This is a genomic window from Marinobacter sp. MBR-99, from assembly GCF_040547575.1.
In the GTDB taxonomy this organism is placed as follows: domain Bacteria; phylum Pseudomonadota; class Gammaproteobacteria; order Pseudomonadales; family Oleiphilaceae; genus Marinobacter.
The window spans coordinates 173,015-225,920 of the sequence record NZ_JBEPPY010000005.1 but is presented as its reverse complement, the minus strand read 5'-3'; the positions used below and the strand labels follow the sequence as shown (position 1 = coordinate 225,920).

Sequence of the window (52,906 nt, the reverse complement as noted above, 5' to 3'; positions counted from 1 at the left end):
GTCTCGCTGATCAGGCTGCCCAGGGCGTTCCATTCCTGTTGGGTGGTATGGCCATCCGGCCCCACTTGCCGAACCAGGTTGTCCTGAACGTCGTACTCCATGCGGGTTACCGCATGAACGTCGCCAGACTGCCCGGCAACCGGAGCTGCCACGTCGAATCGCGCGGTTTCGCGGTTGCGGCCATCGTAGGCGGAATAGCTGGTCAGCGCTTCGCCGACGCCGTCGGTGCCGAAGTTGTGGGTGGCAATGACGTTGCCATTGGCGTCCACATCAAACTCACGCCACAAACCGGTCTCGGCGTTGGTGGCGATGCGTTCGTTCAGTGCGTTGTAACGGGTTTCAACGAAGTAGCCGGTGTCGCGGCCGTCCACGGACTTGCTGCCACCACCGTTGCCCGTGGCTTCCGTGGACAGGGAAAGCGCGGCGTTACCGCCACCGACGGGGCCGCTGTACAGGCCTGGGTCTACCGACAGGGTTCCCGCAGCGTTGCGGGTAACGTCGCCGTCCGTCTCCGAAGCCAATACCGTCAGGGACTGGCCTTCCGCCACGGTCTCTTGGTCAGCCGTATCCGCACGCAGCCAGTCAACGATCACGTCGTTGCCATCCTGATCGGTGTAGAACACTTTCAGGTCATACTCACCTGCGGGCAGACGTTCCAGTGTGGCAGTGTGGGTGTCACCATCGAGTACCATGGCCTGGGTATTGGCAAACTCGGTGCCCGAGCCGGCCGGCCGCCAGGCCAGTTGAACGTCACCGGCGATAGCGGCGAGCTCCTCTGCCGACAACTGGGCACCGATCTGTAGGTCATAACCCAGTACCGTGACGGTTTCAGGGTCCGTCGAGTCATCCACTTCGGTGATTTCGGTGCTTCTGACCGTTGTTGTGTGTGGCTGGCCTGTTACATCGCCATACAAAGCGGTGTAGTCAGCACTGGCACCGGGTTGCAGCCCGGTTGCAACAACCACCTGTTCACCCTCACGGGTAGCAGGCACGGCTTTGCCGTCGAGGATGACGAGCTGTCCGTCACCAACGGCAGGTGCCGTCCAACTCAACCCTGCCTCTTCGGTGGGCTCGAAACTTTCGCCAACAGTAACCTCGAAGGTATTGAGGACCGTATCCTCTTCTTCACCAACACCCCGCAGTGTAACGGTATAGGTCCCAGCTGGCAGGGAGGTGCCCGTACCCAAGGTCATGCTGTAGGTGCTGTAGCCCTCGCCTGAATTAACCCCCTCAACACTGGTCGACCCAGTCAGAGCCGGATCATCCTGGCTGGCCCACGTGGCTGCGAGCGTCAGTAGTCCGTCCGCAACATCAACTGGGACTTGTGTCGACAGGTCAATTCGGTACTGGGTGGCCTCGGCGTCCCCGGTTACGGTTGTCTGGTTGACGTTGGTTGTTACACCTGTGTGGCCACCTTGAGCCTCGAACGGTGTCTCGCTGCTCAGGAAGCTCGCTCCCTGCGCATTTTCCCAGCCAATACGGTAGGCCAGTTCCTGAGGATTGATTACACCCTCAATAACAGCCTTGAAGGTGCCGTCACCCATGTTCTGCATGGTGATGGTGCTATCGGTAGCGCCCGATATTCCGTACTGAACTTCTGGATTTCCGGCGCCCTCCTCAAACCGGGCAACGACTTCGATCCCACCGTCGGCACGCTGAGTTACGTCTACATCCGACAAGCGTGGAGGTATCGTGACGGCTTCTTCCGCCGTCCAGGTCAGGCTGCCGCCAGCGTCCCTGGTCACTACCCGGTAATAAAGGGTGTCGCCCGCACTCAGTGCATCAGCCGGAATCGTTGCGGAGCCCTGGTTAGAGAACCAGGTGCCCTGAGTGGCCGTCTGGTTGGCGTACCCCTCTATGCCTTCCCGGCTTACTATGTCGTAAACCACGTAGGAAGCGGCCCTTGCGCCGTCTGGCAAACTCCAGCCAATGGTCAGATCTTGTCCCAGGCTGGCGGTGGTGCCGCTGGCCGGCACAGGCACGCCGTCTACCTGACCGGTGAAGGCGCTGATCTGATTTCCGGCGGCATCATGTTCGTAAACGGTACCACTCTGGTCCGGGGACACCGACTTGATAAGCTGTCCGAGGCCGTTGTAAGCAAACTTCTGGGTGAAACCGTCCTCATCCGTTGCGATGGTCTGGTTACCATTGGCATCGTAGCCGAAGGTTTTGACCAGATCGTCGGCGGTACCCGCCGCCATAAGATCAGTTTCCTTGACCAATTGGTTGTGGCTGTCGTACTGCTTCCGGATTGACTGGTCGTTCTCGTGCCCGGCTACCAGACCGGAAAAATTCGATGCGCCATTCAAGGTGGCAAGATCGGACTCACTAATCTGATTGAAAAAACGCTTGGCCAGTGTCTGGTTACCATTGCCGTCGTAAGCCATCAGGTTGACCACACGGTTGCCGTCAACCACGGCAACCTGACGATTCAGTGCATCATAATAGGTGTACTCGGTGTACTCCTGCGGAGTACCGGCGGCCAGCGTTTTGGATATCTGATTACCTACATCATCGTAGCCGTAGCGTGTCAACACGCGTTCGGACGTTTCGCTCAGCGTGGCCGCGTCGAACACATCCACCATCGGCGACCGTTCTTCGATCAGTCGGCTTGCGGCGTCATAAACACGGCTGGTTTCAAGGACAGTGCCTGCAGGCGGTACTGGACGGTCAGACGGCACAATCGCGCCAGTATCCATTGCCGCCGCGTACAGGCGCTGCTCGATGACGTTATCCTGGGCGTCGTAATCAAACTCCGTCAGGTAGCCTTCAGGGTCAACCTGGGCAACCAGACGATCCATGCTGTCGTAGTATGCAACCGTCCGGTTTCCATTCCGATCGAACGTTTCAATCTTGTTGCCAAAGGCATCGTAGGTGAACCGTTCCTCAGGCCGCTCAAGGTTGACGGACACGGAGGGATTGTCGGTACTCTCGCCGTTGAGTGACGCAACCTCGACTTCCGGATGGATGACTCGGACCACCCGGCCCGCCAGGTCGTATTCCATTTCCGTTGTGCGCACGTCGCCAGCAGGCGTTGCTGGAACTACACCCGGATCATGGGCATCCGCTGGGAGGCGTGTCATGAAGAGGCTCTCGCCCACCTTCTCCCCTGCAGCGTTATAACTCCACTGAGTCAGTACATTATCGCTGTTGATCTCCGCGACCATCCGGTCGTTACTATCAAAATACCGAGTGGTGACGTAACCCTGCGCATCGGTGGTCTGGATCTCATTACCTGCACCATCGTAGCTACGGGTAACCGTTGGGCGCGTCCATTCCAGCGCACCGGTTGCGGATGAATAAACCTGAACTCTGGGGCCGATCTCCTGGGTTGCACGATTGTTGTTGTCGTAAACAATGTTCGTGGTGTTGCCGTTGGCATCGGTAATGGCCGTGCGGTTGCCGACGGCGTCGTAGCCGAATCGGGTGTCGTTACCCAACGCATCGATCTGGCGGGTGACACGGTTGTTCAGGTCATACTCGGTTTTGGTCGTGCTGCCATTGCCATCGGTTTTTTCGATGGCGTTGCCGGCAAGGTCGTAACCGATGGTTTGAGTAATATTCAGGCCGTCACGGTCAAACACTTCGTTGACCAACCGGTTGTTGAGATCGTACTCGTATTCGGTACGTCGCACCGCATTGGGATCGTCGGTGTTGGTAATGGTTTCGCTGGTCTTGTTGTTAGCACCGTCGTAGGTAAACGTGGTGACCGTGCCATCCACATCCAGGAAAGTGACCAGTCGGTTGTTCAGATCATAGGTGTAATGCAATTCGCGGGGCGCTTGCGTGTTGGCGTACTGAACTTCACGCAGAAGGTTGCCTGCACCATCGTACTCATAGGTTGTGGTGCTGCCATCCGCCTCGACACGCTCGATAACACGGCTGTTTCCGTCGTAGGTTGATTGGGAAATCCGGTCATCGGGCGACGCCGCCGGGGCGGGCGCAATCTGATCATCAACGGGGCCGGTATAGCGCGCCATATGCACGGTTTCACCGGTCCGGTTGCCGGCAGAGTCGTAACTGAAGGTATTGATGTAACCCTCAGGGTCGAGCACGGCAATCAGGTTGTTTGAGCCATCGAAATAGTAACGGGCCGACCGGCCCAGCGCGTCCGTCGCCTTGGTTCGGTTGCCCAAGGCGTCGTATTCGTAGGCGGTACGATTGCCTTCCCCATCAATTTCTACGCTGATACGGTTGTTGAGGTCGAACTCAGCACGGGTAATACGCTCATCCACGGTGCCTGCGGCATCACGGGTAAGCACCTTGTTACCCATTGCATCGTATTCATGTTCGGTACGAACACCGTAGGGATCCACTTCCGCAGCAACACGGCCATTGCCATCGTATTCGAATGTGCGGCTTGACCAAATGGGCACGCCATCCTTGATCTTCTGGAGTACACTCTCCGAAGACTGATTACCCGCTTCGTCGTAGGACAGCCTGGTGATACCGCCTTCGGGGGTAATGGTCTCGACCAGTCGACTCGCCCGGTCGTAACGGTATTCGGTTGTCCGCGGCGCGGTGTTCGCCGCCTCCGTCATGCTGGTGCGATTACCCAAAGCATCGTAGGTGTATGTCACCAGGTTGCCGACACCATCCTCCATGGTCAGCATGCGGTCGGCTGCATCGTAAGTGAACGTATTCGACTGAGGGAATGCTCGCGCCGCTTTTTCCGAATCGTAGCCGTCGTCCGTCGGGTTCAGGAGGTATTGGCCGTGGGTAATCCGGGTCTGGTTACCAAACGGATCGTACTCCATGGCAGTACTGAAGCCTTCCGGATCCGTCACCAGGATCTGGCGGTCGAGAAGGTCATAGCCGTAACGGGTGGTCCGCTGATCGGTACCATCCAGGTAACCCTGAGTGGTTTCAACGATGTTGCCACGCAGGTCGTACTGATTGGTTGTTTCAACACCTCCCGCAGAAACAGACCGCAACAACTGGCCAACGGCATCGAAGGTGTTGGTTTGTACGCCACCGTTGGCATCCACGATTTCGGTCTGGTTGCCCAGAACGTCGTAGGTGTACTGAGTGGTTCCACCCATGGGGTCTACAACCTGTAGAAGCCGGTCATCCAGATCGTAGGTGTAGTAGGTGTGCCGTTCTACACCGGGCACCCCGGCAGCCTGGATGGTCTCAATCTTGTTGCCAATACCGTCATAGCGATATTCCGTGCGAACGCCTTCTCCATCCACACCGGCAACAAGCCGATTATCCCGGTCGTACTCGAACTGGTTGACTTGCTCAGCATCGGAACCTGGCCCTACGGTCAGGCGGGTGCGGTTTCCAGCACCGTCGTACACCGATTCCGTGCGGTCGCCCTCTCCGTTTACTTCGACGACCGTCTGGCCTTTCTTATCGTATTCAAAGGTTTCAACACGCTCATCTGGCGTGCCCACCGCAGACACAATCCTGACGGTGTTACCCGCAGCGTCGTACTTGGTGTCGGAGGTAGAAACAACACGGTTGTTTCCGTCATATTCAAACCGGGTAACACGGGCGTCATCGGTCCCATGGGCCTCATGGCGTTCGGCAATGTTGCCATTGGCGTCACGCAGTAACATAGTGACCGTGCCGTTCGCGTCCGTTATCTGTATTTGACGGTCAGCAAGGTCATAAACGAACGCCGTCAGACGCTGGTCTTCGGTGCCTGCAGCCTCAATCAGGGCAACTCTGTTGCCTCGTGCATCGTATTCGTACGCTGTTTCAACACCGAGGGCGCTGGTGCGCTCTACCAGTCTGTTCAGGGCGTCGTATCCGAATCTTTCTGTCCGCCCGACGTCGCCGTCAATTGGAGTTGGCAAGCCATCCGCAGGAACACTAACGCGCTGTTCATAGGTAACCTGCTCAATGCGATTGCCAGCGTTGTCATACCGTGTCGTGGACAGGTAACCCTCAGGGCTAACGTAGGCGACCTCACGGTCCATCGCATCGAAGTAACTACGGCTTACCGAGGTCTCGGTTCCGCTTTGATTTCGGAACTCGATGGTTTCAATAACGTTTCCGGCGGCATCGTGACGGAACTCTGTGCGATAACCCTCGCCGTCAATCCGCGCGGTCAGGCGGTTCAGTGAGTCATACTCATAACCCAATACCTGATCGTCGACTGAGGCAACCAGAGCGGAGAGTTGCGCCGCATCGAAAGGCAGCGGCTGGCGCTGCATGTGCAAGGTTTCTGCGATCAGGTTATCGTTAGCATCGTACTGGTAGGAGGTTGCAAACCCTTCGCGGTCAACACTGACTGAAAGCTGATCGTTGTCAGTGTAGAAACGGAGCTCGGTGAAACCCCTGCCATCCGTCACCGAGGCAAGGTTGCCCCGGTCGTCATAGCTGTAACGGGTTACGTTACCCTCGCCGTCAGACTCACTGACAACCCGGTTATTAAGGTCGTAATCGAACTCCGTTGAGTAACCGTTGGCGTCAACCTGAACAACGCGGTTGCCGGCTTTGTCATACACAATCGACGTTTCCAGGTTGCCCAAGCCGTCAACGCGCTGTACTAGACGGTTATTCAGGTCGTAGCGGCGCAACTCAATGGACTCGTCGCTGGTTCCTGCGGCACGAATAACGCTGACCTGGTTACCTACCATGTCATAGGCATAATGGGTTTCAACGCCGTCAGCACCACGACGCACAACCAACTGATTGTTGAGGTCATAGGCAAAGGACGTCTCACGGCCCATTTCATCAACAACCGTTGTCTGATTTCCTACCGCATCGTACTGATAGCGGGTAACGGTACCGTCCGCATTCGTCTGCTGTACGAGCTGGCTTTCCGCGTCATAAACAAAGCTGGTTACGCGATCCATTGCGGAAGCGGGGGCATCCGGTCGTATCAGGTCCTGAACGCCGCCCTCGTACTGGCCAAAATATTCACGGCGCTCAAGCTGGTTGCCAACAGAGTCGTAACTGTATTCTGTGATGTAACCTTCGGAGTTTAGCGTGCTAACTAAACGGTTGTCGTTGTCGTAGTAGAACCGTGTCTCAGCACCACGAGGATCAATGGAAAGGATGCGGTTACCAATCGCATCGTAGCCATATTCGGTGAGGTTGCCCTCACCATCAATGACTGCAGCCACCCGGTTATTGAGATCGTATTCGGTGTGGGTGACAGCTTCGTCACCGCCAACGGCAAGTCGGGTAGTAACCCGGTTGCCGACGGCATCGTATTGGTACTCGTTTCTGACGCCTTCGCCGTCAACATCCGCAATCCGTCGACCATTCCGGTCGTACTCACGGAAGTTTTCAATCCAGATCTGATTACCTGCGGCGTCCTCGCTCTGGAGAACCGAGGTTTTAACAACCTGGCCGAGCTCATCGTAGGAATTGCGGGTAATGCCGCCCTCGGGGTCCCGCTGCTCAACAACGCGGCCCACAAGATCAAACACAAACTCAGTCGTTCGAGCCTCGGAAGTCCCGGCGGCATCGGTCATTGAGGTGCGGTTGCCCACAGCATCGAAGCTGTAGGCTGTTACCGTGCCTAGCGCGTCGGTTTCACTGACAAGCCGATCAAGGTCGTCATACGTGGCGTGAGTTGTGCGCGCATGCGCACTTGCGGCTTTGGCTGCGTCGTAGTCTGGTGAAGCGGGGTCAACAAGATACAGCCCCGAAGTCTGACTTGTCGCGTTACCAAAGACATCGTATTCCGTGGTTGTAGAGAAACCGTTGGCATCCGTCATTCTTACCTGACGGTCGAGAATGTCGTAATCAAAGGTCACGGACCTGGCATCCGAGCCGTCAGAGAATGAAGTGGTTCTGCTAACCAGGTTATCTCTCAGGTCGTACTCATTGATTATGAGCGTTCCACCTGCCGTTAGTGTGGAGGTCAAGCGACCGATGGCATCATAGGTGTTCTGCTCAACGCCACCATTTTCATCGACCACCTGGACACGATTACCAAGCACGTCGTACGAAAATGACCGGCTCTCGCCCATCGGATCAATGGACTGGATCAGTCGATTATCAAGATCAAAGCTTTGGTAGGTGTGGCGTTCCTCGCCGGGCACACCTACCGCCTGGATCATCTCAACCTGGTTGTCGGCGCCATCGTAGCGGAATTCCGTACGGACACCCTCGCCGTCAATGATTGCAATGCGCCGGTTGTCCCGGTCATATTCATAAGCGGTCTGACGCTGCTCAGGCAGCCCGGGCGCTTCAACGGTGAGGGTGCGGTTCCCCGCACCGTCGTACTGATATTCCGTTCTCTCGCCCTCTGCGTTAACGAGCGCCAGAAGCTGGCCGTTACCATCGTAGAAGCGCTGGGTTTCTCGTGCCTCTCCCAGCCCATCCGCTTCCACGGTGCGAACGAGGTTACCACTGGCGTCGTAGGCCATTGTCATGACAACACCGTGGGCGTCGGTGCGAGATACCAACTGATTGTTGCCGTCGTAGGCCATGCGGGTTGTGCGTTCATCCGCTGACCCATAAGCATCGATACGCTCTACAACGTTGCCGTTTGCGTCGAGGACCTGTCGGGTTATGGTGCCCTGCCCGTTGATTGTTTCTACCAAACGGTCTGCAAGGTCGTAACCGAAGTGAGTTGTACGCTGATCATCAGTACCAACCGCTTCGATCAGTGCTGTTCGATTACCACGAGCATCGAACTCATAGTGAGTTTTGACGCCAAGAGGACTGGTTTCCTCAATAAGGCGATTCACTGAGTCGTACACGAACTGTTCACGGCGGCCTGCATCTCCAGGCGCCGGAGCCGGAACACCGCCTACTGTCGCATCGACCCGGTTGTCATAAACTGTACGGCTGACCTGATTACCGACGGAATCGTATTCGTACTGTGTCAGATAACCTTCCGCACTGACCCTGGCGACAGCTCGGTTAACGTCGTCATAGTAACTGCGGGTAACTGCGACGTCGGTTCCTGCCAGATCGCGGTATTGGCGAGTCTCAAGTTGATTACCGACAGCATCGTAAACGTACTCCTTACGATAGCCTTCGGCATCCACCTGGCCGACCACGCGGTTGAGCTTGTCGTACTCAAACCGGGTAGTTTGGTCATTTGCGCTTGACGGGGGAACCGGCGGATTTTCCGGATCAACTGGCAACGGAAGCGCCTGCATGTGCAGGGTTTTCTCGGCCACATTGCCATTGTGGTCGTAGGCATAGGTGGTCGCGTACCCCTCGGCATCCACCTCAAGGATGACTTCGTTATTGGCGTTATAGCCGGTGATTCGCTCATAACCCCGACCATCAATTACCTGAACCCGATTGCCATTGCCATCATAGGCGTAACGAACCTGATTACCCTCGGGATCCTCAATCAATACGACCCGATTATTGGCATCGTAGGTGTAGAATGACGTGTTGCCATTAGCATCGGTAACTGTCGTACGGTTATCGTTGCCGTCGTATGCGTAACGGGTAACATTCCCCCCCCCGTCAACCTGCTCAACCAGGCGATCATCCAGATCGTAAACAAAGGTTTGGGTTGAAGCGTCTGCGGTATTGGCGGCTCTGGTTATGGAGGTGCGATTTCCAACGAGATCAAACTGATACTCAGTTTCTACACCATCGGCTGCGATTTCCCGAATCAGTCGATCATTGTCGTCATGGACATACTCGGTAACGCGCCCAAGGGCGTCGGTGCGTGATACCCGGTTATCCACGGCATCGTACTGGTAGGACGTAACCTGCCCTTCTGCATCCGTTACGCGAACCAGGCGATCCAGTGCATCGAACTCAGAAATCGTGGTGTTACCGTTGGCATCAGCAATGGCCGTTCGGTTGTAGACACGGTCAAAGTCATTTTCCGTGATGCCACCTTCCGCATCGATAACCCGCCGCAGATTGTTCTCTGCGTCGTATTCCATCACGGTGACTTGTTCTTCTGAAGTACCAGCCGCCGTGCGCATTTCGATGCGGTTTCCACGAACGTCGTAGGCGTATGTTGTGATTCGCCCTTCAGCGTCGGTGGTTGCAATCTGACGGTTACCCGGGTCGTAATCGAAGCGGGTTACTCCGCCTCGGGCATCAATCAGCGCGATCCGGTTGCCAACACCGTCAAATTCCATGGTGGTTTCGAAATTGAGAGGATCAATGATCTTCACATTTCGATTCAGTGCGTTGTAGAGGTATTGAGTCGCATTCCCTCTGGCGTCGGTTACACGAATCCGGTTACCTACCGCATCGTATTCAATGTGGCGCTGATGTTGCTCCGGATCCAACTGGCTAATGAGGCGGTTGTTGAGATCGTACTCATAGGTTGTTGTACGCGCGTCGCTGGTTCCGCTCGCCCGGGTTTCAGTGGTGAGATTCCCAAAATCATCATACTCCCGGGAGGTGACTGCACCGATCGGATCAACGGTTTCAATCTCGCGATCCATGCTGTCAAAAGCGGCAGTTGTGGCCCGGCCCAGCTCATCAACAACACGTGTAAGGTTGTTGTTTCCGTCATAGGCGTACTCGCGAACTCCCCCTAGTGCATCTTTTTCAGAAACGACACGGTTAAGTGCGTCGTATGTCCTTTCGGTTGTCCTGCCAAGGTGATCGGTCGAGAGAAGCAGGTTCCCTACTCGGTCATAACTTAGGTGAGTTGTGTACAGATCACGGAGTGCGGACTTGTCTTGTTCCGACAGCTGCGCGGCAACAGAAGCAAAACCAAGCTCTGCACGCATGTCCTGGTAGCGCTGTGCGTCACTCTCGGCAAGGGCATTACCCATGCCATCGACTTGGGCAACCACCTGATTGAATTCGTCATAGACGTATCGAGTGGTTTGAGCGCCATCCACGCTTTCAACAACGATTTGGCCGTTTGCGTCTACTTGAGCGTCCGCGCCGATGATGACAGCCGTACGATTATGCCTGGAATCGTACTCAAAGACGGTTTTGATGCCGTTGGCATCTTCGACCATCACCAGTTTGTCATCGAGGTCGAAGGTAAAACGTGTTGCGTGCCCATTTTCATCGACGGTCTTGATTTCGTTCCCATTACCATCGTACACATGTTCGACTGTATAACGGACCGGTAGTCCTGTGGACGGGTCTATGACCTCGGGCCGTATCTCACGAACGAGCCGGTTGTTTCCATCAAACTCGTACTCGGTTGTATTGCCGTTGCCATCTGTGGTCGCAACTCGGTTGCCTGGGGCATCATACGCATACCGGGTAACATTGCCCTCGGCATCTGTCCGGGTAACGAGCTGATTTTCCTCGTCGTACGAAAACCGAAGGATCTGGCGTTTAGCAGCACTGAGCTGAAGGCCAGCAACAACCTGAACTTCGTTATTATTAGCGTCGTAATCGATCCGCGTGACATGTCCGTTGGGATCCGTCTGCTGCCGAACCAGGTTATTCCTGGTGTACAGAACCTCTGTGGTATAGCCGCGATTGTTCGTTGTGCTTACCCGATTCCCCTCACCATCATATCGGTATGTGGTGCTGTAATTGGTTGCATTTCCGGCCTGATCAAGCACGCTTGCGCTGATAACCTCAACCATCTCGCGACGAGCGTTGAACCGGTATTCGGTTCGACGACCTTCCGCATCCACTACCGCTGTGCGATTACCCACCACGTCGTATTCGTAACTGGTCACACGATCCATCAAGGCATCGGTTTCTGAAGGATCAATTGTCGCTATAAGATTGTTGTTGCGATCGTACAAACGGGTGATTGTATGCCCGTTGGCATCGGTGATGCTGATTCGGTTACCCACCGCATCGTAGGTGTTGATCGTGGTATGACCTTCCGGGTCGGTAACGGTGAGCAACCGGTTGTCTTTGTCGTAGGTATAGGTTGTGACACCACCGTTAGCGTCAGTGAAGCGAGTCAGATTTCCGAAGTGGTCGTATTCAGAAAATGTTTGATAGCCCTCGGCGTCGGTCGAACTGATGTTGTTCCCGAAGCCGTCGTAGGCATAGGTTGTGACTTGCTGCTTTGCGGGATCAACAAGATCACTCGCGTCGAGGAAGACGATGCGCTTGGTCAGGTTTCCGAATTCATCATACTCAAAGCGAGTAATATCGTTACCTGCATCCCTTCTCTCGATCAGATTCTGGTTGCCGTCATACTCAAAATAGGTTGTGTGCAGATCAAGAATCGCGACTTTGTCCGCCTCAGACAGATCAGCCACTGAGGCAGAAAAACCAAGTTCCACCCTCTTTTCCTGATAGAACGGGGTATCCATAGTGACGAGCGCGTTACCTACCGCAGAGGTGCGGCTCGCCATTTTATTGAAACTTGTGTAAGTGTAAGTTGTGGTGTTTCCGACGTTGTCGATAGAGGCAGTCAGATTGCCATTGCCGTCGTATTCAAAATGGCTGGTAAATGCATCAACCAATGCCTGGATTTCAGCTTCCGTAAGTTCATTAACGAATTTGCCCTCGCCGCTTGCGTTAACTATTCCCAGTTCAGCCCGCAGCTTCCGGAAGTAGGCATCATCGCTGTTGGTTGTACCCCATGCGTTTCGGTCGGTCACTGCAATGAGGTTATCGAACTCGTCGTACTGATAGGTTGTTTCGAAGCCTTTCTGGTCAACTACCTTTGTGATGTACCCGTCATCCCGGTAGGTGTAAGCCATGGAGTGAGCGTTGCGAATTGCGTCTACCTGACCCTGATAGGAAACACTTGTCGCAGCTCTGGAGGCATCGTAGTTACTGTAGAATCCATTGGCGACCCGCCAATCGACGTACTCCTGATCATTGGAATACGCTCGGTTGTTACCAAGCGCATCAACAACTCTTGTACTACCGCCTTCAAAGAACTTGTCGACATTCGTGGTTGACGTATCGGTGGTGTCACCGGTGTCGATTTTTCCGTTCTTGAAATGCCCTTTTTTCTTGCCGTTTTCTTCACCCGGGTTCGTACTGGTATTATCTGCGCCCTGACTAAACTGGAAGTTATAATCAAATGTGGTGATGCCTCCCTGAGCGTCGACGATCTGAGTAACAACCTTCGCCTTGGCCTTGTTGTTTCCGCGCCAATTCACCGTATCGTATACGAAGTTCAGCTCTCGGTTGTCGTAAGTCTCCAACTCGCCATCAACCATTTGCTCGTTTGGTAGAACGATTCGTTCCAGATAGCCATCGTTGGTATAGAAATACTTGGTAGAGTGTCCAAAACGGTCAATTACCTCCGACAAATTACCGCTTTCATACCGATATTCAACCAACACGCCTTCACTTTCATCGATTACCTGAAAGAGCTTACCGTTCTGGTAGATATAATTCAGAACGTGACCTTGGTCATCCAGCACCTGAACCAATCGATCAGATTCATAGATGTATTCGACCTGAACGCCGTTGGTATCCTCCAGCTTCAAAAGCCGACCCTGGCTATCAAAGCTCAGTTTGGTTTGATCACCCTGGGTCAGAATAAAGGATGGCTCTGTATTCCCGTTGGTACCAAGGTCTTCGATAGTCTCATATGGGCCGGCACCATCAGTGGAGACGTAAACACCTTTGTTCTCGTCATACTCATACCGAAAAAATGAACCATCACCATACTCAACCTCAAAATAGCGAGTGCCACCATCATTACGCACACTCAGGCGGGTTGTTGTGGAGAAAGTCCAGCGGGCGTCCTCATGCTGATGAGCGTCACTTGACCTGCCACGGACGTTGTACGTTCTCGTAAGCTGATAGTCGTCACCAAGGCTCGGCATGAACGCGTCTTCATGGCGGATTATCAGGTTTCCATTAGACGCATTTACGTAAAGGTTTTCACCGTGCCCGGCGCGCCCCAGACGGGTTCGATCATTTCGATCAAGAATTGCGTTAGAAGTATCCAGAAGTCCTGTTTCGTGTCCACCAACAATGACTGCCATTCCGTTATCCTCTGTCCTATCTTCTATTCTGGTGTGGCGCCCTTCACCAGGCGCAATTCAGCTCGGTATGATCCCTTGTCCGAAAATCTGAAAATTTGTTTAGCTTGCGAGAAGCCGTTTTCGAAGAATTGGGAATTTACGTAGCGAATTGATGGGCAATTCAATGCATGGGAGCAATGGCATGGTATATTCTTGAGCTCTGCCAAATCTGTCAGCGATACAATAGGGATATACAATGGGAGCGAATACAGCACTGACCCCGCCTGAACTTCTTCACCTTTCACTTCATGCATCCGCTAATGACCAGCCAGATAAGGCGCTCCAGCATCTGAAACAATTGCTGGATATCGAGCCTGAGAACGCGAAGGCGATTTATATGATGGGAGCTTTGCATGCTGAAATAGGAATGTACGAACAAGCTATCGAAGAACTCAGACAGGCCGAAGCGCTGGACGCTTCGATGGTAACTGCAACGTTTCAGTTGGGACTGCTGCTTCTGACTCAGGGAAATATAGAAGAGGCAGCGTTTACATGGGAAAAGCTTGATACCCTGGGGGGCGACCATGCCTTAGTGCTATTCAAAAAAGGAATGCTCCACCTCGTTAAAGATGAATTCGATGAGTGTATTTCAGCTTTAGACAGCGGTATCGCTGCCAATGACTTTAACGATGATCTGAACAGTGACATGCAAAGGGTGCTCAACGATGCGCGCACCGCCAGGGAACGCACTCAAGGTGTAGAAAATGCGCCGGGCGACGAGTCGCAGTCTTCAGGCCACTCTCTGTTACTTAACGCCTACGGGCATGAAGATACCGAGCACTAATAAAATGGAGATCGGCGGTTAGCCTTTATGGATCCCGTTAGCAGTATCAACCAAGTCATCCAAACGCTTCGTCAGCGCCTTTCTGAGCGAGCCCCCGCCGCAAGCGGGGGCAAAGCATCAAAAGCCCAGGGCCCAGCCGCTGGGCGTTCTACCCGACTATCCAAAACCGACATACAAAGAAAAATAGCCGAGGCCATCAAGTCGGCATCCAGTGATGACGAACAACACAGGGCGGAAATCTTTGTTGAAAACATACTCACTTGGCAGCTCGGAGAGGATATCGTAAACGATCCCAAGTTCACGGAAATGACCAAGGAAGTTGTTGCCACTATCGCTTTAGATCAACACCAGTGGCAGCAATTGCAGAATTATCTAGACCATTTAAATTAAGACTTTCCACATCCACGTCAAAACGACAGGGCCTCGCCTGCAAAGCCACCGATCTCAGCGGTGCCGGTGTTCAACACAATCACCTCGGAACGATTACGGCACCCCCTGAAGTCCGGTATCGGCTGCAATCAGGCGTTATAAATCACCCGCCCCAACTCACTGATGTCATACCCCCCCAACGCCTCCGCACGCTGCACAAAGCGCTCGCATCGGGCAAACGCCAGCAAGCGCTGCATGGCCGGCTCGAAGTAGTGGCGCCGGCGCATGGCCAGGTCAAAATGCTCTTGCTGCAAAGGAATAAACGCCAAGCCCTGGCGGCGCGCTGCCGCTTCGATACCCAGACCAATATCCGCTTCGCCCTGGCGAATGGCCAGGGCAAGATCGTCCTCGCTGAGTGACGGGTGAACAGCCCATCTGAGTTGTTTCGCGTCAATACGGTGGCGAGCGAGTAAACTCTGTAGCAGATGGCTGACGCCGGCATCGGGCTGGCGATGGGCAACCCGGATGTCGGGGCGTGCGATGTCCTCTAGCCGTACCAATTGGTGAGGGTTGTCGGCGGCCAGCAGAAGCCCCTGCTGACGTTTTGCCCAGCGGATCAGCACCAGGTCGCGCATGCCACTCAGACCCAGGGTGGCCGGGTCGTTGTAACACTGGCTTTCTTCGTGCCAGATATGCATGCCGGCGAGCATGGCGCGCCCATCCACCAGTCTCTGCACGCCATCGCCGCTCCCCTGGCACAGCAAAGCCAGCTCCGCGCCGCTTTCCTTAACCGCCCATTCCAGCAGCGGGTCCTGACTGCCCGCCAGGACGGGCGGGATCGGCGTGCTGACGGCGTCATCACCCTCCAGGTGGTTCATCAACCACAGATCCAGCCGCTGGCGCGGGAAGAGAAGCTTGCCTGTCACCCGGACACAGGGAATCACGCCCTGGCTGACCAGGTCATAAACCTTGCGCTCTTTGAGCCGCAAATACTCGGCGGCCTCAGCGGTGGTGAGATAAGCAGGAAGGGGCATCATGTTCTCCAGCTGCGCGGGGAAAGCACAGGACTGTTTCAGGCTGCATGAATTCCGGAAGGCTGTGCAAAGCGTAGTTAAAAACGCCACGATGCTCAAATAATAAGGAGACGCAGCAGTGGAAAATAATGCGTTCTATGTGGCGTTGTCGTTGCTGTTAAGCCTCGACGCCTCGCTAATCCAGATCGTCGCGCTCTCGCTACAGGTGTCGCTTCTGGCCGTACTGATTGCAGCGGTGCTGGGGTTTCCGCTTGGCGCTGCAGTGGCGCTGTGGCGTTTCCCGGGGCGCGGCGCCGTGGTCGTGGTGCTGAACGCACTCATGGGACTGCCGCCGGTGGTGGCCGGGCTGATGGTGTATTTGCTGCTCTCCCGCGCCGGGCCACTCGGTGAATGGGGGCTTCTGTTTACACCCGGTGCCATGGTGATCGCCCAGGTGGTGCTGGTGCTGCCCATCCTGGCAGCACTCTCTCGCCAGAAGGTGGAAGAGATGCTGGGCGAGTACCGGGAACAGTTCGTGTCTCTCGGTATGTCTCGGGCACGCATGATGCCCACCCTGCTCTGGGATGCCCGTTTTGCGCTGTTGACGGTACTGCTCGCCGGGTTTGGCCGGGCCAGTGCCGAAGTGGGTGCGGTGATGATGGTGGGCGGCAATATTGATGGGGTCACCCGGGTAATGACGACCGCCATTGTGCTGGAAACTGGCAAAGGTAATCTGCCCCTGGCGCTCGGGCTCGGCATTGTGCTTTTGACGTTGGTCATGCTGATTAACGCCGGCGCCTATCTTGTGGGTGAACTGAGCAGGAGGCGGACAGGATGACCTCACTGAACGCACCCTTCTTTTCCAAATCCGTTCTGCTTCCACCACCGGCACTGTCCTTCCTGGGTGTCGCCTTCCATCACGAGGAAAAGACATTGCTGGGCCCCTGTTCCTTCACCCTGGATGGCCCCGGCCCTACCCTGGTAATGGGCCCCAACGGCGCCGGCAAAAGCCTCCTGCTGCGACTGGCCCATGGTCTGCTCTCGCCCACTCAGGGCCGGATTATCTGGTCGGATGAGGGCATTCCCCGCCAGGCCATGGTGTTCCAGCAACCGGTGCTTCTGCGCCGCTCTGCGGTGGCCAATCTCCGGCACGCCCTGGCGGTCAACAACGTTCCGCGTCGGGCACGGGTAAAACTGGCACTGGATGCCCTTGAACGCTTTGGCCTGTCGGCCTGCGCTCACACACCCGCACGAGTGCTTTCGGGTGGCCAGCAACAGCGCCTTGCGTTGGCACGGGCCTGGGTGCTTTCACCGCAGGTGCTGTTTCTTGACGAACCCACCTCGGCGCTTGACCCAACCGCGATTAAGGCCGTTGAGGCCGCCGTGCTGGATTTTCACCAGCGCGGCACCCGCATTGTGATGACCACCCACGATCTACATCAGGCCCGTCGGCTCGCGGGTGACGTTCTGTTCCTGTCTGGGGGAAAAGTACGCGAACACACTAACGCTAACACCTTCTTCAGCAAACCCAGATCCCGCGAGGCACAGGCATTTGTTACCGGAGAACTGGTGGAATAGCTCCGTTATCAAGATTCGAATAGGAAATGATCTGAAAGACGCTCCCAATGCGCGGAAGGAACAACACGATGAAAAAGACCCTGAATCTGCTGTGTGCAAGCGTGATGGCGATGGGCATGTCGCTCAGTGCGTACGCCGGGGGATACATCATTCTCGCTTCCACCACCTCGACGGAAAACTCGGGGCTGTTCGAGGCTATTCTGCCCAAATTCAAAAACGCCAGCGGCATCGACGTGCGGGTTGTGGCCGTGGGCACCGGGCAGGCCTTTGAGCTTGCCCGCCGCGGCGACGCCGACAGTCTTCTGGTACATGACACCAGCGGCGAACAGCGATTTATTGACAACGGACATGCCACCGGGCGGGCGGATGTGATGTACAACGACTTTGTACTGATTGGTCCAGCAAACGACCCCGCTGATGTCCGCAACGCCAGAACCGCCGCCGAGGCCTTCGCGGCCATCGCCAATGCCCGGGCCCCGTTCACATCACGGGGAGATGACAGTGGCACCAACCGCGCCGAGTTGCGCCTTTGGGTGAACGCCGGTGTTGAGCCCGACGGCGACTGGTACAGGGAGTTGGGCAGCGGCATGGGGCCAACACTTAACACGGCTGCGGCCATGGACGCCTACGTGATGTCGGATCGCGCCACCTGGGTGGCGTTCGGTAACCGTCAGAACCTGACCCTGCTTTTTGAAGGCGACGACGTGTTGTTCAACCAGTACGGCAGCTTGTTGCTCTCGGAACAGAAACACCCCCACCTCAAACACGATCTGGCCCGACAGTGGCATAACTGGCTGATTTCCGAAGCGGGTCAGCAAGCGATTGCTGACTTTAAAGTCAATGAACAACAGCTGTTTTTCCCGAATGCCAAATAGGCTAATCTCTGGCTATGTCCGTAGATAATGCGGTATGCGGAATCCCTGAGAGAGCCAGAATAACAATGACGATCGATTCCATACTTCCAGACCCGAAAGACCCTCGACTGTCCCGGGCAGTCGAGGGTGTTGATGAAACCGGCCAACCGAAAGCCATCAGCGTTATTGAAGAGCGCCCCCTGACCATCTACCTGAACAGCCAGGAAATCGTCACCGCCATGACCATTGGCGATCACCCGGAATACCTGGCCCTCGGTTTCCTGTTGAATCAGGGCATGCTGAAAGAGACAGATCAGGTCACCGGGATTGATTTCGACGAAGAGCTGGAAGTCGTCGTGGTGCGCACCGCCGGTGTCACCGATGTCGAGGACAAGCTGGAAAAGAAAACCCGCACCTCCGGCTGTGCGGTCGGCACGGTGTTTGGTGACATGATGGCAGGGCTGGACGGGCTTTCGCTGCCAGACACCCCGGTACACACCAGTACCTTTTACGACCTGTCCTACCAGATCAACCACACGCCCAGCCTGTATATGGAAACCGGCGCCATTCATGGCACCGCGCTATGCCAGGGCCGACAGATTCTGGCCTACATGGAGGATGTCGGGCGCCATAATGCGGTCGACAAGATTGCCGGCTGGATGCACCAGAACAACCTTTCCGCGGCCGACAAAGTGCTCTACACCACAGGCCGTCTGACCTCCGAGATGGTGATCAAAACCTCCCTGATGGGGATTCCGACCCTGATCAGCCGGTCCGGTTTCACCGCCTGGGGCGTGGATATTGCCCGCCAGGTGGGGCTGACCCTGATCGGTCGGATGCGGGGCAAGAAGTTTACCTGCCTCAGTGGCCAACACCGCCTGGTGTTTGACCAGGACCTGTCACAGGTTCCCGATGAGGACAAGAAAATGCGTCGAAAAGGGGCTGAGCATGACTGAGTGCGCCGTGATTCTCGCCGGGGGCCAGGCCCACCGAATGGGCGGTGGCGATAAAGGCCGGTTGATGCTGGGGGATCATTCCCTGATTCATCGGGTTATCGAGCGAATAACACCGCAGGTAGACGCCGTAGTACTGAATGCCAATGGCGATCTGTCCCGGTTCGATGATCTGGGATTGCCGGTGGTCGCCGACTCCATACCCGACTACGCCGGCCCACTGGCGGGCATTCTGGCGGGCATGGACTGGGCGGCAGAACAGGGCCATGAGTGGCTGATCAGCGTTGCGGCGGATACCCCCTCTTTTCCCCTGGACATGGTCGAGCGCCTGTCCGAATCTGGCGCCCCGGTGGTGCTGGCAGCCACACCAGACCCGGAACGTGGGCGGATACCACAGCCCACATTTGGCCGCTGGCAGGTGGCGTTGCGCCATGACCTGCGAGCGGCCCTGAACGACGGTGTGCGCAAAATTCGCCAGTGGACTCTGGCCAAGGGTGAAACCCTGGTGATGTTCGATGAGGCCGACTTCTTCAACATCAATACACCGGAAGACCTCGCTTGGGCGGAGCAGCATCTGACGTGAACGTGATAGGTATCGTAGGCTGGAAGAATTCGGGCAAGACCACCCTGGCCAGCGCCGTGATTCACGAGTTGTCCAGCAGAGGTTTGACCGTTAACGCCATCAAACACGCCCACCACCTGGTGGACATAGACCAACCCGGAACCGACAGCTACAAGCACCGGCAGGCTGGCGCTCAGGAAGTGATCCTCGCGGGCGGCCAACGCTTTGCCATCATGCATGAACTCCGGGGCGCCCGGGAGCCAACTCTGGATGAGTTGCTGGCCAGGCTGGGCCCCTGCGACTGGGTCGTGGTTGAGGGATTCAAAACCAACGCCCATCCCAAAATTGAAGTTCACCGGCAGGACAGCTCCCACGCCCCCCTGTATCCGCAGGACCCAAGCATTGTAGCGGTGGCGGCGGACTATGCCGCGGATTTCCCGGGCCCGGTCTTCGACATCAACGATGTCACCGGCATCACTGACTTTATTCTGAAGCGTGAACAACCATGAGCAACGCCGCCAATAACGGAAGCCCCACGACACCGCTCCGCAACGACTGCTTTGCCCTGCCGCCCGGGGTGAACTGGACACCGGTAGACGAAGCGCTGGCGCGGCTGCGTTCCCGCCTGCACCCGGTGGTGGGTGTGGATCAAGACGTTCCGCTGGCTCAGCTCAACGGCCGGATACTGGCCAGGGATGTCTATGCCCCCAGAGCCCATCCCCCGAGCAGCAATTCCGCCGTCGATGGCTATGCCTTGGCAGGCCCTTTGACCGAGGTGCCATGTGTGCTGCCACTCATCGATGGCCGCAGTGCGGCCGGTGAACCTTACACGGGGCAGGTTCCCGAGGGGCACGCCATACGCATACTGACCGGCGCGGTGATGCCAGCAGGCACAGACACCGTGGTGCTGGAAGAAGACTGCGACGTTATCGATGGCCAGCTCCACCTGAACGGCACGTTAAAGGCGGGCGCCAACCGGCGCCAAGCCGGCGAGGATATCCAGGTACAGGATTGCATTCTGACCGCCGGTACCCGGCTGACACCTACCCAGATTTCGGTACTCGCCAGCGTCGGCATCGAGTCGGTGGATGTTTACCAGCGGCTGCGTGTTGGCGTGTTGTCGACAGGAGACGAAGTAAAACCCGTCGGCGCCCCGGTGACTGACTGGCAGATTTACGACGCCAACCGCCCGATGCTCAGCGCCATGGTGACGAAACTGGGCTATGAACTGGTCGACCTGGGCCATGTACTGGACCGGGCTGAGGACGTTAAAGCAGCACTGGAGCGCGGTGCAGACCAATGCGACCTGATCCTCACCAGCGGCGGCGTTTCAGCCGGGGATGAAGACCATGTTTCCAAGACACTGAAAGCCCATGGTGACATCAGCAACTGGCGTATTGCCATCAAACCGGGCCGCCCGCTGGCGCTGGCCATGTTCCAGGGCACGCCAGTGGTTGGCCTGCCGGGCAATCCGGTGGCAGCCTGGGTGTGCGCACTACGCTTTGCCACACCGGCCATGGCATTGCTGGCCGGGGGCGAATGGTTTGAACCCCGGAGTTACCTGATTCCCGCCAACTTTTCCAAGAACAAAAAACCGGGGCGCAGTGAGATGTTACGGGCACGGGTGCGGGACGGGCAGGTTGAAGTGTTTGGCTCCGAAGGCTCCGGGCGGGTGACCGGCCTGGCCTGGTCTGAAGGTCTGGTGGAGCTGGACGAGAGCGCCCAGCAAATCGAGCCGGGAACGCCGGTACGCTTTATGCCTTATGGCAGCTTCGGGCTGTAATTACTCGACGCCCCCGTGCACGGCAAAAGCCTCCAGTGAAGCATCCTGGGGGGCCCGGGAACGGTAGGTTTCCTCCACCCCCAGTTCGGTCAGGGTTCGGCTGACCATCAGCAGGGTGTTGTCCTCGAAGTCCTCACACATGCTGCGCATCTGATCGATTTCCTCGCAAGCCACGGGGTAGGCCGCGTCTATGTCCGGCGCACCGTATTGCTCGACAAAGGTTTGCGCCAGGGTCCGGCGCAACTGTTCCAGTTCGGTTTCGGTAATGTCACAGACGCCCACGAAACTGGCTCGACCACCGGATTCGATGCTGTACCAACCATTACTGAAGGCCTGCCGGGCTTTGCCTTTCAGCTCCGCTTCGGTCCAGTTGGAGAACTCGAACCCACCGGAAATGGCCCACTCGCCACTCGGCGCCGGGTTCTCGAACACGTTGTCATCAGACACATCCAGTCGCAGGGTACGGGCCAGTTTCATAGGTGCTCCGCGAATTCAATCAGGCTTACGGTTTCCGTCATCACATCTTCCCGTAACAACATCCGGCCCTTTTCATCCAGACCGACGAAGAGCCCCGGCCTCGGGTAGTCGATCTGCATGCCGAGGTTGTCGCAACGTGGTCGCCAGTCGGCATGTATGCGCTCAAACCCACTGTCCATAAAGTAGGTCAGCCACAGCAACGTGTGCTTGGACCAGCTCTCCAGCAGCGCCATGGGGGTGATATCAACGCAGCCTTCCTCTTGCAGGCAGGTCTCGTCGGGTTTGTCACCGGGCTCGTTGCGTGTCGGAGTAAACGCCACATGAATCCCGATCACCAGCCAGTTCGGGTACGCCTTCGGGTCAGACACATCCGAGGCAAAGCGAACACCGCCGCACACAGCACCATTGACCTTGATACGATCCGGCCACTGGAAGTGAACCGGCACCTCCGGCGGTGCCAGGGCACCCAGGCTCTCGGCCAGGCCGATCTGGGCGACGTACACCGCCTGAATAGCCTCTTCCAGGGGCGTTTCCGGTGCCAACACAAGCGCCGCGCGCAAAGCATCATCCGTTTGCGAGTAGAAAATGGTGCCGGAATCGACACCGGCGATGGCACGGCTGACGGCTTTATCAAACGGGTCGGTATGCCTGGGCACCACTTCGCCCGTCAGCAGCGGCGGGAATTGAGGAGCAGACAGATTCATAGCACGGCCCGGGCATAGACGTCAGAGGCCACAATCTCATCGGCGATTCGCTGGAACGCTCTGGCCTGGGGGCTTTCCGGTTTCGACACCACAATCGGCACGCCGCCATCGGATCCGATCCGGATATCCAGGTCCAGCGGGATTTCACCCAGGAACGGCGCCCCAAGTTTTTTTGCCTCCGCCCTGGCCCCGCCGGAGCCGAAGGGATGATGCTCTTTTCCGCAACCGTCGCAGACGAACGAGGCCATGTTCTCGATCAGACCAAACAGCGGTACCTCCATTCGATTAAACATGTCGATGCCCTTGCGGGCATCCATCAGGGCAATGTCCTGGGGAGTCGACACCACAACGGCGCCAGCCACAAAGAATTTCTGGCTCAGGGTCATCTGGACATCGCCGGTGCCGGGGGGGAGATCCACCAGCAACACGTCCAGCCTGCCCCAGTCCACCTGGTTCATCATCTGTTCCAGAGCACCCATCAGCATCGGCCCTCGCCACACGATTGCTTCGTCTTCCGTGGTCATCAGGCCCAGCGACATCAGCGTTACGCCATGATTGCGCAAGGGCAGAATGGTGTGCCCGTCCGGACTGGAGGGGCGACCGGACACGCCCAGCATGCGGGGCTGGCTGGGACCGTACACATCGGCATCCAACAAACCCACCTTGAGGCCCTTCGACGCCAGCGCCACCGCCAGGTTGGAGGCCACGGTGGACTTGCCAACACCGCCCTTGCCCGAAGCGATAGCTATGATGCGGCTGATGCCTCTCGGATTCTTGTCCTGGGGCCGGGGCGCGTCTGTACCGATCAGATTGCTTTTGTCGGCGTTAACGTATTGAACCATACAATGTCCCGATCAGTTTTAGTTGTCGCGATAGTCGTCACTGGTGCGAACCCGGGGGCGCTCACCGCTGGCCATGGGTGCACTGTCACCATGGAACTGAGCCTTTACCCGGCAATCGTCACACATCTTGATGAGCTGGACGTTGTCAGACTTGGTGTACATCCAGTGTTGGTTTTCCAGCTTCTCAACGATCCGGTTGATGGTGCTGGCAACACCAAAAGGTTTACCACACTGGATGCATTCAAAGGGCTCTTCGCCGTGAAGGGCACGGGCGCTCAGCGCTGCCTTGGTCAGATCCAGCTGTGGCTTCAGGGTGATGGCGGTTTCCGGGCAGGTGCTTTCGCAGACCCCACACTGAACACAGGCGTTCTCGGTAAACTGGACTTCAGGCCGGTCCGGATGGTCGCCAAGGGCGCCGGTCGGGCACAGGGATACACAGGCAAGGCAAAGCGTACACTTGTCTGAGTTTATCTCGATGGCGCCGTAGGGCGCGCCAGCCGGCAGGGGGATGGGCACATCAATTTTGTCGGCCATAGCGGTGACCGCAACTCTGGTGATATCCCGGCGACCGCCCACCAACAACACAGGTTCACTCAGGCGGCCGGCATTGTCACCGGCTTGGCCGAGATGCTCAGCAGCAATCACCCGAATCCTGCTGGGGGAGTTGTGGGTGCCAACCAACATGGCCTGGGCCAGTTCCACTTCGGCAGCGACAGCCCGCCGATCCAGTTCGCTGTCGGCCAGCATCAGCACTTCGGCATAGCCCGCACCAAAGGCCGCCAGTATCTCTGCATGGCCTATGCGGTCTATCTGCTCCAGGCCAAACGGAATCAGGTCGTCCGCCAGCCCGTCGTGGTATCGGGCCAGATAAGCAATGGCCTCGGCACCGGTACCCAGGGAGTGAAAGACCAGCCGCGGTGCCTCGCCCGCCTGCTCCCGATAAGTCCGGGCCATCACGTCAAGGGCTTTGGTAATCGACTCAAAGGGCGTTTCGTTCATGGTAATGGCAGAGGTAGGACACACCGCCGCACAAGTGCCGCAACCGGCGCAGATATCGGAATCGATCTGAATGTGATCGCCGGCGGAAAAAATCGCCTCGGTAGAGCAAACGTCCAGGCAACGGGTACAACCCGGCTGATTCGCCCGCGAGTGCGCGCACAGAGATTCTTCCAGTCGGAAGTAGACGGTTTTTTCGAATTCACCCACCCGCTCTCTGGCGGTCAGGGCAATGCGCTCCAGCTCTCCGCTTTTGGCGGGGTCAGCCCAGAAGTACCCGTTGCGCTTCTGGTAGTGGGGAAATGCCGGCGCGCCACCGCGTAAATCTATGAAAACATCGCACTCACTGCGGGCAGTAGCTTTGGCTTCTCCGTAAGCCGGGGCGCCCCGGCCAGCGGGATTGAGCATTTGCAACTGGGCGAACTCCAGCTTGAAGTTACCGAGTGCACCCTTGGCCGAGGTCAGTTTACCCCTGGCTACGTCGTACCTGGCCGAGGGTAACTGTACAGGGCCTGCATCGCTCACAACACAGGTAACGCCAAGCTCATCCTGCACCAGTTCCGCCATTCGAATGGCCTGGTCGGTTGGGCCGACAATGCAGCACACACCGCTGGACTGAATGAGTTTTGCCGGCGCCATGGCCGCCGGCAGCTGCGCCCCGGCCATCAACGCGGCCTGCTTGGCATGCAGGCGTTTGGGATTGGCATCCGGGGCGCTCCAGCCGGCACGGTCCCGGATATCAATCGTGCTTAACGGTGCGGATTGGCCTACTTCCGCTTGCACATCCTCGCCCAGGCGCTCGAATAGCGCCGCTTGCTGGCCGCAGGCAATGAGCAGTTCACCACTGCCACTCAGGTGCTCGGCGGCCGTCGCCATGTCCTTGCCACACAACTCGTCCACAACAATCACCTGCCCGGCCACCGAAGCCGCCTTCAGCGCCTCCGGACTGACTGACTGCGTTTTTTCGCAGGTGCACAAAAGGAGAGTTTTGGTTGATGTCATCAGGAAATTTACTCTTTTAGTTATTTTTGTACGTATAGATTTCAATAGTGGCTCTTCGAGCATGCCACAGCTGTTTGCCCTTGGACAATCGGATAATTGGTTAATTGCTCGGGCTCTGCTAGCTTCAAGAAACAATAAGAAAGAGAAACATCATGAGCAGTCGTACAGACAGTTGGAAACGGCAACTACCGGTCGGCGCGGTGGTTCGACGGACTCCTGGTGTCACCCGCTGGGCCAAGGATATCTGGACGCCAGTCGCAGTGGTTCCTGGTGCCCCGGAGGCGTTCTGGAAAGAGATGGTCCGCGACGGCGAGGTGGTGGATTACCACGCCGGCACCGTGACCATGGAGCTGTTTCGTGCCGATGTTGAGGGTTATCTTGTTTCCCTCAATATGGCTGTTCCCTCCGTTTGGGTCGTGCTGGACCGAGATACCACCGGCAAGTCCCCGGCAGGGTGGGTTGTCACCACCATCACTGCCAGCGCTCATGAAGCCCTCGATACCCTCGACAGTGGCGAAAGCATTGTGGAACCTGTTCCGATCCCCGAGTCCCTGGCCGCCTGGATCAAAGAATTTATTGATATGCACTTCGTCGATGAACCCTTCAAGAAACGTCGCCGAGACCGGGTTGACGTAGACGCCGTCGAAGAAGGCAAAGGCGACCCCAGAATTCGTCAGGAAAGCGACGTTTACCGGGCTCCAACAAACATCAAAAAACCGAATGTGCAGTGATGACTGAATCACGTTGGCAACGATGGTCGCGCAAGAAAGCTGACGCCAGCAGACAGGCTGGCCCCAGCCCCGCTCTGCCGCTGGAAAACGAGCCCTCCGCCGAGGATAAGGAGCTCGCCGTCAACCAGTCCTTGCCTGAACACGAAGTGCTGGAGAAGTACGGGCTGCCGAATCCGGATGCCATCACCCTCGGCACCGACATCACCGGCTTCATGCGCAAAGAAATCCCGGAGCTGCTGCGCCGCAAGGCCCTGCGCGCGCTCTGGAAATCCAATCCGGTCCTGGCGGTGCTCGACGGCCTTAACGACTACGACGAGGACTACACAGACGCGGCAACCGCAGGCGAAGCCGTTAAGACTCTGTATCGGGTCGGTCAGGGGATGTTTGATAAAAGCGCGAAGGAGGTTGGGCAAACAAAGCAACTCACCAACCCGCCAGACAGCCAGCCGGAGCAAGCCAAACCTCTGGAATCTTCAGCATCTGAAGCACCCTCGCTGCCCGATCATGCTAACGAGCCTGAGCGCCAGATCCGACAACCGCCGCCACAACCAAACGCGCAGACAGACTGGCAAGAAAACGACACAGAACCGGCGCCGAGTTACCGGCCCAGGATGCGGTTTGATTAAACACCACTACAAACCGGACATGTCCCGAGACTGGTTGCGCCGTCACCCGTTCGGGACTATAAAGTGATATAGCACAAAATTTGAACAACAACGTAAAGGAACGGGATTTGACCAATACTGCTGAAAGCCTTTGCCCCCGCTCGATCAGCAATGAGGATCGGGCCAGGGCCCAGATTTACCAATTACTGGGCACCTTGCTGAGCAACCCTCCCTCAAGTGAGTTGCTGCAGGGGCTGGCAACTCTCGAAGGCGACGATACCCTCATTGGGTCCGCCTCAAGGAATCTCGCTGCTCTCGCGCAACGGACATCGGCCGCCGATGCTGAGCGCGAGTACAACAATCTGTTTGTCGGCCTGGGCCGGGGGGAACTGCTGCCATACGCCAGCTATTACCTGACCGGATTTCTGAACGAGAAGCCGCTTGCGGTCCTTCGCAGTGACCTGATGGCCAGGGGCATCCGTGCCCGTGAAGACGTCAAAGAACCGGAAGACCACATGGGCACACTGTGCGAAACCATGGCGGGCATTATCACCGGCGAATTTGAGTGTGACAGCGACCTGCCGTCGCAGAAAGCGTTTTTTGAGGCCCACATGGCCAAGTGGGCGCGACTGTTTTTTACCGATCTGGAACAGGCGCAAAGTGCCATCTTCTACGCCCCCGTGGGCTCGTTAGGCAAAGCTTTCATGGCCGTAGAAGCCGACGCCTTTGCAATTCAGTAACCGGGATCTGCATGGTCCCCTGACTCTGGTGGAGATGTTGTATGGACGATCAAAACAAAGAAAACAGCCGTCGGCATTTTTTGCGGATGGCCGTCGCTGCAGCCCCGGCGGCAGTGGCAATGACCTTGGCGCCGAACGCCGCAGCGGAGGTCGTTAAAGACGTACCGAAAAGCGACGGCCTGCGCGACACGGAGCATACGCGCAAGTATTTCGAATCGGCTCGTTTCTGACAGGAAATAAGGCATCCAAGATTGCGTGATGCTCTTGAATTGCCTTGCCCCTGTCGCCCGAGAACAACAAAAGAGAGGTATTGGACATGTTAAGAAAGAAAACCAACGGGGTAGCGAAAGGCCCCCGTGCGGGTTCTTTACTTTCATCCCTCGCTGCAACCACCATGGACCGACGGGGGTTTTTGACAGCCTCCGGTGTTGCCGTTGGCGGACTGGCTGCGTTGTCGTTACCAACTACACGGGTGCAAGCCTCAACGCCATCGACTGAAGGCGGAAACGTGGTTCGCAGAAAATCCGTGTGCACCCACTGTTCGGTAGGCTGCACGGTGGAAGCGGAGGTTCAGAACGGCACCTGGATTGGGCAGGAGCCGGGCTGGGACAGCCCCTTCAACCTGGGCGCACACTGCGCCAAGGGTGCTTCGGTCAGGGAGCACGCCCACGGAGAGCGCCGCCTGAAGTCCCCCATGAAAATGGTCAACGGCCAGTGGCAGAAGATCTCCTGGGACGACGCAATCAACGAAATCGGAGACAAGATGCTCCAGATCCGCGACGAGAGCGGTCCTGATTCGGTCTATTGGCTCGGCAGCGCCAAGTTCAACAATGAGCAGGCCTACCTGTTCCGCAAGTTTGCCGCCTACTGGGGCACCAATAACGTCGACCACCAGGCACGGATCTGTCACTCCACCACCGTTGCCGGCGTAGCCAACACCTGGGGCTACGGTGCAATGACCAACTCCTACAACGACATCCACAACTCCAAAGCCATATTCCTGATCGGGGGTAACCCGGCCGAAGCGCACCCGGTATCGCTGCTGCACATCCTTAAAGCCAAGGAAGAAAACAACGCGCCACTGATTGTCTGCGATCCCCGCTTCACTCGCACGGCCGCTCATGCCGATGAGTTTGTGCGCTTCCGCCCGGGTTCAGACGTGGCGCTGATATGGGGGCTTCTCTGGCACATTTTCGAGAATAAATGGGAAGACAAGGAGTTTATCCGCACCCGCGTTTATGGCATGGAGCAGATTCGCGAGGAGGTTAAACGCTGGAACCCCGAGGAGGTTGAGCGGGTAACCGATGTACCCGGAGCGCAGCTCGAGCGCGTTGCCCGCACCCTGGCCAATAACAAACCGGGCACAGTGATCTGGTGCATGGGCGGCACCCAGCACACCAACGGTAACAACAACACTCGCGCCTACTGTGTATTGCAACTGGCATTGGGCAATATGGGTGTAGCAGGCGGCGGCACCAACATTTTCCGCGGCCACGACAACGTACAGGGCGCAACCGATCTGGGCGTACTCGCCGACACCCTGCCCGGCTACTACGGCCTGACCGCTGGCTCCTGGGCCCATTGGGCACGGGTTTGGGAAGAAGACATGGACTGGCTGAAGGGCCGTTTTGCCACCTGGGACAAAGACGGCAAATCCCGGGCCATGATGAACGAAAAAGGCATTCCGGTATCCCGCTGGATTGACGGCGTTCTGGAAGCCAAGGAAAACCTGGAGCAACCCGACAACACCCGCGCCATGGTGCTGTGGGGCCACGCGCCCAACTCGCAGACCCGTATGCTGGAAATGAAGGAGGCCATGGAAAAACTCGACCTGCTGGTTGTGGTGGACCCCTTCCCGACGGTGTCAGCGGTGCTGCACGATCGTAAAGAAGGTGCTTACCTGCTGCCCGCCACCACCCAGTTCGAGACCACGGGTTCGGTGACCGCCTCGAACCGCTCGCTGCAGTGGCGTGAAAAAGTGATCGAGCCCCTGTTCGATTCGAAGGTCGACCACGAAATCATGAAGCTGTTTGCGGACAAATTCGGCTTTACCGATCGCATGTTCCGCAACATCGCCATTGAAGGCAATGAGCCGGTGATCGAAGACATCACCCGCGAGTTCAACCGTGGCATGTGGACCATCGGCTACACCGGCCAGTCGCCTGAGCGACTTAAAAAGCACATGGCTTACCAGCACCACTTTGACCGGACCAGCCTTCGAGCCGTTGGTGGGCCCTGCGATGGAGACTTCTACGGCCTGCCATGGCCGTGCTGGGGCACTGCGGAGATGAACCACCCGGGAACTGCGAACCTGTACGACATGTCGTTGCCGGTATCCAAAGGTGGCCTCACCTTCCGAGCCCGCTTTGGCGTGGAGCACAACGGCCAGAACATTCTGGCGGACGGTGTTTACTCCAAAAACTCCGAGATCAAGGATGGTTACCCGGAATTCACCATGCAAATGCTGATGGATCTGGGATGGGACGGTGATCTGACGGCGGAAGAACGCGCTGCCATAGAAGCCGTCGGAGGCCCGACAGCCAACTGGAAAACCGATCTTTCTGGCGGTATCCAGCGTGTTGCCATCAAGCATGAGTGCGCGCCCTTTGGTAACGCCAAGGCCCGCACCATCGTCTGGAACTTCCCGGATCCGGTGCCACTGCACCGCGAACCGCTGTACACCAGCCGCCGCGATCTGGTCGCAGATTATCCTACCTACGCCGACAAAACCTTCTGGCGGGTACCCACGCTGTATGAGTCAATCCAGAAGAACGACTTCAGCAAGGACTTCCCCATCATTCTGACCTCTGGTCGACTGGTGGAATACGAAGGTGGCGGCGACGAAACCCGCTCCAACCCCTGGCTGGCGGAGCTCCAGCAGGACATGTTCATCGAGGTGAATCCGCGTGATGCGAATAACATGAACATTCGCGACGGCAGGGATGTCTGGGTGTCTGGCCCGGAAGGCGCGCGCATCAAGGTGAAAGCGATGGTTACCGAGAGAGTTGGCGTAGGCGTGGCCTTCATGCCGTTCCACTTCGGCGGTCACCTGCAAGGCGAGGATCGTAGGCACAAATATCCGAAAGGTGCCGATCCATACGTATTAGGTGAATCCACAAACACCGTTCAGACATACGGGTACGACTCGGTCACGCAGATGCAAGAGACCAAGTGCACCCTGTGTGCCATCGAACCAGCATAACAAGAGGTGTAGACCATGGCACTTGAAGGACAAGCAAGAGCAAAATTCCTTTGTGACGCCGAGCGCTGCATCGAATGTAATGCTTGCGTGACAGCCTGTAAGAACGAGCACGAAGTCCCCTGGGGCATTAACCGCCGCCGCGTGGTCACCATCGAGGATGGTAAACCCGGTGAGCGGTCTATCTCGGTAGCCTGCATGCACTGTTCAGACGCGCCCTGTATGGCCGTTTGCCCAACAGACTGCTTCTACCAGACCGAAGATGGCATCGTGCTGCACTCCAAGGATTTGTGTATCGGGTGTGGCTACTGTTTTTATGCCTGCCCCTTCGGCGCGCCACAGTTTCCCCAGGCGGGTAACTTTGGCAGCCGGGGCAAGATGGACAAATGTACGTTCTGTGCAGGTGGTCCTGAGGAAGACCACTCAACAACGGAGTTCAACAAGTACGGCCGTAACCGTATTGCAGAGGGCAAACTGCCGCTCTGTGCGGAAATGTGCTCAACCAAAGCCCTGTTGGCCGGCGACGGCAACACGGTTGCGGACATCTATCGCCAGCGCGTGGTGAACCGTGGTTTCGGTTCCGGCGCCTGGGGATGGGGCACAGCCTACGAGAAGAAGGGCGCATAAGCCCACCGGACAGTTCCGGGGCCCCAGGGCCCTGGAACGACTGACGGCGATATCTTCTTTTGGTCCATTCCGCTGGAGCACTCTGATGAAAACAAAACTATTGGGTGCCGCCCTGCTTGCAATGGCGACACTGCTTTTTAATCCTGCCTGGGCGGATAATGCTCCGGCGGTTGATCGAACTTCGACCGGGGGTGCACAAACCCTGGAAGACATTATGGCTCGTCAGCAGCAGCTTAAAATTGACGAGTCGTTCCGTTCTGAAAACCTCGGCAACCCGGCCAACGCTAAACCAATCACCGAGCAGTTAGGAACAAGGGGCGGCGTGTCAGACTCCGACGTCTGGCGCGGTATACGCTACAACCAGAGCGATATCACCACTCAAATGCGAGGCCCTGCAGCCGATGTGCTGATCCAGGATGGCGGCATGCCCTGGTACAAGCTGCGGGAAGGCCCGCTAATCTCCTATGGCGGCGGTGCCCTTCTGGGCATCCTTCTGCTGTTGGTGGTGTTCTACTTTGTTCGCGGCAAGATCATGATCGATGGCGGCCCTTCGGGCACCAAAATCGAACGATTCAAAGCCATCGAACGCTTTGGTCACTGGTTATTGGCAGGGTCGTTCATCGCCCTGGCCCTGACCGGACTGATCACCCTCATGGGGCGAAGCTTCCTGATTCCGGTGATTGGACACGAGGCCTATTCGACCCTCGCAGTGGGCTCCAAATGGTTGCATAACAACATTGCGTGGGCGTTTATGCTGGGTCTGATAATGACCTTCTGCATGTGGGTCGTGCACAACATACCCAACAAGCTGGACTGGCAATGGATCAAGGCTGGTGGTGGCATCTTCACCAAATCCCACCCCTCCTCGAAAAAGTTCAACGCCGGCCAGAAAATCATCTTCTGGACCGTGATGCTCCTGGGCCTTTCCGTTTCCCTGTCGGGCCTGTCGCTGCTGTTCCCGTTTGAAATGCCCATGTTCGCCGGCACCTTCAGCGTCATCAACAGTGTGATCGGTACCGATTTCCCGACCGCGCTGACACCCCATGAAGAAATGCAATACGCCAATATCTGGCACTCAATCGTCGCCTTCGCGATGATGGTGGCTATCATCGCTCACATTTACATCGGCTCTGTCGGTATGGAAGGCGCGTTTGATGCCATGGGCAATGGCCAGGTTGACCGTGAATGGGCCCGCCAGCATCACGACCTGTGGGTGGAAGAGGTTGAGGCGAAACAAGGCAAGGGAGGTTCATCATGAAAGTTATGGTAGCCGCGTTTGTCGTGGCCCTGATTATTGCCGTTTGCGCGCCGGTGGTACTGAACCAGTTCGGTTGGTCCTCTGCGGAACAGGGCAGCAGCCCTGCGAGCGTGCGCCTTGACTGACCAGCCAGAGGTATACCAGATCGACGCCGTCGGTCTGGTATGCCCGCTTCCGGTTTTGCGTTTCAAAAAACGCACCCAGGGGTTACCCAGTGGCACCCTGGTGGAGTTTCTGGCGGATGACCCAAGCGGTCGTCACGACCTGCAGATGCTGTGCGAACTGACCGGCCACAGAATTGAATCGATTCACGAAGAAGCAGCCGAGGTAATCCGGTATCGGATCCGCCTGGCTTAGTCACGGTAACAGGCCCCGATTACCCATTACCCGAAGGCGCACCATCAGGAAACGTTGTCACGCCGGTATTCGTCCGGAGTTACACCAAACCACCGTTTAAAGGCCCGACGGAAATTGGCACTGTCGTGGTAGTTCAGCAACTCAGCCATGGCCTCAACAGACATCGTGCCATCGCGCAGGTATCCGAGTGCCTGTTGCGACAGAATGTCGTCTCGCAGTTTCCGGAAGCTGGTTCCCTCCGCCGTTAATCGCCTTGCCAGCGTGCGCTTGCAGATGAACAGTGCGGCGGCAGCTTCGTCTTCGCTCAACACTCCGGGTGGGTGCGAAAGCATCATTTTCTGGACTTGATACTTGCAGGTTCTCTTATCCGAATGCAGCTGTGCAAGCATCGATTCGCACTGTTGCAACGCCATTGTGTAGTTTTCATGATTCGCTGAGGCATTGGGGACCTTGCACACCTCAAGGGGTATTACCAGCGAAAGCGATTGGGCACCGAATTCGATACGCCCGGGGATGTGATCAGCATAACGATCACCGTAGGCAGGCGCCGGATAAGTAAAGTAGCTGACCACTTCGTCCAAAGGACGGCCAACAATGAACTCGGCGCAGTCAAAGAAAATAACCGCAAAAATCTCGCTCAGTACCCGCAGCAACGCCTCAGACAGCTCCATATCGAACTGGCAGGTCAACTCCAGCGAGTCACCCCTTGTGACCAACTCCAGCCGGGCAAGATTCATTCGTGTGGGTAGAAATGCCTGAAATGCCCGGATCGCGGTGAGCAAGTCCGGGCTACTGTTAACCAGAAACCCCATGGCACCGTGGGTGGGTGAAGTCATGCGCTGCCCCAAGCGTAATCCCAGGGTGTCATCGTTAGCCAGCCGAATACTGTTCTGCAGGATTTGCAGTTGTTGTTGCGGCGTCAGCAGGGTGCCTTCCTGCAAAAACTGATCGACCGACAGCTGCGTCGCTGCCAATAAAGCAGACACATCCCGCGCCAACAGGCCCAGCTCACGGGCGATCAATCGGCTGTAATTCGAAGGTATACACGCCAGATTCAGGTCGACTTCGCGCATCGTTGTTGTTATTTCCACTGGTTGACGACGGCGCTCGCGTGGAAGCGCCTCAAAAGTGTCTTGAAATGACCCTGTCATGTCAACTAATGACCTGCCCCGGGCCAACGGCGTCACGTAACCTGCGATTTATAGAACAACGCCCCCGAATAACAAAAGCGAGGTGGTTATGGGTCGAATTACGTTTATCGAGCACAGTGGTACAGCACATGTTGTGGAGATCGAAGCGGGCCAATCCCTGATGCAGGTCGCCGTCGACAATGGCATCCCCGGCATTGATGCCGATTGCGGTGGCGCCTGTGCATGCGGAACCTGCCATGTGATCGTAGATGAGCAATGGCTTCACGCCACCGGCGGCATCAATGCCGACGAGCAGGGCATGTTGGGGCTCACGCCCGAAATCACCGACACCTCTCGTTTGTCATGCCAGATAACTCTCACGGAAGCCCTGGATGGCCTGATCGTGCGCCTGCCGGAATTCCAGATGTAGGCAACCCCCGGGGCACACCCGGAACCTCCGGATGCCCCCATCAACAATCACTACGAACTCTGAGGTGCTGTATGCGCGTACTGAGCCCGTTGCTTGAACCTGTTATTCAGCCCGCCCTGAACAAAGCCACGTCGATCATTCCCATCCACTGGCAAATCAAAGGCGCGCATGCCTTTCAGCATGTGAAACATCGCATTGGCAAGGACCGGCCGGTGCCTGTATTCAAAGAAGCGCCGCTGCCCGATGTCTCAACGCTCGCGATCGAAGACATCGATCTCAGCAACCCGTTCCTGTATCGGCAGGGGCTTTGGCGTTCCTACTTCAAACGGGTTCGGGATGAGTGCCCTGTGCACTTTCAGAAGGCGAGTCCGTTCGGCCCGTTCTGGTCGGTGACACGATACGAAGACATTATGTTCGTGGACACCCGCCATGACCTGTTCTCCGCAGAACCCATTATCTCTATAGGGCCGCAACCCGAGGGGCTGGAAATAGAAACCTTTATTGCCATGGACCCGCCCAAACACGACGCCCAGCGCCAGGCGGTACAGGGTGTGGTAGCACCCAAAAACCTGGCACAAATGGAAGCGCTGATTCGCAGCCGCACCGCCGACGTGTTGGACCACCTGCCCGTGGATGAGCCTTTTGACTGGGTCCAGCGGGTATCGGTTGAACTCACTTCCCGCATGCTGGCCACCCTGTTCGATTTCCCCTTTGAGCAACGCCACAAACTGGCTTACTGGTCGGACGTGGCCTCCGGCGCGCCGGAATCCACCGGAGGGCACGCCAATCGTGACGAGTTTTTCAGAGCCGCGGCAGACATGGCGCAGCAGATGTCCTCACTGTGGCGGGAGAAAGAGGCTCGGAAAGCGGCCGGCGAGGAAACCGGGTTCGATCTTATCAGCTTGCTGCTGGCCAACGAGGACACCAGGGATATGATCAACCGCCCCATGGAGTTTATGGGCAACATGGTACTGCTGATCATTGGTGGCAACGACACCACCCGTAACTCCATGACGGGGGGCGTGCTGGCGCTCAATCAGTTCCCCGAGGAGTTCACCAAGCTCAAGCAAAAGCCGGACCTGATTCCCAACATGGTTTCGGAGATCATCCGCTGGCAAACACCATTGGCCTATATGCGCCGTGTCGCCAAGCAGGATGTCACCCTGAACGGGCAGACCATCAAACAGGGCGACAAGGTGGTGATGTGGTACGCCTCGGGCAACCGGGACGAACGAGCCTTTGAGCAAGACCCGGACCAGTTCATCATCGACCGCAAGAACGTGCGCAAACATCTGTCTTTCGGTTTCGGTGTGCACCGATGCATGGGCAATCGCCTGGCTGAGATGCAGTTGCGGATACTCTGGGAGGAGATATTGAAGCGCTTTGACAACATTGACGTGTTGGCCGAGCCTGAGTACGTACAATCCAACTTTGTCCGGGGCTACAGCGCAATGACAGTAAAACTCCGCGCCAGACAATAGCCTGGAGGAGACCACGCCTTTCCCCTGCGACCTGAGATCGCTGCCAGAACGCAGGGGTTACCACAGACTTGCCATCACCTGTTAAACTGGTTGCAGAGTACGCTTGCGCGTGCAGTTTGCAATCCGATTTACGACTTGCCGACCACTCAGTCGATTGATGACAGGGCAAGCGGGGACTATTGAATAATGGCAGAACACCAGGCATTCACGCCAACCCACAAAACACTTCTTGGCATCACCGTTGTACTGGTACTGGTTGCCAGTTTCTGGTCCACTCAAAGTTCCTCAGCGAAGATACCCGCCCTGTCAATTGAGCCCCAGGTTACTCCAACCGCCCCGGCTACCGGCACCGAGGCACAGCCTGAAGCGTTTTCCGAATTGCGTCCAGATACCCGCACACAGCGCCATGAAGTGCAGTCAGGCGATACCCTGAGCAGCATTTTCAGCGCTGCCGGCGCGCCGGGCTCGGATTTGAACAAGATTCTCGAAGCCGATGTGGAATACCTGGCCCTGGAGACACTGCAGCCCGGCACACAGCTGCGGCTGACCTTTGATGATCAGAACCGGTTCATGGAACTTGCCCTGGAGATTGATGCGGCCCGCACAGTGTTCTTCACCCGAACCGACGACGACCAGTTTGAATACCGCAGAATCGAGGCGGACACCCATTGGGTATCGGAAGTACTCCGGGGCTCCATTGAGGGCAGTTTCTACGTTTCGGCGGTGAAGGCCGGGCTGACAGCACACCAGATTGCTTCGGTCAGCCGGTTGCTGGAATACCGTCTGAATTTTCGGCGCGACTTACGGGCCGGCGACCAGTTTGCCGTGATCGTCAGCCATGAAATGACCGAGGACCAGACCACCGGTAAAAGCCGGGTTGAGGCGATCTCCCTGAAACGAGGCTCGCGCACCCATACCGCTTTCCGGTTTGACGATGGCAACTATTACGACCAGGACGGTAAAAGCGTGCTACCGGCCTTCCGCCGATGGCCCACCAAAACCCCATACCGGGTCAGCTCACACTTCAACCCGAACCGGAAGCATCCGGTCACCAAGCGCATCGCCCCACACAACGGTGTTGACCTTGCCACCCCCGTCGGCACGCCCGTTTTCAGCACCGGTGACGGCATTGTGCAACGCGTGGGCAACCACCCTTTCGCGGGCAAATACATCGACATCGACCACGGCAACGCCTACAAAACCCGCTATCTGCACCTTCACAGGATTCTGGTCAAGAAGGGGCAATCCATTCAGCGGGGCGACAGAATCGCACTGTCTGGCAACACCGGACGCAGCACCGGTGCTCACCTGCACTTTGAACTGCATGTGAATGGCCGGCCGGTGAATCCTCTCAAGGCTGACATACCCACTGCCGCGGACATCCCCGGCGAATACGCCAAAGCGTTCAAAGAGGACGCCTCCTACAAACTCGCGGTGATGGAACGCGCTGGTAGCCGGTCTAATCTGATGCTGGCGGGCGCTCGGGTTTCGTTTGAATAATCAGCCCTGAAACTCTGCAACCACCGCCATACCCCGCTCGCATCCCCCCAGATAGCCGGCGCCAAACAGGTTGTAGTGATTCAGGTAATGGTAGAGGTTATAGATCTCGCGCTTGGTGGCATAAACGCTTGAGCGAGGATAGACCCTGTCATAAGCGCTATAGAAAGCCGCACCGAAGCCACCAAACATCTCCGTCATGGCAATATCCGCTTCCCGGTCACCCTGGTACACCGCAGGGTCAATTAACCAAGGGCCCTCGTGATCGAACGACGCATTGCCATTCCACAAATCACCGTGCAGGAGGCTGGGGTGCTCGCAGTGGCTGTCCAGCCATCGGGCGAGCGCAGCGCCGGATTGGTCAAGAACCCGTTGAAATTTTTCCCGGAAAACAGGATCTGCAATCCGGCTGACCTGGTACCGGAGTCGATAGGCGACAAAGAACTGCCCCCAGGAGTCCATATACTCATTGGGTTGCGGTGACAAACCGATGTAATTATCCCGGCCCCAGCCGTAGTGTTCCCGCTTTTGTTGGTGTAATCGGGCCAGGCCCTCACCCAGCCGTGTCAGGCATCGGTCGTCCGGGGCAACCGACACGATCTGGGTCATCACCAGCTGGTGCTGATCGACCTCAGCCACTTCCGGAATCCTTACATGCTCCACACCAGCCTGTACCAGCGCTTCGCGCAGGCTTTCGAGCCCCTCCGCCTCGCGGGTTAATGCATCAGAAAATCCGGTGGTGTTGGTTTTGACAAACATATCGGTGCCCTATTGCTGCTGGCGCAGCAAGGCATTCACGGTAAAGGTATACGGCGCGTCTACGCCCAGTTGCTCACACCGGCGCAGCACCGCCCCGGCAATGCTGTCCAGCTCCAGCGGGCGGCCTTTTTCCTTGTCCACCAGCATGGAGGTTTTAATGGCGTTGAAGTTGCTGATCAGCTCGAACATGTCATCCAGGTCTTGCTGGGTCAGGTTTACGCCGTCTGCTTCCGATGCCTTCACGGTTTCCGCCATCATGCCGTACACCACCTTACCGAACTCAGGGTGATGAGTCAGGCTGCGGGTATCCAGATGAGTGAGCGCTGACAACGGATTCACTCCGTTGTTGATGACCAACTTGCGCCAGAGTTCATACCGGATGTTTTCAGTCATAGTGGTGGGAATACCGGCTTCATTAAAAGCAACTTCCAGAACCTTGAGAAAATCCGCACGCGGATCGTCTTTCGGTTGCTGTGCGGGCCAGGCGCCCATCACGATCTGGGCCACGCCTTCGGCAAACACCTTACCGGGTTCAGTAATATGGCCACCAATGCGCACGGCCAGGCCACCGAGCACACGCGCCTCACCCACCACTTCGGCAATCAGGGGTTCGTTATCAACGCCATTCTGCAATGACAGCACCGGTACGGAACCGGAACGCAGCCAGTCACAAAGTTCGGTCATGACGGCACCGGTGGCCGTGGATTTGAGGGCAATGGCAACTAGATCAAAATCGTTCGGATGGTAATCCCGAAGGAGCGTCTGATGATCACAGGCAGGAAGAGCATGCCAGAGCACCCGACCTTCATAATCAACGGTCAGGCCATCCGCTTTAAGTGCCTGAAGGTGACTGCCACGCGCCGTCAGCACAACCTGGTGTCCAGCTTCAGCCAGCCTTGCGGCGTAGTAGCCTCCGATGCCGCCGGCACCGATCATCAGAATTTTTAACGCAGCCACTGCAACCTCGATACGTCAGGATGTTGGTCAAATAGGATTCATGGACAACTTCCGAGTATATCAGGACCGAAACCCAGGCAACGTTCAACTGCCTGGCCAATCGCCAGAAGCCGGCCTTCCTGCCATGGTCCTTTTAACAACTGCAAACCAACTGGCATCCCGGCTTTATCTTTCCCCACTGGCAGGGTTAGTCCACACAGGCCCAGATAGTTGACCATGGCGGTGTTACGCAAGGCCTGCATGTTTGCCGCCGCATAGGCCCCCGGTTCATCCAGACTATCCACCGCAGGCGGTGTCAGCGTAACCGTCGGCATCAGCAGGGCATCGATACCCTGCAATTCGTTGGCGGCGCTGACTGACAGGCGCTTGATGAGGTCCAGCCTGTGGATATATTCCCAGGCCGGCAGCTCCCCAGCGGTGCGCAACCTTGCCGCTACGTTTGGATCCAGCGCGGGCATAATCTCCGGCAGTTCTTGCCGGATAAAAGCCGCCAGTTCCGGCGCCGCCACACCACCCTGAAGAAACAGTCCATAGATTTCATCGAGCCCCCACAAATTAAATCGAACCAGCCGGGCACCCGCCCTTTCCAAGGACCTCAAAGCCTGCTCTACGGTTTCGGCAATGCCGGGGCTGCAGTCTTCCCAAAAGAACGCTGAGGGGACACCGAAGGTGAGACTGGCAAGGTCCGGGACCGCGGGCAGCTGTCTGCCTTGTTTCCGAACAACCGGGTCCAGAGCACTGAAGGCATAGGCCAGGTCATCGACACGGTGGGCCAGCAACCCGGGCGTGTCCAAGGTACTCGACAGGGGCACAATCTGCGATGTTGGCCATCGCCCGGCAGTTAATTTCAGCCCCGCCACGCCGGTCATCGCGGCGGGCACACGAACGGAACCGGCGGTATCGGTGCCCAGGGCCAACGCGGCAGTTCCATTGATCAGGGAAACACCGGCACCGGAACTGGAGCCACCAGGAACACGGTGAACACGCTTGTCCCAAGGGTTTCTGGGGGTTCCCCAGTGGCTATTAGTACCGAGCCCTCCGAACGCCAATTCCACGCAATGGGTTTTACCCACTACGGGCGCCAGTTGGGACTGGAGGGCGTGAATGAGGGGGCCTGCCTGCTGCCAGTGTTCTGGCAACGCACGGGAGCAACCGGCATAGGTTGGAAAACCGGGCACACCGAACAGATCTTTCACCGACACAGGTATGCCCATCAAAGGCCCGGTGTTACCGCCTGCAGCCCTTACCTTGTCTCCGGCACGGGCAAGTTCGAGCGCAGACTCCGGGCGCCAACTGACATAGGCACCGTGATCACCCGTCTTAGCGGCATCAATGGCCGCTTCGACCAGAGCCTCACCAGTCCGGGTTCCGGACTCAAGCTGTTGTGCCAGCTGCCTTAACGGCGTTGCCAACAGTGGCGCTTGAGCCATTACGATTCCTTGGCAAGGTCAATAGCTTGTGCGGCAAAACGGGCGCATTCGATGTCTTCATCTTCGCTACCCCCAGACACCCCGATGCCACCGACCAGAACGCCATCCCGGTAGAGCGGAACGCCGCCGCCAATCATGGTGAAGTCGCCGGCCTGGTTGAGGCCATCCAGCACCCTGGCAGGGGCTGAAGCCAACACGTTTTCAAGATCTACCGTGTTGAGGCCCATACCGGCCGCCGTGATGGCTTTTTTCTGCGACAGCTCGGAAGACACGAGAAAGGAGCCCGCCATTTTAAGGAAAGCCAACTGACGCCCTGAGGCATCGACAACCGACACCGTCGCCTTGATGCCCAGCTCTCCAGCCTTGTTAATGGCCGCCTGAAGCAAACTTAGCGACGTTTGTTCAGTCAAAGAAAACGAGGGTTGTACGAGTGTGAGTTCCTGGTTGTTATCCATAGTTGCTATCTCATCCAGCCAAATCCGGACAGCATCTGTGCCGCATTGTTCATTCCACTGCTGAACATCCGTTGCGGAAACTGCGAGCCCCCCAGGGTAAACGCGGCATTGAGCAGGCACACCGTCGGGTCATCCAGGCGATTGGTTTGGGTGGAGCCCGCAGCATCGCCCTTGAATGACATCATGGCGACCCACTGCTGATCCTGTGCCCAGGCACTGAGTAGCTCCCGTAAATGCCGGTCGTGCAGGGAAACACCGTATGCTTCTCTATGGCAAGGCTTGTCATCGAGGCAGATCACAAGGACCTCCTGTTCCCGAAGCACCTCCAGACACCGCCCGACTCGCCGGTATTCAAGCTCACTCATACCGGTATTAAGGATGAGTTCCGTTAACTCCCCCGGCTCCTCTGCCAGAAGCACCCGGAACAACTGGTGCCTGCTCGATACGTCCCGTGAATGCACTTCCGGCTCAAAACCCTGGTCTGAGAGCAGCGCCTTTATCCTGCCCGAGGTGGAGCCGCTGCCTTTGAGCTGCAGGATTTCCGGGGCATTTTGGCCGGCACTGGAGCTGATCACCACCACGCTTTTGTACTGCTTGCCCCAGATCATCCGTGCAGGCCCTGAGCCGGCTTGTTCCCGGGACTGGATGTTGTCCGCATCGCAGGAGACAAATAACACTGGAAGTTTGCTCATTTGCCTTCTCCTAAAAATCCGCAATCATCGCCGGGGCTTATCGCCCCAGCTTTTTCGCCGACTGCCCGCCAATGCCGAAATGTTGCTTGGGCATCTCGTTGAGAATGACGCGCACACTTTCAACCGGCGCTCCGAGGGAACGGACAATGGCGTCGGTTACCTCGTGGATCAGCATCTCCTTTTGCTCGTCGGTACGACCTTCCAGGATGTTGATTTGGGCAACGGGCATATAACCTCCTTATTCGAACCGGGCCGTGACAGTACCCAGCCCCTGGTAGCGAACGCTGATGTTATCTCCGGCTTCCACCGCAATTGCCGCTGTGATTCCGCCGGTCATAATAAAAGTACCGGCCGGAATGTGTTCACCGCGCTCAGCCAGTAGGTTAGCAAGCATGGCAACGCTAGACGCCGGATGGCCCAGCACAGCAGCACCAGCGCCCACGTCTACCACTTCACCGTTCTTTTCCACCACCACTCCTAGGGTTTTAAGGTCTAGATCGGCCAAGTTCGCCATAGTGCCACCGGTGATAAACCGGCTGGAGGAGGCGTTGTCAGCCACCACGCTCACCAGGTCGAACTTGAAGTTCTCGTAGCGGGAGTCGATCACTTCCACCGCCGGAATCACGAAGTCGGTGGCGGCCAGGACGTCACCGATATGGCAACCGGGGCCATGCAGGGGCGCCTTGGTCACGAAGGCGATTTCGGCTTCGATTTTCGGATGAATCAGCTCCTTGGTATTGACCACACCGCCGTCCGGCACGCTGAAGTAATCTGCCAGGAAGCCATAGATCGGGGTTTCCACGCCCATCTGGGCCATCTTGGCCCAGGAGGTCAGGCCCATTTTCATGCCCACAACCTTGTTTCCACGCTCTTCCTTGCGACGACGGATTTCCCACTGCACGTCGTAGGCGTCTTCAAAGGTCATGTCCGGATAATCATTGGTGACCTTGGTGATATCGCGGGCGTTCAGTTCGGCGCTCTCTACGTGCTCGGCCAGGGCCAGCATCTGATCATTGCTCAGGGTCTTGCTCATGCTTTTTGCTCCTCTTGCGCCTTCAGCAGATCCAGCGCCACGTCCACGATCATGTCTTCCTGGCCACCCACCATCCGGCGTTTGCCCAGTTCAACGAGAATATCCACAGTCTTCAGGCCATACTTCTGGGCCGCCACTTCGGAGTGGCGCAGGAAGCTGGAGTAAACGCCGGCATAGCCCAGCGCCAGGGTTTCACGGTCCACACGCACCGGGCGGTCCTGCAGCGGGCGCACGATGTCGTCAGCCGCGTCCATCAGGGCGTACACGTCGGTGCCATGGTCCCAGCCCATTTTGTCGAAGGCGGCAATGCACACTTCCAGCGGGGCGTTACCGGCACCGGCACCCATGCCGGAGAGGCTGGCGTCGATGCGGTCACAGCCTTCTTCCACTGCGACGATGGAGTTGGCCACGCCCAGCGCCAGGTTGTGGTGGGCGTGGATACCGGTTTTGGTTTCAGGCTTGAGAACGTCTTTCAGGGCCCGGAAGCGGTCCCGGATGTCGTTCATGTTCATGGCACCGCCGGAGTCCACCACGTACAGGCAGGTGGCGCCGTAGTCTTCCATCATCTTCGCCTGTTCAGCCAGGCCCTGCGGGGTCTGCATGTGGCTCATCATCAGGAAGCCGACGGTGTCCATGCCCAGCTTTCTTGCGTGCTCGATGTGCTGTTTGGAGACATCGGCTTCGGTGCAGTGAGTGGCGACACGAACAATGCGGGCACCGGCTTTGTAGGCGTTGTCCAGGTCGTGGACGGTACCGATACCGGGCAGCAGCAAGGTGGCAATCTGGGCGTGTTCCACCACTTCGGCCACGGCTTCGATCCACTCCAGGTCGGTGTGGGCGCCAAAGCCATAGTTAAAGCTGGAGCCTTGCAGGCCGTCGCCGTGGGCGACTTCAATGCTGTCGACTTTCGCCTTGTCCAGGGCCCGTGCGATGTCCTGCACGTTCTTGATGGAGTACTGGTGACGAATGGCGTGGCTGCCGTCTCGCAGGGTCACGTCGGAGATGTAGAGTTTTTTACCGGGGTTAAAGGTCATGGTTCGGTCCTCCTCAGTTGACCAGCGATTCGGCGATGCGCTCGGCGGTACCGAGGGCGGCGGAGGTCATGATGTCCAGGTTGCCGGCGTACGCGGGCAGGTAATGGGCCGCACCTTCCACTTCCAGGAAGATGGAGGTTTTCAAGCCACTGAAGCGGCCGAGACCCGGGACGTTCATGGGCTGGTCTTCAGGAATGAGGTCGAACTGGACTTTCTGCTTGAGGCGGTAGCCCGGCACGTAGGACGACACGGCTTGCACCATTTCTTCGACGGAGGCTTCCACTTCCGCCTGATCAGCAGCGTCAGACAGCACGTAGACGGTGTCACGCATCAGCAAGGGCGGCTCAGCCGGGTTCAGGATGATGATGGCCTTGCCCTTCTGGGCGCCACCGACCACTTCGATGGCCTTGGAGGTGGTTTCGGTGAACTCGTCGATGTTGGCGCGGGTGCCGGGGCCGGCAGACTTACTGGAAATCGACGCAACGATTTCGGCGTAGTGCACCTTGGCCACGCGAGACACAGCGGCCACCATCGGAATCGTGGCCTGACCACCGCAGGTAACCATGTTCACGTTACCTTCATTCAGGTTCTGTTCCAGGTTCACTACCGGCACGCAGTACGGCCCGATGGCCGCCGGCGTCAGGTCCACAATCTTGATGTTTTCTTTGTGGCCACGCAGGAACACTTCGTTGTGCATGTGGGCACCGGCAGAGGTGGCATCAAACACGATGTCGATGTCGGCAAACTCCGGCATCTTCACCAGGCCGTCCACGCCTTCGTGGGTGGTGGCGACGCCCATGCGGTTGGCACGGGCCAGGCCGTCGGATTCCGGGTCGATACCGACCATGGCGCCCATTTCGATGTTCTTGCCATTACGCAGGATCTTGATCATCAAGTCGGTGCCGATGTTGCCCGAGCCGATAATCGCGGCTTTGATTTTCTTGCTCATAATCTTGTCCTCGTTTGGTCCGGATCAGACAAAGCGCACAGAAGCGCTGCCAATCCCGCCAATGTCCACACGCATGGTGTCACCGGCTTTCACCGGCTCCAGCGGTACCAGGGAGCCCGACAGGATGACTTCACCTGCCTTCAGGGAAATACCAAACTCGCCCAGGGTGTTGGCCAGCCAAGCCACGCAGTTCACTGGAGAGCTCAACGCGGCTGCGCCGGCGCCGGTGCTGATGATGGAACCGTTCTTCTCCACCACCATGCCGCAAGTCACCAGGTCAACATCCCGAGGGGAGACCGCGTTGTCACCCAGCACAAACAAACCGCAGGAAGCGTTATCAGCGATGGTGTCCTGAATGGCGATCTTCCAGTCCTGAATGCGTGAATCGACGATCTCGAAACACGGTATTACGCATTCGGTGGCCGCCAGCACGTCGGCATTGGTCACGCCGGGGCCGGCCAGATCTTTCTTCAGGATGAAGGCAATCTCTCCCTCAGCCCTTGGCGCAATCAGCCGGTCGCTGATGGGCACGGCTTCTCCACTGTTAAACACCATGTCGTCGGTCAGGTAACCGAAATCGGGCTGGTGTACATTCAGCATGTTCATCACCGCCTTGCTGGTGACGCCGATCTTTTTGCCAATTACCCGGGCACCGGCTTGCTGCCGGCGCTCAAGCATGCGCAGGGAGATGTGGTAGGCATCCTCGATGCTGATGTCTTCGCCACGGCTGGTCAGCGGGGAGACTGCTTCCCGCTTGACCATGGCTTCGTAGAGTTCGTCGCCGAACTGCTGGATTTTTTGCTTATCCATTATTTGTCTCCGGCAGCGGCTTGATCCGCTTCGTTCAGGAAATCGTCAACCAGACGGGCAAACCGGGAGGCGTGTTCAATCTGTGTCCAGTGACCGCAGCGGCCGAACACATGCAACTGGGCACGATCAATCAGCTCAGCCAACTTGAGTGATGCCTCCAGTGGAATCACTTCGTCTTCACGTCCGTGAATGATCAGCGTCTCGTGGGGCAGCGCGCGGATCGCCTCTTCAGGGCTGGCCAGGTTGTCCACCCAACGCTGGCGCGGGGCCGGAAACATGGCGGCAAAGGATTCCTGAAAGCCGGGGCGAACGCTTGCCTGGTAACGCATTTCTGCCAGTTCGTCGGTCAACAGCCCCTTGTTGAAGGCAAATACATCCATCAACCGGCGCATGGTTTCCAGCGAGGGCTGGTAACCCCAGACTTCATCCAGGCCTTTGGTGATCGGAAAGCTGACCCCGGCAGAGCCCATCAGCACCAGACGGCGAACGCGCTCTGGATGCTCGATGGCCAACGACAATGACAGACCACCCCCGAAGGAGTTGCCCACCAGATCGACCTGATCAAGCCCCAGCTCGTCCAAAACACCGATGGCGTGTTTTACCCAACGCTCACGGTTATAGATCTTGTCTTCCGGGCGCTCGCTGTAACCAAAGCCGAGCATGTCCGGCGCAACCACACGGCGGTGTTTGGCCAGCTCGGGAATCACCAGGCGCCAGTTGGCCCAGGCGGTTACCCCGGGGCCGGAACCGTGAATCATCATCAATGGGAAGCCACCTTCGCCGTGATCGTGCACATTGGTCCGGTAGCCGGCCGCGGTGATCTCACGCCCGATTTCAGGGCTGTCTACAGGTACGTTCATGGCTACCTCACAGTTTGATACAGATGTTTTTGGTTTCAGTGTAGAACTCCAGACCATGCACGCCGCCCTCACGACCAATCCCTGATTGTTTGGCGCCGCCGAAGGATGTGCGCAGATCACGCAGGAACCAGGAGTTCACCCACGCCAGACCAACTTCCATCTGTTCCGCCACGCGGAGAGCCCGGGCAGAATTTTCTGTCCAGATGGCGCAGGCAAGACCGTAGCTGGTGTCATTGGCCAACTCGATGGCTTCTTCTTCGGTATCGAACGGACGGATGTGACAGCACGGACCAAAAATTTCCTCGCGGATAACACGGGCGTCTTCAGGCAGGCCGGTCCAGATGGTCGGTTCAATCCAGGCGCCATCGTTCAGCTCTGCGCCCATATCGGGAATGCCTCCACCAATCTCGACGGTTGCACCCTCTTCGCGAGCCAAGTCGTAATAGCTTTTAACTTTGTCACGATGCTCCAAGCTGACCAGCGGCCCGAAATTCGCATCGGGATCTTCTGGTCGGCCCAGTTTCAGCTTGGCCACCTCTTCTTTCATACGGGCGAGAAACTGGTCAAATATCGAACGCTCCACATAGACCCGCTCGGTGCCCAAACAAACCTGACCACAGTTGACAAACGCGGAGCGCATCGTGCCCTCCACGGCTTTTTCGAGATCGCAGTCGGCGAACACAAGGCCAGGGTTTTTTCCGCCGCACTCCATGGAAACATTACGAAGGCCCACTGCGGCGGCTTTCATAATGATCTCACCGGTACGGGTTTCACCGGTGAAGGTGATCGCATCCACTAATGGATGAGACGTCAGGAAAGCACCCGCAGAGTCAGGGCCAAAACCGTGCACCACATTAAACACACCTGGTGGCACACCACACTCGTTCATGACCTCACCCAGCAAAGTGGCCGTAGCAGGTGTTTCTTCCGACGGTTTAACAACAACCGTGTTACCACAGGCCAGCGCAGGGCCCACCTTGAAGGTCATCAACAACAGGGGAAGGTTCCATGGAGACACCACGGCAATAACGCCTTTTGGCGTCCGATGGCCTACGTTTAAAGCACCCTTGCCATCCGGGGTATCCATTCGGAAGCCTTCAGTCGGATGATTCATACTGTCAGCAAATTCTTTAAAGTTGGCTGCGCCACGGGGAATGTCGATATGGCTGGCCATTGAGCGCGGTTTGCCCGTGTCCAGGCACTCTGCGGCCAGGAATTCGTCGAAACGCTCATTAATGCGGTCTGCGATCTTGTTCAACATGGCGGCACGCTGGTTTTGGGTCAGCTTGCTCCAGGGGCCCTTAAGCGCGGCTTTAGCGGCACGAACGGCAGCATCGACTTCCGCCTCACCGGCCTCGTGAACCTGGCCAATCAGGCTGTTGTCCACCGGGGAGCGATTTTCGAAAGTTTTGCCGCTGGCCGAAGCCACGTACTCGCCGTTGATAAAATGTTTGAACTCTTTCATGGCTGCCTAGTCCTGTTAAATTGAATCCCGTTTGGCCTGTTGGTAATCAGGTCAACACGGTCAGGAAGCGTTCGTTCAGTACGCGATCGTGGTAGAAAATCGCCTTACCGAGGTCTTCTGCCTTCCAGGTAATGGGTTTGTGATCCGGGTAGTGATAGTCGCCGCCGCAGAACACTTCGTTGCGGTTTCCGGACGGATCGAAGAAGTAAATGGTCTTGCCGTGAGTCAGGCCATGACGGGTCGGGCCGATATCGATGGAGGTATCGGTCATGGAGATCAGGTCCGCCGCCCGCAGTACGTCTTCCCAGGTTTCCAGGAAGAACGACGCATGATGGAACTGGCCCGGCTTATCACTGTGGATAAAGGCGATGTCGTGCTCTTTCATCGAGGCAGTCAGGAACTGGGCAATGCGCGTACCTTCCGGATCGATTACCTGCTCGGCCAGATGGAAGCCCAGCACGTTCACGAATACATCGTACACAGCAGCCAGGTTGGGGCCATAGAACAGGCAGTGGTCAAAGCGCACGGCTTTCATGCCCTTCAGACCGCGGGGCCAGGCTTCCGGATTGACGTCGCTGACGCCCCACTTGCCGGTGTATTCCTTATCGGCATACAGCTCGAAAGCATGGCCGGATGCCACAGTGAACCGAATCCGGCGGCCGCAGTCTTTCAGCTCGCCTGCTGGCAGGTGTTCCACTTCCAGACCGTGGGCAACCAGGTCTTTTTCCAGCTGGTTCAGCGCGGCTTCATCAATAACCTTGAAACCCATGAAGTCACAACCCGGCTCGTCGGCTTCCCGCAATATCAGGGAGAATTTGTCTACTTCGGTCCACGCCTTCAGGTACACCCGGCCCTGGTCGTCACGATCGGTTTCGATCATGCCCAGCAGCTCGGTATAGTGTTGGACGGCTTCATCGATATCCAGAACCCGTACCTGTACGTGACCGGGACGCATTACACCTTTTCTCATGACGATTTCCTCTAGTCTTTTGTTCTTGTTCAGTCGGCAGCATTGCCGGCTTCAGAATGACATTCGATAACCAGATCCTTTGTCGGGTAGATGCGGCAAGCCAGCACTTCCCCGTTCTCCAATGCCTCAGGCGGACAGTGGCGCTTACTCATCTTTCCGCACTCATAACTGCCGCTAATTACTTTGATCATGCAGAAGCCGCAGCCTCCACCCCGGCAACCCACCGGCACACACTTGTAGCCCTTCGATTCCATGGCCTTGAGTACGCTCTGCCCTTCCTCGCAGCTAAAGCGGTCACCGGTTGTCCGGTTGTATACCTGGTAAGCAACCATCGCCCACCCTCCGGGTCAGATTTTCTTGAACAGGGCCGAACGCTGGGTCTCTTCTGCACCATCTGCCGCTGTCAGGAATTTCTCCATGAAGATATCCCGCTCAAACAACCGGCCCTGCATCAGGACAGTAATGGCGGCATCAATCATCGGTGGCGGACCACACAGGTAGGCCTTGTTACCGGCGAACCGGCCGTCAAAGTGTTCCTTGGCAGCGTCGTGAACGTAACCACGGAAACCCTGCCAGTCGGCATCATCTTCGGCCTGGCTCAAGGCCGGCACGTAGGTGAAGTTGTCATGGTCACGATCCAGTGCTTCAAACAGTTCGCGGTTGTAGAGTTCTGCGGCATTGCGGGCGCCCTGGAACAACACGATCTTGCGTTCGTCGTTCTGCTCCAGCAGGTCGAGAATCATCGATTGCGGACTGGAAAGCCCTGAACCACCCGCGATGAAGATCAGATCACCAGGCTGAGAACTGCGCACAAAGAACTGCCCATAGGGGCCGGACAGGTTCAGTTCATCGCCTGCTTTCAGCTGCTCGTGGATGTAGGTGGTTGCAGCGCCCCCTTCAACCAGGCGAATGTGCAGCTCCACTTCATCGGGCTTGCCTGGCGGGTTAGCGAGTGAGAACGCGCGGGCACCCTCAACTCCGGGCACTTCGATGTTGATGTACTGGCCGGCCTGGAAGGTCATCGGGCGGTCCAGTTTCAGGTGCAGACCCTTGATGGTGGGCGACAGGTCAACAATATCCGTTACTGTCGCTACGTAATCCTCCACCGGGTAGCCCTCGAAGTCCGGGTCGACATCGATATCGGCTTCGATGGTCACGTCGCTTTCCACTGTGGCGCAGCAGGCCAGCACCTTGCCTTCGCCTCGCTCCACGTCCATCAGGGCAAACGGTGAGGCGTCGCCAATCTCGACGTCGCCCTCAAGCACCTGCACCTTGCAGGTAGCACAGGTGCCGTGACCGCATGCAAACGGCAACCAGACGCCCTGGCGGAGCGCCGCCGCGAGGATGGTCTGGCCTTCCTCCACTTCGATCTGCTCGCCAATGGGTTCGATAGTTACGGTATGGCTCATAGCACTACCCTCAGTATCCGACGCCAGCCATGCCTTTGAGGTCAGGTGTTGTGACCGTCAGCATGCTTTTGTGATCAATGCCGTTATCTATCAGGCTGGCATCCGCATCCGGGGTAAACGGCTCATCGTTCAACAGCCATTCGGCATTCAGGAAATCCGCCTTGCTAGAATCCGGGTGCGCTGCAGTTGCCGGCTTGAGAATTTCTTCAATCAGGGCACGGAAGGTCATGTCCGGCTGAACCGACAACGCTAACGGCGCGCAGAACATCAGGTGATCAGTCCAGTAGACATACAACAGCTGCATGCCGTTAAAGTTCTCGACCTTGTCTTTGGGCTCGAATTTGTAGTCGTATAAAGCGTTTACACTCATGATGGTCACCTTGTTGTTTTTGTGGGTGGTTCGCCCGGCGCCAGTGGCTACCGGGCGACTCCCGGGTCAGTATCAGGCGGCGTCCTGGTTCTCATCAGCAGGCTTTTCGCCCTTGATGGCCATCCAGCGCTTGTGGTCCGGCGAACCGAGGTACTCGAAATTGTCCTCGCCGATGTTGATGTGGTAGTACTTCTGCACCACGGTCTCGATATCTTCGCCTTCGCAGTTACCCTGATAGATCTGATGCACCGGCAGCCAGGCCTGCACGTATTTTTCCGGCTCGTGCTTGAAGATGTCGCAGCATCCTTCGGAGCAGAAATGGTAACGCTCGCCTTCATGAACCAACTGACGATGGCTCAACTTGGTGGGCGCGCCCATTTCGGTGAACAGGTTCGGTACCTGGCACACCTGGCACAGTTGCGGCAGGGTGTTGTTGTAGAAGCGACGGCCAGCGGCGGCCTCTTTCGCCAGGAACTCGTAGCGCGGACGGTAGTACTTGTCGAAAGTGTCCGGGTACTTTTCAGACATCCAGTCCATTTCTTCCTTCTCTGGCACCCAGGTATGGAAGTTGGTGGCATAGCTATACTGGTAGAAAGTGGTCCACAGCTGGTGGCTCAGGTGATGCTTGGCATCGTTGGCCACCTCCTGGTACTTGGGCGGACGGATGCCGTAACGCTCCAGATCCTTGAACAGGGCTCCACCGTTCTGCTCGTAATACACTTCCCAGGCCTCGGCCCAGCTCATCACCTTGTTCGGCAGCATGTAGTCCATCATCAGGCTGACCAGGCTGAGCAGGCGGAATCCGCGCCAGAACCACTTATCGATCCAGCGCTGAACAATGGGCACGTTGTCTTCGTGCTGCTCCAGGATGAACTTGATCACCTCAAGGCCCAAGGTCATGTGGCGTGCTTCGTCTGACTGGGCAGAGAAGCCGAAGGTCACGGTGGCCATGTCGCCGTTGTATGCGGCGCCCGACATAAACGGAACGAACACGAGGTTAGTCAGCACATACTCGAACGAGAACGAAATGGCGGTCAGGAATTCGAACGGGCCAGCGGTGCGGGCATCGTCAAAGAACGACTTGGGCACCGACAGGAACCACACCCGGTCGTGCATGTGCGCAGCATCATGCAGGCCGTTAAAGTGCTTGTTGTAATGACTCATGGCGTGTTGCTGGGTCTGCGAATGACGCAACTCGTCAATCGACTGCATCTGACAAGCCACCCGCGCACCAGCACCACTGAACTGACGACCTGCCTTGGCATAACCCTGGTAGGCCCCATGTTCCAACGGAGATATGCCACCTATGAACAGCTTCAGGGCGTTGACGTAGCGAGCGTCTGAAATGTTCTGGTGGCCATTATTCTGGGCAAACGCATCAAAAATGGCGTACAGCTTCTTCTCTTTTTCCGCCTGATACTTCCAGTACGAATCCATGGTCAGACGGAATGGGTCTTCCCACTGAGACCAATCGGTAATCTTGATACCTTCAAAGTCCTCGTGCGGAAAAATGTCTTCTTTTTTCTGGTAGGTAGGCTCCCAACTCATGTCGCGGGTCAGATACTGGTATTTGTCTTTGAGATTCAATTTCTTGTTTTGAACAGCCATGATGATTCTCCCAATTAATTCCACTCAAGAATAAAATGGTCATCGTCCTCATCGACATTGCCGCCGATGCTGATGACGTTTACGAGCATTTCCTGAACATCCCAATCGCGAGCCAGCTTTTCTTCCATCGTTTCCCGGTTTATCACCAGGCGCTTCTCAGCCTGGATCCGGATCAACGCAGGCTGGTGCTGTATTTCCGCATGAGGGTTATCCTCCATAACCGCTTCGGCGAGGTAGCGAGAGTCGTCGTTGTCCTGAAATACAATGAATACCAACTGGCTCATGCTGAGACTCCCCTACTCTGCAGTCCGAATTTCTTCAG

The 52,906-nt window shown here is 57.1% G+C and carries 47 protein-coding genes (1 of these 47 only partly in view); 21 read left to right on the top strand and 26 right to left on the bottom strand.

Annotated features, from left to right (window positions below; genetic code table 11):
• The coding region (locus ABIE59_RS06405; RefSeq protein WP_354445318.1) for a hypothetical protein at positions 1-13,772 on the bottom strand (13,772 nt) is incomplete at its 3' end.
• A 235-nt stretch (positions 13,773-14,007) separates the two neighbouring features.
• Between ABIE59_RS06405 and ABIE59_RS06400 the strand changes: the two genes are divergently transcribed.
• Together ABIE59_RS06400 and ABIE59_RS06395 are read left to right on the top strand one after the other, a co-directional pair.
• Positions 14,008-14,595 carry a tetratricopeptide repeat protein gene (locus tag ABIE59_RS06400; RefSeq protein ID WP_354445316.1) on the top strand — a complete coding sequence of 196 codons (588 nt, stop codon included), beginning with the start codon at positions 14,008-14,010 and terminating at the stop codon, positions 14,593-14,595.
• Between the two features lie 27 nt (positions 14,596-14,622).
• Entirely contained in the window at positions 14,623-14,985 is a 363-nt protein-coding gene (locus ABIE59_RS06395) for a hypothetical protein (RefSeq protein WP_354445314.1), read from the top strand.
• Positions 14,986-15,113: 128 nt separating this feature from the next.
• Here ABIE59_RS06395 and ABIE59_RS06390 read toward each other — a convergent pair whose 3' ends face one another.
• The gene (locus tag ABIE59_RS06390) at positions 15,114-15,998 is read right to left on the bottom strand and encodes a substrate-binding domain-containing protein (protein WP_354445312.1); all 885 of its coding nucleotides are present in this window, start codon (positions 15,996-15,998) and stop codon (positions 15,114-15,116) included.
• Positions 15,999-16,116: 118 nt separating this feature from the next.
• Between ABIE59_RS06390 and ABIE59_RS06385 the strand changes: the two genes are divergently transcribed.
• The 7 genes from ABIE59_RS06385 (at position 16,117) to ABIE59_RS06355 (ending at position 21,707) form a co-directional block, all read left to right on the top strand.
• Positions 16,117-16,815: an ABC transporter permease gene (locus ABIE59_RS06385; RefSeq protein ID WP_058092941.1), complete on the top strand. Its 699-nt coding sequence runs from the start codon at positions 16,117-16,119 to the stop codon at positions 16,813-16,815.
• Positions 16,812-17,555, top strand: a complete 744-nt coding sequence (locus ABIE59_RS06380; RefSeq protein ID WP_354445310.1) for an ATP-binding cassette domain-containing protein — start codon at positions 16,812-16,814, stop codon at positions 17,553-17,555. The genes ABIE59_RS06385 and ABIE59_RS06380 overlap by 4 nt, the downstream gene beginning before the upstream one ends.
• A 68-nt stretch (positions 17,556-17,623) precedes the next feature.
• The gene (locus ABIE59_RS06375) at positions 17,624-18,430 is read left to right on the top strand and encodes an ABC transporter substrate-binding protein (protein WP_354445308.1); all 807 of its coding nucleotides are present in this window, start codon (positions 17,624-17,626) and stop codon (positions 18,428-18,430) included.
• A 65-nt stretch (positions 18,431-18,495) separates the two neighbouring features.
• Positions 18,496-19,365, top strand: a complete 870-nt coding sequence (locus ABIE59_RS06370) for a formate dehydrogenase accessory sulfurtransferase FdhD (RefSeq protein ID WP_354445306.1) — start codon at positions 18,496-18,498, stop codon at positions 19,363-19,365.
• A complete protein-coding gene (gene mobA / locus ABIE59_RS06365; protein ID WP_354445304.1) occupies positions 19,358-19,945 on the top strand; it encodes a molybdenum cofactor guanylyltransferase MobA in 588 nt (195 codons plus the stop codon). Before ABIE59_RS06370 ends, mobA begins: the two co-directional genes overlap by 8 nt.
• Positions 19,942-20,433 carry a molybdopterin-guanine dinucleotide biosynthesis protein B gene (gene mobB, locus ABIE59_RS06360; RefSeq protein ID WP_152437146.1) on the top strand — a complete coding sequence of 164 codons (492 nt, stop codon included), beginning with the start codon at positions 19,942-19,944 and terminating at the stop codon, positions 20,431-20,433. The genes mobA and mobB overlap by 4 nt, the downstream gene beginning before the upstream one ends.
• Positions 20,430-21,707 carry a molybdopterin-binding protein gene (locus ABIE59_RS06355; protein WP_354445302.1) on the top strand — a complete coding sequence of 426 codons (1,278 nt, stop codon included), beginning with the start codon at positions 20,430-20,432 and terminating at the stop codon, positions 21,705-21,707. Before mobB ends, ABIE59_RS06355 begins: the two co-directional genes overlap by 4 nt.
• Here the strand turns inward: ABIE59_RS06355 and ABIE59_RS06350 are convergent, their stop codons facing one another.
• Genes ABIE59_RS06350 through ABIE59_RS06335 form a run of 4 tightly spaced genes read right to left on the bottom strand, consistent with a single transcriptional unit; the run spans position 21,708 to position 25,728 of the window.
• Entirely contained in the window at positions 21,708-22,184 is a 477-nt protein-coding gene (locus ABIE59_RS06350; RefSeq protein WP_354445300.1) for a DUF6505 family protein, read from the bottom strand.
• Positions 22,181-22,888 (bottom strand): biotin/lipoate--protein ligase family protein, encoded by a 708-nt coding sequence (locus tag ABIE59_RS06345; protein WP_354445298.1) that lies wholly within the window; start codon positions 22,886-22,888, stop codon positions 22,181-22,183. Before ABIE59_RS06345 ends, ABIE59_RS06350 begins: the two co-directional genes overlap by 4 nt.
• Positions 22,885-23,730 carry an Mrp/NBP35 family ATP-binding protein gene (locus ABIE59_RS06340; protein ID WP_354445296.1) on the bottom strand — a complete coding sequence of 282 codons (846 nt, stop codon included), beginning with the start codon at positions 23,728-23,730 and terminating at the stop codon, positions 22,885-22,887. Before ABIE59_RS06340 ends, ABIE59_RS06345 begins: the two co-directional genes overlap by 4 nt.
• A gap of 18 nt (positions 23,731-23,748) precedes the next feature.
• On the bottom strand, positions 23,749-25,728 hold the full coding sequence (locus ABIE59_RS06335; RefSeq protein WP_354445294.1) for a 4Fe-4S binding protein: 1,980 nt from the start codon (positions 25,726-25,728) through the stop codon (positions 23,749-23,751).
• A 152-nt stretch (positions 25,729-25,880) separates the two neighbouring features.
• Between ABIE59_RS06335 and ABIE59_RS06330 the strand changes: the two genes are divergently transcribed.
• The 9 genes from ABIE59_RS06330 (at position 25,881) to ABIE59_RS06290 (ending at position 33,245) form a co-directional block, all read left to right on the top strand.
• On the top strand, positions 25,881-26,459 hold the full coding sequence (locus ABIE59_RS06330) for a DUF3305 domain-containing protein (protein WP_354445292.1): 579 nt from the start codon (positions 25,881-25,883) through the stop codon (positions 26,457-26,459).
• Positions 26,459-27,085, top strand: coding sequence for a DUF3306 domain-containing protein (locus tag ABIE59_RS06325; RefSeq protein WP_354445290.1), 627 nt, complete (start codon positions 26,459-26,461; stop codon positions 27,083-27,085). Before ABIE59_RS06330 ends, ABIE59_RS06325 begins: the two co-directional genes overlap by 1 nt.
• Before the next feature lie 107 nt (positions 27,086-27,192).
• On the top strand, positions 27,193-27,804 hold the full coding sequence (locus tag ABIE59_RS06320) for a TorD/DmsD family molecular chaperone (RefSeq protein ID WP_354445288.1): 612 nt from the start codon (positions 27,193-27,195) through the stop codon (positions 27,802-27,804).
• A 41-nt stretch (positions 27,805-27,845) separates the two neighbouring features.
• Entirely contained in the window at positions 27,846-28,034 is a 189-nt protein-coding gene (locus ABIE59_RS06315; protein ID WP_354445286.1) for a twin-arginine translocation signal domain-containing protein, read from the top strand.
• An 86-nt stretch (positions 28,035-28,120) separates the two neighbouring features.
• Positions 28,121-31,006, top strand: a complete 2,886-nt coding sequence (locus ABIE59_RS06310; RefSeq protein ID WP_354445284.1) for a formate dehydrogenase subunit alpha — start codon at positions 28,121-28,123, stop codon at positions 31,004-31,006.
• Between the two features lie 15 nt (positions 31,007-31,021).
• On the top strand, positions 31,022-31,630 hold the full coding sequence (gene fdh3B / locus ABIE59_RS06305) for a formate dehydrogenase FDH3 subunit beta (protein ID WP_354445282.1): 609 nt from the start codon (positions 31,022-31,024) through the stop codon (positions 31,628-31,630).
• Between the two features lie 85 nt (positions 31,631-31,715).
• Positions 31,716-32,888 (top strand): formate dehydrogenase subunit gamma, encoded by a 1,173-nt coding sequence (locus tag ABIE59_RS06300; protein ID WP_354445280.1) that lies wholly within the window; start codon positions 31,716-31,718, stop codon positions 32,886-32,888.
• Entirely contained in the window at positions 32,885-33,013 is a 129-nt protein-coding gene (locus tag ABIE59_RS06295; RefSeq protein WP_354445278.1) for a hypothetical protein, read from the top strand. The genes ABIE59_RS06300 and ABIE59_RS06295 overlap by 4 nt, the downstream gene beginning before the upstream one ends.
• A complete protein-coding gene (locus tag ABIE59_RS06290) occupies positions 33,006-33,245 on the top strand; it encodes a sulfurtransferase TusA family protein (protein WP_354445276.1) in 240 nt (79 codons plus the stop codon). Before ABIE59_RS06295 ends, ABIE59_RS06290 begins: the two co-directional genes overlap by 8 nt.
• Positions 33,246-33,289: 44 nt before the next feature.
• On the opposite strand, the gene cypR is transcribed toward ABIE59_RS06290, so the two are convergent.
• A complete protein-coding gene (gene cypR, locus ABIE59_RS06285) occupies positions 33,290-34,318 on the bottom strand; it encodes a transcriptional regulator CypR (RefSeq protein ID WP_354445274.1) in 1,029 nt (342 codons plus the stop codon).
• A 166-nt stretch (positions 34,319-34,484) separates the two neighbouring features.
• Here cypR and ABIE59_RS06280 point away from each other — a divergent pair, with 166 nt between their 5' ends.
• From ABIE59_RS06280 to ABIE59_RS06270, 3 genes are all read left to right on the top strand, one after another.
• Positions 34,485-34,805, top strand: coding sequence for a 2Fe-2S iron-sulfur cluster-binding protein (locus ABIE59_RS06280; protein WP_354445272.1), 321 nt, complete (start codon positions 34,485-34,487; stop codon positions 34,803-34,805).
• A 71-nt stretch (positions 34,806-34,876) separates the two neighbouring features.
• Positions 34,877-36,286: a cytochrome P450 gene (locus ABIE59_RS06275; protein WP_354445270.1), complete on the top strand. Its 1,410-nt coding sequence runs from the start codon at positions 34,877-34,879 to the stop codon at positions 36,284-36,286.
• 186 nt (positions 36,287-36,472) lie between these two features.
• Positions 36,473-37,786 carry a peptidoglycan DD-metalloendopeptidase family protein gene (locus ABIE59_RS06270; protein WP_354445268.1) on the top strand — a complete coding sequence of 438 codons (1,314 nt, stop codon included), beginning with the start codon at positions 36,473-36,475 and terminating at the stop codon, positions 37,784-37,786.
• Here the strand turns inward: ABIE59_RS06270 and ABIE59_RS06265 are convergent, their stop codons facing one another.
• The 19 genes from ABIE59_RS06265 to ABIE59_RS06175 form a co-directional block, all read right to left on the bottom strand.
• Positions 37,787-38,542 carry a fructosamine kinase family protein gene (locus ABIE59_RS06265; RefSeq protein WP_354445266.1) on the bottom strand — a complete coding sequence of 252 codons (756 nt, stop codon included), beginning with the start codon at positions 38,540-38,542 and terminating at the stop codon, positions 37,787-37,789.
• A gap of 9 nt (positions 38,543-38,551) precedes the next feature.
• The gene (locus ABIE59_RS06260) at positions 38,552-39,499 is read right to left on the bottom strand and encodes a ketopantoate reductase family protein (RefSeq protein WP_354445264.1); all 948 of its coding nucleotides are present in this window, start codon (positions 39,497-39,499) and stop codon (positions 38,552-38,554) included.
• 38 nt (positions 39,500-39,537) lie between these two features.
• Positions 39,538-40,929: an amidase gene (locus ABIE59_RS06255; RefSeq protein ID WP_176282655.1), complete on the bottom strand. Its 1,392-nt coding sequence runs from the start codon at positions 40,927-40,929 to the stop codon at positions 39,538-39,540.
• The gene (locus ABIE59_RS06250; protein ID WP_176282654.1) at positions 40,929-41,384 is read right to left on the bottom strand and encodes a GlcG/HbpS family heme-binding protein; all 456 of its coding nucleotides are present in this window, start codon (positions 41,382-41,384) and stop codon (positions 40,929-40,931) included. Before ABIE59_RS06250 ends, ABIE59_RS06255 begins: the two co-directional genes overlap by 1 nt.
• Positions 41,385-41,389: 5 nt before the next feature.
• Positions 41,390-42,076 carry a hypothetical protein gene (locus tag ABIE59_RS06245; protein WP_354445261.1) on the bottom strand — a complete coding sequence of 229 codons (687 nt, stop codon included), beginning with the start codon at positions 42,074-42,076 and terminating at the stop codon, positions 41,390-41,392.
• 37 nt (positions 42,077-42,113) lie between these two features.
• Positions 42,114-42,305 (bottom strand): 2-hydroxymuconate tautomerase, encoded by a 192-nt coding sequence (thmT, locus tag ABIE59_RS06240; protein ID WP_027951160.1) that lies wholly within the window; start codon positions 42,303-42,305, stop codon positions 42,114-42,116.
• A 9-nt stretch (positions 42,306-42,314) separates the two neighbouring features.
• Positions 42,315-43,109: a 2-oxo-3-hexenedioate decarboxylase gene (gene dmpH, locus ABIE59_RS06235; protein ID WP_176282652.1), complete on the bottom strand. Its 795-nt coding sequence runs from the start codon at positions 43,107-43,109 to the stop codon at positions 42,315-42,317.
• Positions 43,106-44,143 (bottom strand): 4-hydroxy-2-oxovalerate aldolase, encoded by a 1,038-nt coding sequence (gene dmpG / locus ABIE59_RS06230; RefSeq protein ID WP_286876896.1) that lies wholly within the window; start codon positions 44,141-44,143, stop codon positions 43,106-43,108. Before dmpG ends, dmpH begins: the two co-directional genes overlap by 4 nt.
• Before the next feature lie 13 nt (positions 44,144-44,156).
• On the bottom strand, positions 44,157-45,092 hold the full coding sequence (locus tag ABIE59_RS06225) for an acetaldehyde dehydrogenase (acetylating) (protein ID WP_027951163.1): 936 nt from the start codon (positions 45,090-45,092) through the stop codon (positions 44,157-44,159).
• 24 nt (positions 45,093-45,116) lie between these two features.
• Positions 45,117-45,902 carry a 2-oxopent-4-enoate hydratase gene (gene dmpE, locus ABIE59_RS06220; protein ID WP_094624505.1) on the bottom strand — a complete coding sequence of 262 codons (786 nt, stop codon included), beginning with the start codon at positions 45,900-45,902 and terminating at the stop codon, positions 45,117-45,119.
• The gene (locus ABIE59_RS06215; RefSeq protein ID WP_043313083.1) at positions 45,902-46,762 is read right to left on the bottom strand and encodes an alpha/beta fold hydrolase; all 861 of its coding nucleotides are present in this window, start codon (positions 46,760-46,762) and stop codon (positions 45,902-45,904) included. The genes dmpE and ABIE59_RS06215 overlap by 1 nt, the downstream gene beginning before the upstream one ends.
• 7 nt (positions 46,763-46,769) lie before the next feature.
• Entirely contained in the window at positions 46,770-48,227 is a 1,458-nt protein-coding gene (locus ABIE59_RS06210; protein ID WP_113880259.1) for a 2-hydroxymuconic semialdehyde dehydrogenase, read from the bottom strand.
• A 46-nt stretch (positions 48,228-48,273) separates the two neighbouring features.
• Positions 48,274-49,197, bottom strand: a complete 924-nt coding sequence (locus ABIE59_RS06205; protein WP_354445257.1) for a catechol 2,3-dioxygenase — start codon at positions 49,195-49,197, stop codon at positions 48,274-48,276.
• Between the two features lie 29 nt (positions 49,198-49,226).
• Positions 49,227-49,529, bottom strand: a complete 303-nt coding sequence (locus tag ABIE59_RS06200) for a 2Fe-2S iron-sulfur cluster binding domain-containing protein (RefSeq protein ID WP_354445255.1) — start codon at positions 49,527-49,529, stop codon at positions 49,227-49,229.
• Positions 49,530-49,544: 15 nt separating this feature from the next.
• Positions 49,545-50,606, bottom strand: a complete 1,062-nt coding sequence (locus ABIE59_RS06195; protein WP_354445253.1) for an NADH:ubiquinone reductase (Na(+)-transporting) subunit F — start codon at positions 50,604-50,606, stop codon at positions 49,545-49,547.
• 10 nt (positions 50,607-50,616) lie between these two features.
• Positions 50,617-50,976, bottom strand: a complete 360-nt coding sequence (locus tag ABIE59_RS06190) for a phenol hydroxylase subunit P4 (protein WP_110070738.1) — start codon at positions 50,974-50,976, stop codon at positions 50,617-50,619.
• A gap of 72 nt (positions 50,977-51,048) precedes the next feature.
• Positions 51,049-52,584 (bottom strand): aromatic/alkene/methane monooxygenase hydroxylase/oxygenase subunit alpha, encoded by a 1,536-nt coding sequence (locus ABIE59_RS06185; RefSeq protein WP_354445251.1) that lies wholly within the window; start codon positions 52,582-52,584, stop codon positions 51,049-51,051.
• Positions 52,585-52,598: 14 nt separating this feature from the next.
• The gene (locus ABIE59_RS06180; RefSeq protein ID WP_043313075.1) at positions 52,599-52,868 is read right to left on the bottom strand and encodes an MmoB/DmpM family protein; all 270 of its coding nucleotides are present in this window, start codon (positions 52,866-52,868) and stop codon (positions 52,599-52,601) included.
• Positions 52,865-52,906, bottom strand: partial view of an aromatic/alkene monooxygenase hydroxylase subunit beta gene (locus ABIE59_RS06175; RefSeq protein WP_354445249.1) — the end only. Its footprint extends 960 nt past the window's final position; the window shows 42 of its 1,002 coding nt (coding positions 961-1,002); the start codon falls outside the window, past its right edge; the stop codon is at positions 52,865-52,867. Before ABIE59_RS06175 ends, ABIE59_RS06180 begins: the two co-directional genes overlap by 4 nt.

Bases quoted from the DNA above. Each gene is read 5' to 3' on its own strand.
- ABIE59_RS06400 (WP_354445316.1), top strand. From the start codon at position 14,008: ATGGGAGCGAATACAGCACTGACCCCGCCTGAACTTCTTCACCTTTCA.
- ABIE59_RS06395 (WP_354445314.1), top strand. From the start codon at position 14,623: ATGGATCCCGTTAGCAGTATCAACCAAGTCATCCAAACGCTTCGTCAG.
- ABIE59_RS06390 (WP_354445312.1), bottom strand. From the start codon at position 15,998: ATGCCCCTTCCTGCTTATCTCACCACCGCTGAGGCCGCCGAGTATTTG.
- ABIE59_RS06380 (WP_354445310.1), top strand. From the start codon at position 16,812: ATGACCTCACTGAACGCACCCTTCTTTTCCAAATCCGTTCTGCTTCCA.
- ABIE59_RS06375 (WP_354445308.1), top strand. From the start codon at position 17,624: ATGAAAAAGACCCTGAATCTGCTGTGTGCAAGCGTGATGGCGATGGGC.
- ABIE59_RS06370 (WP_354445306.1), top strand. From the start codon at position 18,496: ATGACGATCGATTCCATACTTCCAGACCCGAAAGACCCTCGACTGTCC.
- mobA (WP_354445304.1), top strand. From the start codon at position 19,358: ATGACTGAGTGCGCCGTGATTCTCGCCGGGGGCCAGGCCCACCGAATG.
- ABIE59_RS06355 (WP_354445302.1), top strand. From the start codon at position 20,430: ATGAGCAACGCCGCCAATAACGGAAGCCCCACGACACCGCTCCGCAAC.
- ABIE59_RS06350 (WP_354445300.1), bottom strand. From the start codon at position 22,184: ATGAAACTGGCCCGTACCCTGCGACTGGATGTGTCTGATGACAACGTG.
- ABIE59_RS06345 (WP_354445298.1), bottom strand. From the start codon at position 22,888: ATGAATCTGTCTGCTCCTCAATTCCCGCCGCTGCTGACGGGCGAAGTG.
- ABIE59_RS06340 (WP_354445296.1), bottom strand. From the start codon at position 23,730: ATGGTTCAATACGTTAACGCCGACAAAAGCAATCTGATCGGTACAGAC.
- ABIE59_RS06335 (WP_354445294.1), bottom strand. From the start codon at position 25,728: ATGACATCAACCAAAACTCTCCTTTTGTGCACCTGCGAAAAAACGCAG.
- ABIE59_RS06330 (WP_354445292.1), top strand. From the start codon at position 25,881: ATGAGCAGTCGTACAGACAGTTGGAAACGGCAACTACCGGTCGGCGCG.
- ABIE59_RS06325 (WP_354445290.1), top strand. From the start codon at position 26,459: ATGACTGAATCACGTTGGCAACGATGGTCGCGCAAGAAAGCTGACGCC.
- ABIE59_RS06315 (WP_354445286.1), top strand. From the start codon at position 27,846: ATGGACGATCAAAACAAAGAAAACAGCCGTCGGCATTTTTTGCGGATG.
- ABIE59_RS06310 (WP_354445284.1), top strand. From the start codon at position 28,121: ATGTTAAGAAAGAAAACCAACGGGGTAGCGAAAGGCCCCCGTGCGGGT.
- fdh3B (WP_354445282.1), top strand. From the start codon at position 31,022: ATGGCACTTGAAGGACAAGCAAGAGCAAAATTCCTTTGTGACGCCGAG.
- ABIE59_RS06300 (WP_354445280.1), top strand. From the start codon at position 31,716: ATGAAAACAAAACTATTGGGTGCCGCCCTGCTTGCAATGGCGACACTG.
- ABIE59_RS06295 (WP_354445278.1), top strand. From the start codon at position 32,885: ATGAAAGTTATGGTAGCCGCGTTTGTCGTGGCCCTGATTATTGCCGTT.
- cypR (WP_354445274.1), bottom strand. From the start codon at position 34,318: ATGCGCGAAGTCGACCTGAATCTGGCGTGTATACCTTCGAATTACAGC.
- ABIE59_RS06280 (WP_354445272.1), top strand. From the start codon at position 34,485: ATGGGTCGAATTACGTTTATCGAGCACAGTGGTACAGCACATGTTGTG.
- ABIE59_RS06275 (WP_354445270.1), top strand. From the start codon at position 34,877: ATGCGCGTACTGAGCCCGTTGCTTGAACCTGTTATTCAGCCCGCCCTG.
- ABIE59_RS06270 (WP_354445268.1), top strand. From the start codon at position 36,473: ATGGCAGAACACCAGGCATTCACGCCAACCCACAAAACACTTCTTGGC.
- ABIE59_RS06265 (WP_354445266.1), bottom strand. From the start codon at position 38,542: ATGTTTGTCAAAACCAACACCACCGGATTTTCTGATGCATTAACCCGC.
- ABIE59_RS06255 (WP_176282655.1), bottom strand. From the start codon at position 40,929: ATGGCTCAAGCGCCACTGTTGGCAACGCCGTTAAGGCAGCTGGCACAA.
- ABIE59_RS06250 (WP_176282654.1), bottom strand. From the start codon at position 41,384: ATGGATAACAACCAGGAACTCACACTCGTACAACCCTCGTTTTCTTTG.
- ABIE59_RS06245 (WP_354445261.1), bottom strand. From the start codon at position 42,076: ATGAGCAAACTTCCAGTGTTATTTGTCTCCTGCGATGCGGACAACATC.
- thmT (WP_027951160.1), bottom strand. From the start codon at position 42,305: ATGCCCGTTGCCCAAATCAACATCCTGGAAGGTCGTACCGACGAGCAA.
- dmpH (WP_176282652.1), bottom strand. From the start codon at position 43,109: ATGAGCAAGACCCTGAGCAATGATCAGATGCTGGCCCTGGCCGAGCAC.
- dmpG (WP_286876896.1), bottom strand. From the start codon at position 44,143: ATGACCTTTAACCCCGGTAAAAAACTCTACATCTCCGACGTGACCCTG.
- ABIE59_RS06225 (WP_027951163.1), bottom strand. From the start codon at position 45,092: ATGAGCAAGAAAATCAAAGCCGCGATTATCGGCTCGGGCAACATCGGC.
- dmpE (WP_094624505.1), bottom strand. From the start codon at position 45,902: ATGGATAAGCAAAAAATCCAGCAGTTCGGCGACGAACTCTACGAAGCC.
- ABIE59_RS06215 (WP_043313083.1), bottom strand. From the start codon at position 46,762: ATGAACGTACCTGTAGACAGCCCTGAAATCGGGCGTGAGATCACCGCG.
- ABIE59_RS06210 (WP_113880259.1), bottom strand. From the start codon at position 48,227: ATGAAAGAGTTCAAACATTTTATCAACGGCGAGTACGTGGCTTCGGCC.
- ABIE59_RS06205 (WP_354445257.1), bottom strand. From the start codon at position 49,197: ATGAGAAAAGGTGTAATGCGTCCCGGTCACGTACAGGTACGGGTTCTG.
- ABIE59_RS06200 (WP_354445255.1), bottom strand. From the start codon at position 49,529: ATGGTTGCTTACCAGGTATACAACCGGACAACCGGTGACCGCTTTAGC.
- ABIE59_RS06195 (WP_354445253.1), bottom strand. From the start codon at position 50,606: ATGAGCCATACCGTAACTATCGAACCCATTGGCGAGCAGATCGAAGTG.
- ABIE59_RS06190 (WP_110070738.1), bottom strand. From the start codon at position 50,976: ATGAGTGTAAACGCTTTATACGACTACAAATTCGAGCCCAAAGACAAG.
- ABIE59_RS06185 (WP_354445251.1), bottom strand. From the start codon at position 52,584: ATGGCTGTTCAAAACAAGAAATTGAATCTCAAAGACAAATACCAGTAT.
- ABIE59_RS06180 (WP_043313075.1), bottom strand. From the start codon at position 52,868: ATGAGCCAGTTGGTATTCATTGTATTTCAGGACAACGACGACTCTCGC.